The following is a 42,088-nucleotide window of genomic DNA, read 5'->3' on the forward strand; positions in this document are numbered from 1 at the left end:
CCTTGACGTGAAAATTCACTGACTGCCCAGTTTGGCAGTGCTGCAATACCAAGCCCTGCCGACACCATTTGAATCAGCATCAGCGTATTATCCGCTTTTTTGTATTTTTCCGGTTCGACATTTGCTGGTGAAAGAAAGTGGTTGAAAACATCCAGCCGCTGTTTTTGCACAGGGTAAGTCAACAAAGTTTGATCAGCGAAATCTCCCGGTGAGATATGAGCTTTTTCGGCCAAAGGGTGACCGGGTCCGGTAACAAGGCGAACCTCAAAATCGAATAATGCCTCATAATGCACGTCGCTTCTCGGCGAGATGTCTGATGTTATGACCAAATCAAGGTCACCGCTCGCTAGAGAGGGTAAAGGCTCAAAGCCCATGCCTGATGAGAAATCGAGGGCAACATGGGGCCAGGTTACCTGATAATCTTTGAGTGCTGGCATCAGCCATTGAAAACATGAATGGCACTCTATAGCCATGTGCAATCGGCCCTGAGTGTCTTCCTTGAGGTTTGCTAATTCAGCTTCTGTTTTCGCAAAGCGGGGCAAAACGTCATCTGCCAGTCTTAAAAGGATGTCACCCTCCGCGGTAAATTTAACAGGCCGCGTTTTTCGCAAGAAGAGTTTGCAGCCAAGCCGCTTTTCAATGTCCTTGAGTTGGTGAGAAAGTGCAGATTGTGTCAGGCAAAGCTGCGTCGCAGTGGCTGTTAATGATCCCGTATCCCTCAACACAGAAAGTGTTTTCAAATGCTTTAACTCTATCATTATGAATATTCTTCACATTTTCCATGAGTAACTTGACGATAATTTCTGTACTGTAAAACATCAATATGGCCATGTAAACATCTGGATGGCTAAATTAAACATTTTATAGAAAGAAGCTCAAGTTGAATAACCTGATGTGAGGTGTGTGGGGGCTGATATTTGTCCGCAAAGATCAGAGAAGTGTGTAGGTATTATCTGGTGCTATATCTGGTGATTATTTAGGTATATATTGAACCGTGAAATAATCATTTATTGTATTTCATCGCTACTGTGAGTTTGGTGGCAAGATCCGTATTTATGTTCAACACTTAGTAAACATTTATTTAGGGATCAGGACTGAATGGCTAAACGTGTAATGCTGACAACAATAGTAACAGTCTTGGTCGGGCTCTTTTTCTCGTTCCTTGCTGCTATGTCATTACACCATTCTGAAAGTCTCTCCATAAAAAATGAAGTGGCAAAAGATGTCGAAAATGCAGCTCTGTCACTAGAACGAGAGCTGAGTGCTAATATCGAATTACTGCAAATTATGAGGCGACAGTTTGAGCGTTCGCAAACCGTGTCTCAGCCCCTTTTTGAACAAATCGCAAAAGACACCTTATCCCGCCATCCAGAATATCTATTCATCGACTGGGTTTACCCCAAACCGAACCGCGCAGCTAATGAAGATAGTGAATCCGTCAAAAGAGAGCTGAGCGTTCGTTATGCTCTACCGAAACTGAAGGCGGAAGCCTTCAGAGGAGAATCTGTCGACCAACAGGACAACTTATTTGGCATCCTCAAGCTGAGCGCACTCAAAGCTGTTCCTATGGCGTTATCGTCTATGCCAATCCAGCAGGAGTTCCGCGACACCAGAGGCTTATTTGTCACTATGCCGGTTTATCGTGGAGTGGCAGAAACAGACAATGAACGTTGGCAGTTACTTGAGGGAATCATATCAGCAAACATGCTGATTGATGACGTGTTTAAGATTGCTATCAGTAATACTGTCGGTCAGGCAATTAACCTTGAGCTTCTTGAGCTGGGGCCTGATAAGTCATGGACTGTCATTCATCAAAATCTGGCGGCGCTTTACGAGCAGGGTGTACAAGATATGAGCTTTAGCTCATCACCCATAAAGTTTGCGGGGCTCGAGTGGAAAATAAAAGGCACCCCGACGAAAGGCTACATTAGCGACAGAAGAAGCTTGTATCCACAAATCATCTTTATCGTTGGCATGGTCATTTTTATCATGCTTTCATACATTCTTTATATTCTTCAGTTCCGGGCAATGAGTATTCAAAGGCATGTCGATCAGAAAACACGTGCATTGCGTGAAGCGAACCTGAAGTTAGAGCAGATATCCCGTTCAGACAGTCTTACAGGTCACTACAACCGCAGATACTTTGATGAATGTCTTACTAGTGAGGTAGGGCGCTCTCAACGCGACAGTATCCCAATCAGTATGATGGTGATTGAGATTGACCATTTATCTGATTATAACGAGACGTGTGGTCGCATTGCAGGAGACAAAGCTATCCGCCTAATCTCTCATGAAATGAAAGAAGTTCTGTGCCGTCCCAGTGACCTGTTTGCCCGATACGGCGGTCAGCAGTTCGCTGTCTTGTTGCCGAATACTAATGACGGTGAGCCTGTTGCAGGGCGGATTGCAAAAACGGTAAAAGCGCTTGGCTTTTATTTTGATAATGAGAAAGGAAATCTCGGCCTGAGTATCAGCATTGGCGGAGTGACCGTAATAGATCCAAAAGAGCTGTCAGCTTCCAAATTGTCGGCCTACGCCGAAATTGCACTCAACAAAGCGATTGCTGGTGGGCGAGATCGTGTCCACTGGATTAACGAACCTGAGAGAAACTAGCCTTTTCGGCGAATGAATACCAAAAAGGCTAACGTTCTACGTTCCTATTCTGTTGATATCTACCATGGGTATTGTTCTACCCTTCAATACACCCAATCTTGAAGGCGGAATTCCAATGACGCCTTACCGTTTAAGTAGATATGATTTTTTGTCAGCGTCACGCGACTCCACTCAGACAAGGTGTCAGTCACTATATTCTCAATTTCCATTTCTTGCTCAGGACAAGCCATCATGGTTGACGCCATACTTTGGACACGGAACATGCCATCTTGGAGTTCAGCCTGTCCAAAATAGCGGTTGCAGCCTCCATTTCCGTTGGCGGTAAAAGCCTCTCCGATTTCCAACGTAGGTGCACTAAAACCTTCAGAGCTGTTTACAGGCTCACCGTTTATTTTGGTCAGAACCCAATGATGATGTTGTAGGTTGGTTTTTGAGACATCCATCATGTCTTCTTTTGTTGCAGTAGACGCCGTTTTCTCCGAATGATTCATAGGTTTTGTATTTGTGCAGGCAGTGAGGAGAAGTGCAAGAGCTGAGGCAAATACAGTTTTTTTCATTTCTTACTCCAGAGTGTTTCGAAGACGATCACGCAGTGCGGTATTGAGACCATTTATGCTGCGGATGAAGGTACAAATGTGGTAGTTGAGGTTCCACCCGTTAGTCGCAAAAATATTACCACTAACGTCAGTCCTGACGCGTCTTAAATTTCACTCTGAAACAAACATTACACTTTTTAGCTAGCTGAAATTGAGGTCTTGTCTGGTCAAAAATAAATGCTTGCGGAAATGCCAACACCAGTCTGGGGTCCACATTTCGTCCACCAGCACGACGATTGCCTGATGGTGTAAAAGGGTAAGTAGGCGAAATAAGCTGTCGTAGCGTTTTGAATCACATATGACAACATTTTGAGTTGGCTGTATTTGTGATTTCGCCAAATTTAAAGAAGGTGATAAGAAGTCGGTTTGAAGCTTGTGCGTGTGACAGCTGTAAGTCACAAACTCGTGTTTGGTTTTATCCCCAATTAGTAACTTAATAGGTTGTCTTTTATTCCCGACATCACTAATAAGCTTTCCCCATTCGGCGGCATCCTGCTTATCAAAGCTCTCAAGTACTTTTTCCATGTAAAATGTATCCAAGTAAAGAACAGAACGGTATAAAAATAAAAATAGCTGTATTTTTTTTAGTACACAGAGATTATCTTTATTATCTTTTAAAATATATGACCGGAATCAAAAATAAACTAAACGCAATGCTGTTTATTAATAACAAAAATAAAGTAAGTGATAACCTATGGCTAGTTTATATATCAGGATGTGTCTATTTTTCTAGTCATTTAGTATTTATAGTTAAAATATTTTATTTTTTATATAAAGTTTTATCCGAACAGTATCCCAAATAATAATGCTGAGTTTAGGCTTAATCTAAAATCAAAATAATTAACGTATATTATACGCTTTATTGGAGTGTGAGAACGTTTCAGGAAATGTATTAATATCTCTCAGCCATTGATCTGTCTTGGCAAAACTCATTGGCCTACCATACCAGTAGCCCTGCAATTTATCGCAACCAATTGAAATGAGATACTGACCAAGTGCTTCAGTCTCAACGCCCTCTGCAACGACTTTACAGCCGAGACTATGCGCAAGATAGACCGTTGATCGGACAATAGCCTCGTGATTGCTACTGGTTAATAAATCAGTGACGAAACTACGATCAATTTTCAGCTCGCTGATAGGCATATTACTGAGAATGGATAATGAAGAGAAACCTGCGCCAAAATCGTCAACACTGAGTAAAACACCTAATTTATTTATTTCCTCAAGTGTCCGGCGGCACCTTTCTGGATCCTGCATTAAGCTGGTTTCAGTGATCTCAAGAATTACAGAGTCGGGAGAAACATTATATCTATGCAGTAACTCCTGCAAATAACCGCCTAGTTCTTTCTCCTCTAAATCTTTTATCGAAAGATTAACCTGAACCTGAGGGTAAAACCCGTCCTCTCTCCAGCTTTCTAATTGCCTGAATACAGTATCAAGCACCCAGCGAGTAATTTTTCTTATGGCATAAGTTTGTTCTGCAATTGGAATGAACTCATCGTTATTTACGTATCTCCCTTTACCTAGTGGCCAACGAAGTAATGCTTCCATCGATACTTTTTTCGGTTCTTTGATATTAAATACGGGCTGAAAAAAAAGCTCGAAATCCATATTCTGAATGGCTTGGTTTAACATCGATGACAGCTCGTCTCGTGAAAATAAAGCAGCAGTTGAGACGGATTCATAGATAGTGAAGGGTTCTTGGCCTCGCTTTGCTGAGTACATGGCTGACTCCGCACGTTTAATCATTTCATCAGCATCAACGCCATGAGAAGGATAAATGGCAACGCCACAGCAGTTGGTGAGATTGACGTCGTAGTTCTTTATTGGAAAGGGTGCTTCCAGGGCACAATGGAGCTCTTCAAGGTAACTATGTATATTCAATTTCTCCGAATCTTTTAGGATGAAAGCAAAGCGATGGGTGCTTGATCGGAAGAGTAGATTTTCCGGTGACAGGTTTTCTTTTAACTTCTCACTGAAAAGCAGTAGTAACTCATCACACTCCTGATGACTGAATACTTCATTGATATTGTTAAAATTATTGATATTAAGAGAGATGAGTGTGAACTCTCCACCGCGGGTTTTAAACTCAAGAATACGATCCTTCAGTTCTCTAACGAGATAACGGCGGTTTGGCAGGCTGGTAAGTTCATCGTAAGAAATTTGTTGCCACTGTTGCAGCTCTGCTTTAGCGATTCGTTCAATGCTCTGTGAGATCACACCGAATGTCATAACGGTAAAAATCCCACCGCCAAAGAAGATCATTGAGACGATCAACTCTATAAATGCAATTTCATTTTTGTTGATGAGGTAGATAGAAAAAATGGCATAGCCCAGGGTGAAGCCCAGCATAACGGGGAGGAAGCTGAATGTACTCAACCGTCTGTCTTTGTTGTAAAGCCTGATTGCTGATCTGAGCGCCTGTATAATCAGACACATGCCTGTTAAGACCAGTGTAATAGCAACGATTTTTAGCATACTTTCACCGCCAGAAATAAAGCAATGACAGCGAGTGGAAACTGCCATTGCATTTAGCGAGTCAATACTAAAAAGCGTAGTTTACCTTTGGCTCACAAAAGAGATTTAGTCTCAATATTTGTGCAACTGATATCTATTTACAGATATCACAGCCAGAGTGTTTAGGGAGTGAGAGGGTCTGCCACTGGCAGGTCATTGCATCAAACATCATCAGCTTACCTTTTAGGCTGTTATCCATCGAGGTGAGACACTTGATAGCCTCTAATGCCTGCATACTGCCTATTATTCCAACGACAGGCGCTAGAATACCTGCTTCAACACAGCTCAGCGATTGTTCACCAAATAGCTGGCTTAAACACTGGTAGCATGGTTCGTTGTCCTGATAAGTAAAAACAGCAAGCTGTCCCTCAAGTCGAATTGCAGCACCACTGACAAGAGGCGTTTTGCTGGCAAAACACAAACGGTTCAGCTGGTTTCGCGTGGGTAAATTGTCTGAACAATCCAGCACAACATCATGAGACTCAATGAGTGATGCCAGCGCCTTGTCATCCAAACGCTGGCTGATTGTGTCGATCACCACGTGAGGATTGAGCCTTGTAAGTTGTTGTTTTGCCGATAAAACCTTTGGCTGGCCAATCGTTTTATCATTGTGCAGCACTTGTCGTTGCAGGTTTGATAATTCAACGTTGTCATCATCAATCAGCGTAAGATGACCGATACCAGCAGCGACAAGATATTGTGAGGAAGCACAACCCAGACCGCCAGCACCCAGCATCAACACCTTCGCCTGCTTTAACGCTTCCTGACCGTCATAATCAAACTGACGAAGAATAATCTGGCGGTTATAGCGCAGCTCTTCTTCTGGAGAGAGAATATCCATCAAAGGTCTCCTAGAGCAGCACCGAATTAAATGGCTCAATTGTCACACTTTCACCGGGTTCAATTCTGCCTCGTTCACTTTCAAGGACAGCAAAACAGTTTGCCAGTGACAGTGAACTGAAAGCACCTGAACCTTGATTGCCGGTCGTTGATACGGTGAGTTCTCCACTTTCGATAGAATATATTGCGCGTTGATAATCTGTCCTGCCAGGACTTTTTCTGAATGTGCTGGTTGCTTTTGCAGTTAACTGCGCTGGAGCCTGCCATTGCGAATGACCACTGAGTTTAGCCAACATAGGTTGAACAAGAACATACAGGGTCACAAGTGCAGAGACCGGATTACCTGGCAGACCGCAAAACAGGGCGTTACCGACGGTGCCATACGCGAAAGGTTTACCGGGTTTGATGGCTATTTTCCAGAAGTTGACTTCGCCTTCCTGAGCAAGGATATCCTTGGTGTAATCTGCCTCACCTACACTGACGCCGCCTGAGGTGACAATGACATCAGCGCTATCTGCTGCGCTCAGGAAAGCGTGTTGTAGCTGCTCCTTATCATCTGGGATCACGCCCAGATCAAGTGTCTCACATCCCATTTTGTCCAGCATAGCAGCGATGGTGTAGCGGTTGCTGTCATAAATTTCGCCCGGGCCAAGAGGTTCACCCATCTGTTTGAGTTCATCTCCCGTGGAGAAGAAAGCCACGACAGGGCGCTTTACCACATTTACACGAGCGATGCCGAGCGTGGCCAGCATCGGGATTTCTCTCGGTGTGAGACGGGTACCTGCAGGTATAACAACGGCACCCTTACTAACATCGTCACCAACAGGGCGAATGTTCTGCTGCGTATCGGGTGTCGTCAGGATCTGAACAGATTCACCAGACACCTCTGCCTGTTCCTGCATGATCACAGCATCCGCTCCGCGTGGAACTTCAGCACCAGTCATGATTCGAACACATGTACCCTCAGTGCATTTACCCGTGAATGGGGCACCTGCAAAGGACTTGCCGATGACTTTTAATGAGGTGTTGCCCTCAAAATCCTTAGTCCTCACGGCATACCCATCCATGGCTGAATTAGCGAATGGTGGAATATTCAGTGGGGAGTGGATATCGTTGGCGACAACACGATCAATGGCGTCAGAGATATTGACAGTTTCAGTAGCTGTAAGCGGTGTGGCAGCATCCAAGATGGTCGAAATAGCGGTAGAGACTGGCATGAGTCCCGGGGTGTCAAAGCATCCCATTATTTTTCTCTCTGTTAACACATAAGTGCGATGTTCAGATCGCGGTAGAACAAAGCTCTTATTATGGCAAAATTTGTAGTCACTTATGAATGACCATACGCAATTCAAGGTGTTATTTTTCAGATAATAACGCTATGCTTCAAAATTATGAAATTACGTAGATCCATGTCTTAAACATATCAGTAATTATTACAACATATCTATAGTGACAACGGCATGTAACTATCCTAGGAGCCTCATATGACTTCACTGAGCGATTCGGCACAAAAAGTCCGCGAAGCGCTTATTGCCCAAGGCATTGAAACACCAATGCGAAATGACAATAACATGTCATCTTTGGAGAAGAAGGAAAAGATTAGTTTCCACATGAGAGAAATTCTCAATGTGCTTGATTTGGACCTTGAAGACGACAGTCTGACAGACACACCATCGCGCATTGCGAAAATGTACGTTGATGAAGTTTTTTGTGGGCTTGACTACCACAAGTTTCCAAAAATTACTGTTATTGACAACAAAATGGGCTGCGATGAGATGGTCAAAGTAAAAGACATCTCTGTAACCAGTACCTGTGAGCATCACCTAGTCACCATTGATGGCAGATGTGCAGTGGCCTACGTGCCAGATGACAAGATTATTGGTCTATCTAAGATCAACCGCATTGTACGATTCTTTGCCCAGCGACCTCAGGTTCAAGAGAGGTTAACGAAGCAAATACTGGTCGCCCTCCAAGCGTTGCTCGAGACTGACAACGTTGCGGTGCACATGACTGCCGTGCATTATTGCGTGAAATCACGTGGTGTGATGGACTCTACCAGTGACACGACAACAACAGCACTGGGGGGAATTTTCAAGAGTAATCCTTCCACTCGTGCTGAGTTCTTGCATGGTGTCTAACAGTCAGAGACTTAAATAAAAAAAGCGCCGAACGGCGCTTTTTTATAATAGCTTTGTTAGCCTTATAAAACGCTCGCGATAGCCTTGCAAAGCGGAGCGATGTTACTTCTCGTCATTCCTGCCACGTTAAAACGACCAGAGCCAACGATGTAGACTCCAAATTCGTCCTTCAGTCGGTTAACTTGCTCTTTAGTAAGGCCAGAAAAAGAGAACATACCATTTTGACGTTCGATAAAGCTGAAGTCGGTATCTACGCCATTGTCTTTCAGCGTCGATACGAACAGTTCACGCATATCTTTGATGCGAGAGCGCATATCTGCCACTTCTTGTTCCCACTCTGCGCGCAGGGTTGGATCATTGAGGATTTCTGTCACCACAGCTGAACCGTGTGCTGGTGGGTTGGAGTAAATAACCCGAGCGATTGATTTTATCTGGCTAAATGCAGCATTGGCTTGCTCAGCATTGTTCGCTACCAGCGTGAAAGCACCAACACGTTCATTGTATAGGCCAAAGTTCTTAGAAAATGAGCTCGCTACCAGAAGTTCAGGACATTGGCTGGCAAATGCACGCAGACCCGCGGCATCTTCTTCCACACCACTTGCAAAGCCTTGATAGGCAAAGTCGAACATTGGAAGTAGTGATTTTTCGAGACATAAATCAGCCAACTGCTGCCATTGTGCGGCATCCGGATCGACACCAGTTGGGTTGTGGCAACATCCATGTAGCAGAACCACATCACCCGCTTCAGCCTGGTGAAGATCAGTCAGCATTGCATCAAAGTCGATGCTCTTTGTTTCAGCGTTATAGTAGCCATATTGCTTCGTTTCGAGACCAACGGCAGCAAAAATACCAAGGTGATTTGCCCAGGTTGGATTGCTGATCCAAACGTTAACGTCGCCGAGCTGGCGTTTGATGAATTCTGCACCCAGGCGAAGTGCTCCTGTACCACCGGGAGCCTGTGCAGTTTGGGCACGCTTTTGAGCGATTAGTTCAGCATTTTGTCCAAAGAGGAGCTTTTGAACAGCCAGACCATATTCGACAGTGCCGGAAATACTCAAATAAGATTTGGTTGTTTCTTTCTCTAAAAGCAACGTCTCAGCTTTTTTTACTGTTGCCAAAACGGGTGTATTACCCGATTCATCTTTATACACACCAACACCAAGGTTAATTTTGCTATCACGTGTGTCGGCTTTAAATTGGTCAGTGAGACCCAGAATTGGGTCGGCGGGAGCAGGGATAATTTTTTCAAACATCTTGGTCTTCCATGGGCGTATTTTTAAGTATCAACCTTTTCGTTATACCACTTTGTTCACAGATAAAAAAATAAATTCACAAAAATTAATTTATTGTGACTAAGCAGCTGTATGTAAACATGGAAACTTTTCTGTTTAAGCCATAAAAAAAGCCACCTTTAGGGTGGCTTTTTCAATCACATACTGTTCTACAGCTAAATCAGCATTTAGAAATTAGCACTGCGCGGCGTACGTGGGAATGGGATCACGTCCCGCACGTTTGCCATACCAGTAACGTAAGAGACCAAGCGTTCAAAGCCCAGACCAAATCCAGCATGCGGAACACTGCCGTAGCGACGCAAATCGCGGTACCAGTTCATATGTTCAGGGTCAATATTCATCGCACGCATACGCTCATCAAGAACATCCAGACGCTCTTCACGCTGGGAGCCACCAATGATTTCACCGATCCCCGGTGCCAGTACGTCCATTGCTGCAACTGTTTTGCCGTCATCATTCATGCGCATGTAGAACGCTTTGATGTCTTTTGGATAGTTCTTAACGATAACGGGAGCTTTGAAGTGCTCTTCAGCAAGGAAGCGTTCATGCTCGGATGACATATCGATACCCCATTCGACAGGGAATTCAAATGTCTTACCTGAATCCAGAAGGATTTGAATCGCGTCAGTGTAATCAACCTGAGCGAAATCTGAGTCAACGAATTGCTCTAAACGGGTGATGGCATCTTTGTTGATGCGCTGAGCAAAGAACTCAAGGTCATCTCGACGTTCTTCAAGCACTGCTTTAAAGACATACTTGAGCATATCTTCAGACAATTTCGCAACGTCATCAAGGTCAGCAAAAGCAACTTCCGGCTCAACCATCCAGAACTCAGCAAGGTGGCGACTGGTGTTAGAGTTTTCGGCACGGAACGTTGGGCCGAAGGTATATACCTTACTCAGTGCGCAAGCGTATGCCTCGCCGTTCAACTGGCCTGATACAGTCAGGAACGTTTCTTTGCCGAAGAAATCCTGATCAAAGTCCACATCGCCTTTGTCAGTCATTGGCAGGTTAGCCAGATCCAACGTAGAAACACGGAACATTTCACCCGCACCTTCGGCGTCAGACGAAGTGATCAGCGGAGATGACATCCAGAAAAAACCATTCTCATGGTAGAAGCGGTGGATTGCCTGAGACAAGCAGTTACGAACGCGAGCAACGGCACCAATAACATTGGTACGTGGGCGAAGGTGAGCCACCTCGCGGAGGTATTCAATAGAGTGGCGGGTTTTTGCCATTGGGTAAGTATCAGGATCGTCAACCCAGCCAACTACTTTTACGTGAGTTGCCTGAAGCTCGTAAGCCTGACCTTTACCCGGGCTTTCAACAACCTTACCCGTTACTTCAACAGAGCAACCTGTGGTGAGACGCAGTACTTCTTCCTGATAATTATTAAGCTCATTCGGCACAACAGCCTGAATAGGATCGAAACAAGAGCCGTCATAAATGGCGAGGAAAGAGATACCGGCTTTTGAATCACGTCGGGTACGGATCCAACCGCGTACAGTCACTTCGCTGTCAACTGCCGCTTTGCCGTGCAGTACGTCTGCTACTGGCACATAAGTCATAGTTTGCATCTAACTCCGTTGAAGTCTATCCGGTTATGCTTGCCGGACAAGGAAAATTTAGCTATTCGAAACAGCAAGTTTACCTTTATCCTCTTAAGCTGCAAGCACTGAAAGCCTTTGGCAGGTGAATTTCTGGTGTGGATATTGCCACACTACTCGCAGAGCCATTAACTTTGCTCAACTTGTCATCAAAACACGCTGGGGAGTGCCGCATGAGTGTGAAAGCTTATCTCTAGTGAGGGGCGGCATAACACCTTATATGAATATCGTTGCGCTTGGTAATGCTGCTTCTCTCGCGAAGTTAGTTACTTTTGGGACACGATCAACGATCGCTGTCGCATTTTTCGTTGAGCTTTTGTTCATAATTCAGTAGCATCGCCGCCGCACCTAGATTGAGATTACAGGAACGCACCATGCACACCGAACTATTTAAAGAATTCATGTTTGAAGCCGCCCACCACCTGCCTAATGTACCGGAAGGACACAAGTGTGGTCGTCTTCACGGACACTCGTTCATGGTGCGGATTTATGTTGCCGGCGAAGTTGATCCCCATACGGGTTGGCTGATTGACTTTGCAGAAATAAAGGCAGCATTCAAACCTATTTATGACCGTCTTGACCATTACTATCTGAACGATATTGAAGGGTTAGAGAACCCAACCAGTGAAGTATTGGCACAATGGATTTGGAATGAGTTAAAACCAGCCTTGCCTTGTCTGAGCAAAGTGATGATCAAAGAGACGTGTACAGCAGGCTGCGTCTACACCGGAGAGTGAGGCAGCATCGGGTGATTGTCTGCTAAAACAAGCATAAAAAAAACCGGCATCTGCCGTTTTTTTATGCGATATCCAAGTACTTATGAGTCTGGATAGATAGACGCCAGTTTCGTTTTATGCAGGTATCAATGCACAATGCTGTTGCTCTTGGTTTCTGACTGATGGGTTGCAACGCGACTGTTTTATCTTTTAACACAACCCCCTCAAGGAGTTCATCAAGCTTTTCAATATCAGATTGGGTTCCCACTGGGTGCTTGATCTCATTGGCTCTCTCAAGACACTCAGTTAGCACAGGTAACTTTCCTCGCATACCTATCTTGGGCGATACCGTCACCCAGGTCGAATCTGTCGCTTGGATAGGGTAAGTACCGCTGGTTTCGATCTGGCATTGATAGCCAGCCGCTTCCAGTGCGGTCGTTAAAGGTTGCAGATCGTAAACACAGGGTTCTCCGCCAGTGATCACAACATGTTTGGCATGATAGCTGTCTTGCAAATGTTGAACGATTGATTGCGTCGTTATCGAGGTCCAGAGGGGAGAATCAGACGTCTTCGCCAAAATTTCGCCAAAGTCGCGATGGTCCTGCTCCAACACATCCCAGGTTTGCTTCGTATCGCACCAAGCGCAGCCGACCGGGCAACCTTGCAGACGAACAAAGATTGAGGGTAAGCCAGTAAATATGCCTTCACCTTGGATGGTTTCGAAGATCTCGTTAACTTTGTACATGCTACCTTTAACTGAACAATCAAATCGGGGCGCTGATTATGTCAGGTTATGACTTCAATGTCCTCTATTTGTGACATAAATCAATTAATCAGACCTAAGTTTGTCATCTTAAAGCGTTACTCATTTGGCAAGTAACAGAAAAGGAATTTTGACGCTGTGTTGGAGTTATCACTAAATCAACTGACGCTTTGTGAGCTCTATCGCATAGGACTTGCTGATGACTTTATTATTACTTTACAAAGTAAAAAAATTACCGTGAGTAATGTGTTATTACAAAGAGAAAGCGAAGGTAAGTCATTCTCGTTAACCAGAATATTGTTCGCTATTTTGGAGATATCACTTCACTGCGACTGATGGAGTGACAACGGGTCTAAATTTGACCTTTCAATGCTTGGTCGAAATTTAACCTATTAAATCGTAAACAGATATTCCGATTATTTGATGCTTATTATTATAAAACTGCCATGCCATACTCGTTTTTAGTCAACTAGCTCACTTCCTTTTTCTCTGCAAAGCTAATTATTTTCTGGAAAAGGAAGCGATTGTCGCGTTATCAGCTAAGAATAGGTGTCGTTCTGCTATTTTTTTTATAAGGTAAAAAAAATCGGCGCAAAGAAAATGTAAGGAAGATAGGATGCTTCTCGCTCAACCCGGCCATATAGATCATATCAAACGTAAAAATGCCGGACTTGTGTATCGTTTAATTGATCAACTTGGTCCAATATCACGCATTGAGCTATCCAAGCGTACCCAACTCGCGCCAGCGAGTATTACCAAAATCACCCGAGAGCTGGTGGAAGCGCATTTAATTCAGGAAACAGAGATTCAGGAATCGGGTAGCCGGGGAAGACCAGCGGTTGGTTTGATGCTGAATAATGAAGGGTGGCAGTTTCTATCAATCAGACTTGGTCCCGGTTATTTGGTATTGGCCCTGCATGAATTGAGTGGTGCGATTCTGCTTCAGGATAAGTTTGATGTACCCAAGGTGTCTCAGAGTGAGGTCGTGGCTTTACTGCTCAATCATGTACAACAGTTTTTTGCCCGCCACACCCAACGTATTGAAAGGGTAACCTCAATTGCTGTTACTGTTCCCGGCTTGGTTGACCACCGTCAGGGAGTGGTCGTTAGCATGCCATATTACGGGGTGGCGAATCTTCAGCTAGGCGCTCTTCTTCATAAGGAGACGGGCTTATCTGTTTTCGTTGGTAATGATATCCGCTCATGGGCATTGGCTGAAAAATTCTTTGGCAAGGCAAAAAACTCAGACAACGCCGTACTTGTGTCCGCTCATCACAATATTGGTGCCGGTATCTTGGTCGACGGTAATGTATTGGAAGGCAGTCTGGGTAATATTGGCGAACTTGGCCATATTCAAGTCAAACCTTTCGGCAAGCGATGTAAATGCGGTAACAGCGGTTGTCTCGACACAGTTGCAGGTTTAAGTGAGGTGCTCGCTGAAGCAGACAATCTTGTCAGACAGGGCCATGACACTTTGTTAGACCAGAATAATCTGACTATCGATAGCATCAGTGAAGCGGCCATAAATGGCGACGGGCTGGCGATAAAAGTGGTGTCTGAGTACGGCCATAACTTGGGCAAAGCAATGGCTATCTTGGTCAACCTGTTTAATCCAGACACGATCTATATTGATGGCGAGTTCAATCAGGCAAGACAGGTACTTTTCCCCGCTATTGATGAAAGCCTAAAGGCTCAGGCTTTACCCGCGTATAGCCAGCACCTGACAGTTGAATCGGCTCAGCTTCCTGCACGAACGACAATGGCAGGTGCCGCGTTGGTAAAACGCGCAATGTATGATGGTTTTTTGCTGATCAAAGTGTTGGAGGGGTAGCTGAAAGAAAGCCTAATGTTGACGATATTCGTCTTTCCATCGAATGGTTTTCTGGACGGCCTAGACTCATTGTTGACGCGATTCTTTACCTTTTTTGATAGGTCGACTAAATCTCAGCGTCTAACTCTTAGTGGCTAGATGTTAGTCATAATACTTGTTAGCCTACCAGATACTATTCTGTCCATAATTTGAGATAGCGATGCGTTACACCGACTTCTTTTCCAGAAAAATTGCGCAGGGACCATCATTTTTCAATCGGCAGGAACAACGGAGAGCATTGACGCTTGAACTCTCGGCTTCAGGCTCCGTGTGGTTATCAGGTGAGCGACGTGTCGGTAAAACCTCCGTTGCTGTCGAAGTATGTCGTGCGCTGAGCAGAGACGCTTCCAACTATGGATTTCGCCGGGTTGCATGGAGTAAGTGCGATATAAGCTCCTGTGCAACCATGGATGCAGCGAGAAGAAAAATTCTCCAGGCGGTTGCCGATATTGCAGCAGAAATCGCAGAGCTGGACCACAAAGCGTCGGAAGGCATAAAACATTTTTTCTCTCGGTTTGATCCTGAGTTTACGCTTGGCGGAAAAGATCTCGCCAAGCTCACCCTAAAGTTGCGTACTTCAGCCAGTATGGATAACCCCGTCCGCGATGCGCTCATTGCACTGGAGGGGCTTTCAATGGAGAAAGCCTCTCAATCCATCATTATTATCGACGAATTCCAGACACTGTCAGAGATAAAGGCTGATGAGGGTGAGAGGCTGGAGTGGGAAATACGCTCAGCCCTTCAGGACGCCAGTCGTGTTGCTATGGTATTTGCTGGTTCAAAGAAACGTATGATGAGTGATGCGTTCGTCAATAAAAACCGGGCGCTTTACGGTCAGTGCCGTCGGGTTAAAGTGGCTAATTTACCCCTCGATGACTGCCACAAGCAGCTACTGCATGTCAGTAAACAGTGTGAATTTTCTCACGAGGAGGGAGCACTGGCTCTCATTTGTGATATCTCAAAAGGTCATCCTCGTGACTTTTCTCATCTCTCACTGCAAGTCTTTGAACTGGCTGTTTTTAACACGGATAGGCCCAAATACATATCTAATCGCGTGGTGAGAGAAGCATGGGAATACTTTGTCAAAGACGTCGTTGTCGATGAAGTGCAGTCATTGTTAAAGGAGAAACTGAACAATAATAAACGCGCGGAAGTGGCAACCTTACAGGCCATTGCCCACACCCGGGTTGCGAAAATACGAAGCTCAGAATTTGCCATGCTGGTTGGCCTTACCAGCACGCCAATCGCCGGAGCCGTGCGAAATCTTGAAGAGCAGGGGCTGATCAGAAAAGAGAATGGACGCTGGATGCTCTGCGAACCGTCTTACGAGCAGGCGCTAAAAAACATCTCAGAGTTCCATTTTGACCCTGACTTGGTCATCAGAGTTATCAAAAATTCAGAATCCTAAAACGAAATGCAGGCAGCCAAACCATTATTGCTGCCTGCATCTGATCTCAGTTTTTATCAGCGAGCACAGATCGACTGGCCGCGGCGGTAAAAATCACATCTGTTGAACTGTTCAGCGCAGTCTCTGCTGAGTCCTGAATGACGCCAATGATAAAACCGACCGCAACAACCTGCATTGCGATATCGTTTGGGATGCCGAAGAGGTTACAGGCCAACGGTATAAGCAACAACGAGCCGCCTGCAACGCCTGATGCACCACAGGCAGAAGCAGCCGCGACAACACTGAGCAAAATAGCAGTAGCGATATCGATGTCTATGTCTAAAGTGCTCGCCGCAGCGAGGGTGAGCACTGTAATGGTGATTGCAGCACCACCCATGTTTATAGTCGCACCAAGTGGGATAGACACTGAGTAAATATCTTTATTCAGTTCCAGCTTTTCACACAGGGCCATATTGACAGGAATATTGGCCGCTGAGCTGCGGGTAAAGAACGCTGTTACTCCACTTTCTCGTAGACATTGAAAGACTAATGGGTAAGGGTTCTTGCGTGTCATGGCAAACACAATGAGCGGGTTAACGAGCAATGCCATTGTGAGCATACAACCGAGTAACACCGCTAATAAGTGCGAGTAGCCTAACAGTGCTTCTGTGCCAGTGTCTGCAAAGGTGTTGGCGACCAGACCAAATATGCCAATCGGTGCCAATTTAATGATGAAGCGGACGATATTCGAAATGCCATCTGAGATATCTGAAAATACCGTCTTTGTTGCGTCGGATGCGTGGTGAAGTGCGATACCCAAGGCGATAGCCCATGCCAGCACGCCAATGAAGTTTCCTGTCATCAGTGCGTGAATAGGGTTATCGACAATATTGAACAACAAGGTGCGAATAACGGCTGCAATACCCTCTGGCGGTATCACAGAGGTACTACTGGTGACAAGCTCAAGGTGAGTTGGAAAAAGGAAACTCATCGCCACTGCAGTGATCGACGCTGCAAGTGTGCCCATCAGATACAGAAAGATAATTGGTTTAAGATGGGTACTCTGTCCCTTCTTCTGGTTAGCTATCGAGGCTGCAACCAAAATAAAGACTAATATTGGCGCAACTGCTTTGAGCGCGTTAACAAACAGGCCACCAAGAATTCCGACCGCATGAGCGCTCTCGGGAGATAGGGTAGCGAGAACGAGGCCAGCAATGATGCCAATTAGAATTTGAACAACAAGATTGGTATTGGCAATTCGTACCAAAGATGAGTGTAATTGAGTCATTAAATTTTCTCACGTCACGATTGATTCGCCATTAGGCGGGTGTGGCGGATTAAGCGGTGGGAGATTAAAACAATACTTTATAGATGTGTAAAGAACGAAATTGCTGCCCAATGAGAATAGCTTGCAATTTTAATCCGTTATATTGATGATTATTAATAATAAATACCATCTTTTGCCCAGCTGCAGGTCTGACTTGGTGTTTTCGACCCTCAAAATCATTGAGTGCTATGTTAGATGCTTAAGCTCGGCGTGTGCAGCCGTTAAGGGCGAATAGACTGTCGTGGTTAGAAACAAAAAAAGCTCCTAAAAGGAGCCTTTAGTATAATCAATGGCAGGCTAGTAAATCACCCGACCAATTGTATTGAGGAGTTTGCTAACGCCTGATGTGAAGTGCAACGGTGCGTTCGATACCGTGTAACAAAGGCATCCGTCCTTGGAGACAGGTGTGTGATGGTCTTCACCCGACAACATAATGAAGTCTCCCGGTGCATACGTACCGTTTTCGTCTGTAAAACTGCCACTCAGTAACAATGTCAGCTCGTACCCTTTGTGAGTATGACTCGGGACACTGCCATTCAATCCTATATGGAGTAAACTCGCTCTTGTTTTGCCTTCGTCGAGGGGTAATCTCGCACGGCTGATAGCACCCATTGTGCTCCAATCGATTTCTTTGTATCGACGAAGCGCCGTCGGTAACTTGTACCTCTCACCAGCCACATCAATGTGTGTGTCAGGTGTCGCTCGGGTGACTGTTATCGGGTCAATGGAATCGCTGAGAATATTGCTGAGCATGTCACCAAATTCAGCATTGACGGCTTCAGTGACTTCCGCTTCTTCCGCCCCAATTAACGCTTTGCCTTCTGCGGCGGCACATTCGTCGAGCGCCTTTTTACACTGTGGACACATTTCGCAATGTGCGGAAACAGCAATCGCATCGATGGCGATAGTGAGCCGGAGGCGTGTGCTTGCAGCAACGCCTTGGACGGATGAAACTTAATCATTATCTACCTCCAGATGAGATCGTAATTTCTGCAGGCCGAGTCTAAGTCGAGACTTAATAGTGCCCAAGGGAACATCGAGCTGGTCCGCCAGCTCCTGATGAGTAAGCTGCTTGAGGTATACACCTCTGACAACCTGTTGTTGTAAATCGGGGAGTCTGTCGATGTAAGAGAGGAGTTGGCTGTGTAATTGGCCTTGCACGGCCTCTTCTTCCTGAACACCTTCATCGCCGTCTAACAGCGGCCATATGTCATTGCTCAGGGTGTCTTCTCTGTTACTTTTGACTTTCCGAAGCATGTCAAAACTGACGTTTCGCATCACCGTAAATATCCACGTAGACGCTGCGCCTTTATTGTGGTCAAAAAGATGCGCCTTACGCCAAACCAGGATCATCGTTTCTTGTACGAGCTCCATCGCATGACCTTCTGCTCGAAGGTGGCGAAGGCCGTATGACCTGATTTTCGGTGCGAAATAGTTAAACAGAGTTGTAAATGCTTCAGAACTCTTCTCTGATGCAACGTCCAAGAGCAGTGTTTTGAGCTCATCGGGTGTTAGCGCGTTTGCAGACACTTTACGGCTATTCCTTTGATTCGTTTTGGGCAAGTGACATGCCGAATCGATCGCTTCCATTTTCATTATATGGCCAACTTGTCAGAACAGATGATAATACAACGTTATATACGAGACATTGGATCAATATAGAGGAATATTTAATCTGATAATAGATGAATAATAAAAGACTTCGCCTCTTCAGCGTTGTCCTGAGAGATGAACCATTGCTTTTGGCTGTTTTCCAACGGCAAAACTTCAAGCCATCTCTGGCAAACCCACACCGAGTCAGAAAAGTCTGCAGGTTCATCATCGTATTGTGCGGCGTGTTGTGGGTGTTGATCAAAAATTGACTTCAAAGCGTTCGTTACTCTGTCTGGCAACGATTCGAAGTCAGCGGGCCAATCACCCAGCGCTTCAACGTCACCTACCCACAACTTGTCATCTTCCTGTGCAACGTTAAAAATTTTAGCTCTGCTTTTGCCGCGGATTGTTATACCTAAGAGACCGTCAGGCAATTGTTCAAAATCAATAATGTCGACCAAAGTACCAAAGCGACATATTGCGTCACCATCCTTCATCGACAGAACGAAACCGTTTCCCGAGTGCATAGCCTCTTTCACCAGGCGCACATAACGAGGCTCAAAGATCCTGAGCTTGGTAACACCACCGGGTAGTAGAAAAAGGGGTAATGGGAACAGGCCTAATCTCATTTCATTCTCCTCATATATAACAGTTTATCTATACGCCTCAGAGCTTCAGACAGATCATACAGTATTTGTATGGTTATAGTTTGACCGCCTGAAACGTCTGGCTTGAGAAGGAATAAAGTAGATTAACGAAGCCTATTTTCGATGCTGTAAAGTGCAGCCAACACGTCACTACTCACCAAAGCAATGTTCAACCCCTTTTTGAATGGCTCTTACAAGTGCCGAGAGGTGATGCTCCTCCATATCAAAAGGAGGCATGATGTATATGAGCCGTCCAAATGGCCTAATCCATACTTTCTCTTTTACGAATACTTTTTGAATTTCAGCTACATCAACGTTGTTATGAGTCTCTACAACGCCAATGGCACCGAGCCAACGGACATCTTTTACCGCGTGATGATTCTTAAGTGGTGGCAGTAGGGTAGAGAGATGATTCTCAATAGAATGAACTTTTTGTTGCCAGTTTTGATTCGTCAATAACTCAAGACTGGCATTTGCCACTGCGCATGCTAATGGGTTAGCCATAAATGTTGGTCCATGCATGAAGCACCCAGCTTTACCACTGCAAACGGTGTCTGCCACATGGGACGTCGTTATGGTCGCGGCCAGTGTCATGTAGCCACCAGTCAGTGCTTTGCCTAAACAGAGAATATCTGGTGTGATTTCGGCATGCTCATAGGCAAATAATTTTCCTGTCCGGCCAAAACCAGTAGCAATTTCATCGCAGATTAAAAGGACATTGTGTTCATCACAAAGCTCACGGACCCGGCGAAGATAAGTAGGGTGATAGATTCGCATACCACCTGCGCCCTGAACGATAGGCTCCAAGATAACCGCTGCAATTCGGTCTCTGTTTTGCTCAAGTTTTTGCGCAAAGTCTGAAATATCGTCCTCGTTCCACGCGTCAAAGAAACCGCTCTCAGGCGACTGAGCAAAAATATGTTCCGGTAAAAAACCTTTGTAAAGGCTGTGCATTGAGTTATCCGGATCAGTCACTGACATAGCAGCAAAGCTGTCACCATGATAACCATGACGGAGAGTGAGAAACTTATCCTTGGGTCGTCCCAGTGCATGCCAGTACTGCAGCGCCATCTTTAACGCGACTTCTACAGATATAGAACCCGAATCGCATAAAAATACCTTTTCCAGGGGTTCCGCTGTCATTGCCACCAGTTTTTTACACAGAGCTATGGCTGGTTGGTGGGTAATACCGCCAAACATGACATGTGACATTTGTTTGAGCTGGCTTTCCACAGCTTCGTTTAATACCGGGTGGTTATAGCCATGAATTGCCGCCCACCATGAAGACATGCCATCCAGCAAACGTGTGCCGTCCTCCAGAATCAACTCCAGACCTTCAGCTCCCTTAACTGGGTAACAGGGGATGGGATCAATCGTTGATGTGTAAGGATGCCAGATGTGTTGGCGGTCAAATTCCGTGTCAATTTGCATAATTAGTCCAGTTGTAAACTATAATTTGATTCCGTTGTTGACATTGTAATGCGGCAATTTAGACTAAACAACAATTCAATACTGTAAAGAGGGATTTAAGGTGGAAGTACGCCACAACTGGACTGTTGGTGAAGTACAAGCTCTGTTTGAAAAGCCATTCATGGATTTGGTTTTTGAGGCACAGGTCGTGCACAGGGCTCATCAGGAACATAATCACGTGCAGGTAAGTACCCTGCTATCAATAAAAACTGGCGCTTGTCCCGAAGATTGTAAGTACTGTCCACAGAGTGCTCGTTATCGTACAGGCCTTGAAAAAGAGCGCCTGATGGAAGTAGAACGCGTGCTGGATGCAGCGCAAAAAGCTAGAGCATCTGGCGCAACCCGTTTTTGTATGGGGGCGGCATGGAAAAACCCCAAACAGCGCGATATGCCTTACCTGAAGGAAATGATAACTGGCGTCAAAGACATGGGGTTAGAAACCTGCATGACGCTTGGTATGTTGTCCTCTGAACAAGCAGATGAACTGGCAGAAGCGGGACTTGATTATTACAACCACAATCTCGATACCTCTCCCGAGTACTACGGCAATATTATCACTACGCGTACCTATCAGGATCGGCTGGATACACTGACAAATGTCCGCAGTGCAGGCATGAAAGTCTGCTCTGGTGGAATAGTCGGTCTGGGCGAAAGTGCCCGTGACCGCGCTGGCCTGCTGGTGGAACTTGCAAATCTTCCACAACATCCTGACAGTGTACCCATCAATATGTTGGTGAAGGTAAAAGGTACACCACTTGAAAATGTGGATGACTTGGATGGATTCGAATTTATCCGCACCATCGCTATCGCCCGGATCATGATGCCAAAATCAGCTGTTCGCCTCTCCGCAGGCCGCGAAAAAATGAATGAACAAATGCAAGCCTTGTGTTTTATGGCGGGCGCAAATTCTATCTTTTATGGCTGCAAATTGCTTACTACGCCTAATCCTGATGAGGATAACGACATGTTGTTATTCCGTAAGCTGGGTATTAACAGTGAGCAAAAAGTCCAAAAGCCAGACGAGATAGAGGAAGAAGCGTTGATGAATCAAGTGGCGAGACAGGTTGCGTCACGCCCCAGTAAAGATGATCTCTTTTACGATGCCTCTGTGTAAACGATGACAGCTTTTTTGTTACAGCGTGTTGAGCAGCAATTAAATCAGCGAAAAGAGTCTGGACTTTATCGCTCGTTGACCAATTGTTCGCTGTCTGAGAGTGAACTTTATCAAGGTGATGACAGGCAGCCATACATTAATTTTTCAGGGAATGATTATCTGGGGTTAGCCCAAACGTCTGAACTGAAACGTGCGTGGCAGCAAGGTATTGAACACTATGGCGCTGGCAGCACAGCGTCACCTCTGGTGGTAGGCAGAAGCCCTGCTCATGAGGCATTGGAAGAGACGCTGTGCGATTGGCAGGGCTATCCACGTGCTCTTCTTTTCAGCAGCGGTTTCGCAGCGAATCAGGCTGTCATTTTCAGTCTTATGCAGAAAGGCGATCTGTTGCTGCAAGACAAGCTAAATCATGCCTCGCTGATGGAAGCCGGAATATTAAGTGAGGCAGAGCTTCGTCGGTACCATCATAACAATATGTGTTCGTTAGAGAAGCTCTGTAAAAAACGCGACAATCAAAGCGGTGTACTGGTCGCCACAGATGGTGTGTTCAGTATGGATGGCGATTTAGCTCCTTTGTCTGAGATCGATAATCTGTGTCGCGCAAACGGCGCGATGCTGATGGTCGATGATGCCCACGGTTGTGGCGTACTGGGGGATGATGGGGCGGGTAGTTCGGCATTGAAAAATATAAAACCTGATATTCTGGTTCTTACGTTTGGCAAGGCATTTGGTTTGATGGGTGCCGCCGTTCTTTGCTCAGAGAGTATCGCTAACTATCTGACACAATTTGCCCGGCATTTTGTCTACTCAACCGCTATACCCCCAGGACAAGCCCATGCTATCAGTCATGCTCTTACCCTCATACGTCAACAGGTCTGGCGGCGTGAGAAGCTCGCCGAACTTTCAGATACCTTCCACCGCAACTTGTCGGATTTTTCTGATCGGATTCCGGAAACGATCACGCCAATAAAGCCCGTTATTTTTGGTGATACTGAACGAACACTGAAGGTGGCTGAAAACCTGAAGCAGTCTGGCTTCTGGGTTGGTGCAATTCGACCACCCACAGTGCCGCCCAAAACGGCACGGTTGCGGGTGACGTTATCGGCGTCTCACTCAGTGAAGCAGGTGAATGCATTAACAGAACAGATAAAGCGCAACATGCAGGAGGAGTTATGAACGCGTTTACACTGCATGATGAGCAGCTACAGAATGTGATGGGTAAGGATACCCGTCAGATAAGCGTCTACTAAAAAAGGCTTTTAGCCGTGCAGCAAGCCACTACGACGCCAGCGCAGCCTTTCAGCGTGATGTGGGAGCACGATTGATGGAGTTGTTGCCTCAGCAGCAATTAGCGCACTCTACAGTGTTGGATCTCGGGTGTGGTACTGGATTTTTCAGCCAGCAGCTCGCTCTGCAATCCCACTGTCTGATGGCTCTCGACTTGTCGGAAAGGATGCTAGAGCATGCTTATCAGCGTTGTGGTGACGCTGTAACATATATAGTAGGTGATGCAGAGCAACTTCCACTGGCGACAAACTCAGTGGATTTTGTATTCAGTTCGCTAGCGCTTCAATGGTGTCACGACCTTTCTTTACCACTCAAGGAGATCAAACGGGTTCTGAAACCGGGAGGCAGTGCAGTTTTCTCTACGTTACTTGATGGGTCCCTGTCAGAGCTGAAGCAAGCGTGGAAAACGGTAGACAAACACCGCCACGTAAATAATTTTCTTACCCACGAAGAAGTGAACAAGTGCTGCTTGAGCGCTGGCTTTAACGAAGCACGTGTTACCCAACAGGCAGTCACTCTGGGTTACGCGTCTGGCATGGCACTAATGAAAGATTTGAAGGGGATAGGCGCAACGCATTTAACCGAGGGCAGAGCTAACGGCCTTATTGGCAGAGCCAAATTTCGTCAGCTAGAGGATGCGTATGCGCTCTTTAGACAGCAAGACGGACTGCTGCCTGCAACATATCAAGTTGGGTTTGGAGTAGTAACTAATGAGTAATGCTTTTTTTGTCACGGGCACAGACACCGAAGTTGGAAAAACGTTTTCCTCTGTTGCCCTGATAGAGGCGTTAAAACAAAAAAACGTAAACGTCGCGGGCTACAAGCCCGTTGCAGCAGGCAGTGAGTCGAGCTCTGATGGGATCTGTAATCCCGATGCAGTCGCGCTCAGGGCGACATCAAATGTAGATATGACCTATGAGGAGTGCAACCCTTGTCTACTGGCAACGCCATGCTCGCCACATATTGCCGCCCGGATTGAGACCAGCCCGGTATTGCCATCGTTACTTTCTGATGGCCTCGAAAGATTAAAAGCGAAAAGCGATATCGTGATTGTTGAAGGCGCAGGCGGATGGCATGTCCCCCTTTCAGACAACTATTTATTTTCGCAATGGGTTAAGCAGGAGCAATTACCCGTGATCATGGTGGTAGGTATAAAACTGGGTTGCCTCAATCATGCTTTGTTGACTGCCCGGGCAATAAGAGATGACGGCCTGAAACTGGTTGGCTGGATCGCGAACTGTGTCGATCCGCAGGCGCAGTTTGTTGAAGAGAATATAGACACACTGAGGGAAAGGCTGAATACGCCATTTCTTGGTGCGTTACCCTATCAAACTGATGCTGCTGAGTCTCAGCAAGGAATGAGTAATCACCTTATAGTGGACGAGTTACTGGCTATCCATTTGTGCAAGGTAACAGTCTGATATGCTGTTTAAATTCGAAAGTTTTCAGACTGAAACGTAATTTATAAAGCAAAAAAACGCCAGCATAAGTGCTGGCGTTCTTCTAAAACTGGATGGCAGCAAGCAAAAACGCCAAACAGATTACTTTTCGTCCGGCAGCAATCCTACCAAAGATTGTTGAGTCTTACAGACTGACGCCAGGCCGCTATGACTGACACTTTTTTCAGTCAGACCGAGTTCTTCGCAAGCTTCATCAAAACTCATTCCAAGATGACAGCAAAGAATATCTATAGCCATTCTGTAGTTTTCATTCTCACCCATTTTTTTAAACACTCCATTGATTTGGGATTCCGTCTCTGCGGACTTTCTAATATCGTCGATGTATGTTTCAGAAATTAAGGCATAAACATAATCAACTGAATGAACTTATGCAATCATACTAAAGTCCAATGCCGTTGTTATTCCGTATGAAAATGACAACGGATATATGGCATATCGTCTCTTAATTTAATGTAACAATATGCTGCCGGGACTTGTTTTTGTGGATTATGCCCATACTATTTTTGATGAATGAGCGCTTCATCAACACGGAGAAAATTTTCAACATGAAACGCATAGCTTTGTTTCTCGCCACTAACCTGGCTGTCATCATTGTTTTAAGTATCGTACTGAATATTGTTTATGCTGTTACAGGGATAAGACCCGGGAGCAGTTCAGGCATATTTGTTATGGCTGCCTTGATCGGTTTTGGTGGTTCTATTATCTCTTTGCTGATGTCCAAATCGATGGCGCTGCGATCTGTTGGCGCAGAAGTGATTCAACAACCACGCAATGAAATGGAACACTGGCTAATGAGTACGGTCAGCCGTCAGGCGCAACAGGCGGGTATTGGTATGCCTGATGTCGCTATTTACTACGCCGATGACATGAATGCTTTTGCAACAGGCGCCAAACGTGACGATGCACTGGTAGCTGTTTCATCAGGGCTACTTGAAAACATGAGCCGTGACGAAGCTGAGGCAGTGCTTGCACACGAAGTCGGCCACATAGCGAACGGTGATATGATCACTATGGCGTTGATGCAAGGTGTGGTAAATACCTTTGTCATTTTTATCTCCCGGATGATCGCCAGTGCTATCAGCGGTATGAACAGTGACGAAGAAGAAGGCGAGGGTGGCGGTAGCTTTATGACCTATTTCCTTGTCTCAACGGTGCTTGAGCTGGTATTTGGTTTCCTCGCGAGTATTCTGACCATGTGGTTCAGTCGACACCGTGAATTCAAAGCCGATGCTGCATCAGCGAAACTGGTTGGTAAAGAGAAAATGATTGCCGCCCTTCAGCGTCTGAAAGTAAGCCAAGAAGCGCAGCTTGAAGGTTCAATGATGGCGTTCGGCATCAACGGCAAGAAATCACTCAGCGAGCTGTTTATGACGCACCCTCCTTTGGACAAGCGTATTGATGCGCTTCGCCGTGGTGAGCATCTGTAAACCAGATCTTCCGACATGATTTCTCATAACAAAAAGCCCCGACATTCGGGGCTTTTTTAATGCTTTTCCCAATGTGAGCGAAATAACCACTCGGCATAGAGAAGAACTCGATCCGCTGTGTGCCCGCAGTATTTACGTTGTTAGCTGAGTAAATCCTTAAGCCTTGCTTCAATAGAGGCTAGCTCATCGGGATGATGAGGGATTGTCATCGCTTTATAACCATCTCCTGTAAATGCTCTATCTAGCTCAATCAGCACATGTGTTTGGTGAACCTCAGGTACAAATGAGAATTCAACTTCCTTAATGCCAAACAAAGTGAAACCGCCGGGACGATACTCAAGTTCTTGATAGCAACCTGAAGATGAATTAAAGCTACCAGCATTGAGGTATCCTTTTTCCACGTCAGCTTTTGCCATTGAATAACCGAATTCCTCCATCGCAGCCATAAATGCCTGAATAACGTCATTGGGATAAACATAGAGATAGTCTTTGTCGCTCGCATCAATTGCCATGTCTATATTGAGGCCAGTTTGAATCCAAACCACACACTTATTTTTTGACGTTGGCAGTTCAGTCACTGGCGTCTCTGAGGGTAGGGTGGCTTCAAAGGGTAAAGCGCGCTTCTCGCCGGGTTGTAGAGTAAATGAGTCGCTTAAATGCCAATTATCAATACAAAAATTTTGGTATTGAACGCCGTCATCTTCCGTTTCTACTTTTACTTTTGTCATTAATGCCAAATCGAGACCGGAAATGTCTTGCTCCACATCTCCTCCCTCAATCAGGATCTCACCACTAAAATTTTGCCCTGGATAAAGGTGTTCTGTGTGAAGGACGGTATCAACTTTCGCTGCCCCTATACCGACGGATGCGAGGATTTTCCTAAACATGTCCTGATCTCCTTTCATAAGACGTCATAAATAAAGCAATAAAGATATCAGTTATCAGATTCGCTTCTTTGAAATGTTGGGTTAATTTACCGTCATTAGTCATTAGTCATTAGTCATTGGTCATTAGTCATTAGTCATCAGGTCGTTAGTAAGTAGGCTGTACTGATGCTCATGAGATTTCCACTACTAATCGCAAACGTCCGACGATAACCACTTTTTATTTTTTGACTGTGTAGATGATGGTGTTTTTTAAGTTCTGAATCAAATGTGAAGTAATAAGTTGCGAGAATATGATGATCGCTTCCCAGTGTTTAAAAAATAAATTAGCAGGTACTAATGTGAGAAGGAGGGGTTAAATCAAAATAAGAAATGATGGAATAAAAAATATCCAAGTTAATAAATTGATCCTATTTAGTTATCATTGTTTGTGATTTGTAACCATATAAATAGATTTTAAAGGCTGATTTTACATGTAAGCCTGAAAATTTATAGTTTTCAATTTTGTGGTTTGTTATCAAGTAATTAAATCAACAAGTAAGACCAGCAAACAAAATCACCATATTGTTGTTTTATTACATCTATCTTGCATTGATTTAGTTATTTTGGTGCTAATTTTGTGCGACAGCTTCCTTATTTACAAAAAATAGTGAGATTTGAGTCTTGTTCCTCGATGCTGTCTCATCTATTGTTCCTACCGCTGCAATAGGCATGACCTTGTAGCCTAAAAATTTAAACGTGTTAGAGTGACATCACGTTTACTTCGCTACTCGGTCGATGCATCGTTTGGTCATTCGATCCCAGGGAACACAAATGGCGACCACAGAAAACACCAATATTGTTATTTTCGGAGCTTCGGGGGATTTAACACAACGTAAGCTCATTCCTGCGCTGTATCAATTGTTTGCCAGCAATTTGTTACCAGAGAAATTTACCGTCTTAGGTGTTTCTCGTTCAGGCTACAGCGACGAATCCTTCAGGGACAAGCTTCATAAAGCGCTTGAAGACAGTGAGAATGTTGACTCAGTAACCTTATCCCGTTTTATCGAGCACCTCTACTACCTGTCCATTGATCCTTCTGACAGTTCACAATACGGAAAACTCAAAGCACGTCTTGATGACCTTGGCCAGGCCCATGGCACTGGTGCCAATAATCTCTTTTACCTCGCCACGCCACCGAGTCTCTACGGATTGATTCCGCAGTATCTTGCAGAGCAGGGCCTCAATAAAGAGAGTGATGGCTGGAAACGTCTTATTGTAGAAAAGCCTTTTGGCTACAACACCGCTTCAGCCAACGAACTGGACGATGTCATCCACGAAAAATTCAAAGAGTCACAGCTATACCGTATAGACCATTACCTTGGTAAAGAGACGGTACAGAATCTTCTCGTATTCCGTTTCTCAAACGGGATGTTTGAACCACTCTGGAATCGTAACTTTATTGATTATGTTGAGATCACTGGTGGTGAATTCCTCGGCGTAGAAGGACGCGGTGGATACTACGATGGCTCAGGTGCCGTGCGCGATATGTTCCAGAATCATTTGTTGCAAGTGCTGGCTATGGCAACAATGGAGCCACCTTCAGCGATTCGTGCTGATGCCATCCGTGATGAAGTAGCGAAAGTGATGCAGAGCTTTCAGCCGCTGAGCGATGATGATCTGAAAAAGAATCTGGTACTGGGTCAGTATACGGCATCAGAAGTTCGGGGTGAGATGCTACCCGGCTATCGTGAAGAACCCGGCGTATCGGATGAGTCGCGTACCGAGACATATGTTGGCCTCAAAATGTTCATTGATAACTGGCGCTGGAACGGTGTACCGTTTTACGTTCGAACAGGTAAGCGATTGCCTACCCGAGTGACAGAAGTCGTGATTCACTTTAAGAAAACACCGCACCCTGTGTTTGGCAAAGACGCACCTGAAAACAAATTGATCATTCGTATTCAGCCGGATGAGGGCATTCAAATGAGCTTCGGTCTTAAAAAGCCGGGAGCAGGTTTTGAAGCGCAAGAAGTCTCTATGCAGTTCCACTATCAGAGTCTGGAAGAAGCAACACTGCTGACTGCTTATGAACGTCTGTTGTTAGATGCAGTAAAGGGAGATGCGACCCTGTTTGCTCGTTCTGATGCGGTAAAAGCTTGCTGGGAATTTGTTGAGCCTATCCTTGAGTACAAAGAACATCCGGATGCCTTGTTTGGTTATGCGGCAGGTACCTGGGGCCCGAAAGAAGCCGATGACCTGCTGAAAAATGATGACAGAGCATGGCGCTTCCCTTGTAAAAATCTGACAAACACAGAATATTGCGAGTTATAAATGACCACGATTAGAGTTTTTGACGACAACCAAGCTGTTGTCACTGAGTTGGCAAAGGAACTTCAACGCTATAGCCAATTAGATCGTCCGGTTCATATTTCGCTGTCTGGCGGTAGCACCCCGAAACAGCTTTTTGCTTTGCTGGCAAGAGAGTGGGCGACGGATATTCACTGGCAAAATCTACATTTCTGGTGGGGCGATGAGCGATGTGTTCCGCCTACAGATGCAGAAAGCAATTACGGTCAGGCTGACGAATTATTATTTAGCCATATTGAAATCCCGGCTGAAAATATTCACAGGATCCGTGGTGAAGATGAGCCCGTGATTGAAGCGGCTCGACTGTCGAAAGAGATTGCTGACCTCATTCCGTCTGAGCAGGGTGTACCGGCATTTGATTGGATACTGTTGGGAATGGGTGACGATGGTCATACCGCCTCATTGTTCCCGGGGCATACCCGCTATGATGATCCCGCTTTGACTACTGTGGCTCGCCATCCACAAAGCGGCCAGCTGAGAGTCAGCAAAACGGCACGTTTGCTAAACAATGCCAAGCGTATCAGTTATCTGGTACTTGGTGCGGGCAAAGCCGATATGGTTGATGAAATTCATAACCATCAGGGCGAAGAAGTGCTTCCTTATCCTGCTGCACACATTGCGGCAGTGAATGGCGAAACAGAATGGTTTTTTGATGCTGCTGCAGCACGCGCACTGGCATAAATGGAGAAATAAGAAAAATGAAAGCTGATATCGGTGTGATTGGTCTGGCCGTAATGGGTCAAAACCTCATCCTAAACATGAACGACCATGGCTTTAAAGTCGTTGCTCATAACAGAACGACAAGTAAGGTTGATGAGTTCCTTGAAGGCGGCGCGAAAGGCACAAACATCGTTGGTGCTTACTCACTTGAAGAGCTGGTGGAGAAGCTTGAAAAGCCGCGTAAAGTGATGCTGATGGTTCGTGCCGGTGATGTTGTCGATCAGTTTATTGATGCTCTGACACCGTTGCTTGAAGAGGGTGACATCATCATTGATGGTGGTAACTCCAATTACCCGGACACTACACGTCGCGTAAACGCATTGGCTGAAAAAGGCCTTGTGTACATTGGTGCTGGTGTATCTGGCGGTGAAGAGGGTGCCCGTTTTGGACCATCTATCATGCCGGGCGGTGATCCGCGTGGTTGGGAAGCAGTTAAGCCTATCTTTCAGGCTATTTCTGCCAAAACAGATGGCGGTGAGCCGTGTTGTGACTGGGTAGGCAAAGAAGGCGCTGGTCACTTTGTCAAAATGGTACACAACGGCATTGAATATGGTGACATGCAGCTGATCAGTGAAGCTTACCACTTCATGAAAGAAGGCCTTGGCATGACGCATGACGAAATGCAGGCGACGCTGGCTGAATGGAACAAAACAGAACTGAACAGCTACCTGATTGAGATCAGCCGTGACATTCTGGGTTATCGCGATGAAGATGGCGATATCGTACTTGAAAAAATCCTTGATACTGCCGGCCAAAAGGGCACAGGTAAGTGGACAGGTATCAACGCGTTGGACTTCGGTATTCCGCTGACACTGATCACCGAATCCGTCTTTGCACGTGCACTGTCAGCGCGTAAAGAAGAACGTGAGCAGGCTGCAGAGTTGTTCGGTCATAAAGTTGAGGCAGTTGAAGGCGATCGCGAGCAATGGCTTGAAGCACTTCGTCAGGCACTTTTGGCCGCAAAAATCATCTCTTACGCGCAAGGCTTTATGCTGATTCGAGAAGCGTCTGAACAGTATGATTGGGAACTGAACTATGGAAACGTTGCGCTGTTATGGCGTGGTGGCTGCATTATTCGCAGCGCGTTCCTAGGCAACATTCGTGATGCATTTGAAAAAGATCCTGAGCTGAAATTCCTTGGCTCAGACAGCTACTTCAAAGCGATTCTGGACGATTGTTCTGCATCATGGCGTAAAGTTGTGGCTAAGTCGTTCGAGATTGGCCTGCCAATGCCGGGTATGTCCTCAGCGCTGACCTTCCTCAATGGTTATACCACAGCACGTTTGCCAGCGAATATGCTGCAAGCACAGCGTGACTATTTCGGCGCACACACCTATGAGCGTACCGATAAGCCTCGTGGTGAGTTCTTCCATACCAACTGGACGGGCAAAGGCGGTAATACTGTTTCTACTACTTATAACAGCTAATTTACCGGCCATTAAAAAAAGGAGCGCATTGCGCTCCTTTTTTTATCTCTAATGAATCAGATGAAGACTGCTACGACTTATACAAACAGTCTTTGTGGTTGAGACATCATTACACAGCTTCTTTCTTCTCTTCACCACCGTTTTTTTCGTCATCATTAACACTGGTTTCGCTCAAGACGTCGGCAATATTGGCTCTCGACAACTCACCCTGTAATTCACCGTCCTGATCCAAAACTGGGAGCGGCAAATCAGATTCCAGCGTATCCGGAATGACTTGTTCCAACAGGTTATCCGGCTGAATGGCAGGGACTTCCTCAAGGACACTTTGGTCGATTTCATTACCGTACTCATGCTTTTCGAACTTGCTGAGAGCTTCCTGAGTCAACGCGCCTTGGTATCCCTGTTCATTAACGTAGTAACCATGCTCAGCTTTTGCCTGTTTCATCTGGTTGATCGCCTCACCGATAGTATCTGCGCTGATTCGGCAATACTGAGGCTGCATTACTGTATCAACTGTCAGAGCTCTGGCTCGGTTAACATCTTTGACAAACGCTTCAACATAATCGTCGGCTGGTCGGAGAAGAATATCGACGGGTGCGCCTTGTTGTACCAGTTTGCCATCCCTGAGGATTGCGATTCTGTCTCCGAGGCGAAGTGCTTCATCAAGGTCATGGGTGATGAATACTATGGTTTTGTGGAGTTTTTCCTGTAGTCCAATCAGTTGATCCTGCATTTCACTACGAATCAACGGATCGAGCGCGGAAAAACGCCTCGTCCATCAGCAAGATTTCTGCGTCAGTGCACAATGCCCGTGCCAGGCCCACACGCTGTTGTTGTCCACCGGAAAGCTGTGCGGGATACTGTTTTTCGTAGCCAGATAAACCCACGGTATCTAACCATTCTTGCGCTTTTTCTTCTCGGGCCTGTTTATCCAGTCCCTGAACCTGAAGACCATATGCGACATTTTGGATGACAGTACGGTGGGGCATCAGCCCGAAGCGCTGAAATACCATCGACATTTTGTGACGACGAAACTCTTGCAGTGCTTTGGCGTCAAGAGACATCACATCGGTACCATCAACTTCTATCTGGCCCTCAGTGGGATCAATCAAGCGATTGAAATGTCGGATGAGAGTAGATTTCCCTGATCCTGACAACCCCATGATGACAAAGATCTCGCCGCGTTTGATATCGAGATTGATGTCTTGCAAGCCAACTGTGTGGCCAGTTTCTACGAGTAGTTTTTCCTTCTCTTCACCCGCTTTCACTCGAGGTAAAATTGACTGAGGCTTGTTACCAAAGACTTTGTAGAGACCTTTGATACTAATTAAGGTTTTGTTATCAGTCATGCTTACCTCCCGCTAAATGCTGCTGGGTTCTGCGAGCATAACTTTGTGAAACTCGGTCAAAAATGATGGCCAGTGCGACGATAGCCAGACCGTTTATTAAGCCGAGGGTGAAGTATTGGTTAGTGATAGATTTTAGAACGGGCTGACCAAGGCCTTTAACACCGATCATAGATGCAATTACAACCATCGCCAGTGCCATCATAATGGTCTGGTTAATCCCTGCCATGATATTTGGCATAGCCAGTGGTAACTGCACACCAAATAATCTCTGCATCGGGCTGGCACCAAAAGCGGTTGCTGCCTCAAGCACTTCTTTATCGACCAGTCGGATGCCTAAGTTAGTCAGACGAATCACAGGTGGAATGGCATAAATGACAACTGCAATGACTCCCGGAATTTTACCTATGCCGAGCAGCATTACTACTGGAATCAGATAAACAAAAGCCGGCATGGTCTGCATGACATCAAGAACAGGCGTGACAATGGACTGAGCACGGTCTGAACGGGCCATCCACACTCCGATAGGGATACCGAGCCCAATTGAGATAAGAGTACACACCAAAATGATACTCATGGTTCGCATGGTATCGTCCCACATACCAAAATAACCGATTGCCATAAATACAACGATGATGCTGGCAACCAGTTTCCATGAACGACTAGCCGCATAAGAGATCAGTGCAACAGCGCCAATAACTAGCCACCATGGTGATGTGAGAAGGAGTTTTTCGAACCAGATAAGAAATTGAAGAAGGGGATCAAAGAAGGATTCAATCGTGTCGCCATAACTTCGTGAGAATTCACGGTAGGCCCCATCCAGTGTTTTTCTGATAGTCAGCAGATCCGATCTTTCCATCTGCGGAATATCTGTTAGCCAGGATTTCTCTGTCATACAGTACTACGTCCTCTGTGCTTGATTGTAGATTAAAAGGCTTTAAAACAAACCCGCAGAGCCGATGGTCTCTGCGGGGGAGAGAGGGCATATTCCATATCCTTGCCCTCGCATTTTTAGTCGTGAACTTAAAGAGCAGATTTCACTTTTTTGGCAACCGCCGGGCTCACCCATTTCGTCCAAGTATCGCTATAGTTACGAATGAAATGGTCCATAGCGATTTCACCGTCTGCCTGATTTTCTTCCATCCACGCCAATAACACATTCATCTGTGAGTTGCTGAACGAACGTTTTGATAGATAGTCAACTGCTGCTGGCGAACGCTTGGCAAAGCTTTCGGTGATCACTGTATCTACAGCAGATGGTGGGTACATGGTCGCTTTCGGGTTTTCACAGTCTGCATTGGTAATACATGATTTAAAGTGATCGGCATCGGTTCCGGAACCAAAGTCTACTTTCACCATTTCGTATTTACCCAAAACTGCTGTTGGTGCCCAATAGTAACCAAACCAAGGCTTTTTCTTTTCATATGCACTAGCAATGGAACCAGACAGACCAGCACTTGAACCCGGATCAATCAGTTCGAAACCAGCATCACCAAATTTCATTGCATTGAAGAGATTGCCCGATGAGATTTGGCAGTTCCAACCTGCAGGACAGCCATAGAAAGCTGATTTATCAGGGTCTTCAGGATGGGTGAAGAGAGAAGCGTTCTTCAAAACACCTTTAATTGTTGAGAGTGATGGGTCTTTGTCTACCATGTATTTAGGTACCCAGAAGCCCTCTTCACCACCTTCAATGAATACAGCGGCGGCAAAACGAAGTCTGCCTTCTTCAACGCCTTTATCGAGGGCCGCTTTCAATGAATTACTCCATAATTCTGGCGCAATATCCGGCTCACCTTTTTCGACCATCGAGGTTCCGGTGGGCATGGTGTCCCCAGGAATAAGTTCAGCATCACAGCCGTATCCATTTTTCAGGATAAACAAATCAACATTGGCGATGAGAGATGCTGAGTTCCAGTTCATATCGGCAATGGTGACTTTGCCACACTCCCCGGCAGATGCCTGGCTTGCTAAGCCCGTTGTGCCCAGCAATAAAAGGGTGGCAGATAACAACTTTCTCATGTTTCTCTCCATTTTTGGTTATCAATCTAATCACTAAATATATACAGCTCTAACCATCTTATTGGTTTTGATTAGTAATATTTCTTCCTATTTACAAGAAATAATGTCTATTTAGCTGACTATCACACAAAAAGCCTATCAGAGCGGCGATGATACAACCGAGTTTACTGGTACTTTTGTGAGCTAAATGCTTTGAACGCTAAATATATTCTGAAACAAAGGGAGGGTATTCACAGTAGCGTGTGATAATTGATTTGAAAGTATGAGGAACAAAAAAAGGAGAGCATTTTCTCTCCTTGGCGATAAATCAGATGGCTGAGCGGTTATCAGTTTTCTCCTGCAACGCTCACAGATTCATAATTGCTTGCTCGCAGCCAGAGTGAGGTTGCGATCAACAGCGTGATGATGAAAAAGAAAAACAACCATGTCGTCATCTCTGCATCGAGGCAATAACCTGCGATAAGTAACCCGAGTGGAACAGCCGTAAATCGTAGCGAAGAAAAAAGCGAGAATACAGTGCCACGGACATTTTCAGGCACCCACTGTTGGAGGAGAGTGTTATCAATCACGCTGCCCACCCCGAGATTTAGTCCGTAGACAAACAGACTTAATGCCGCAATCGCCGGCCAGATATGATTGTTAAACCATTGTGGTCCCAAAAAGATAGCTATGGCGAACAGAATTAAACCTACTGCCTGACCGATAGGGGTGATCTGAAGCATCCGCAAGTGAGAAAGACGCTGGCCGAAAAAGGTATAGCCTAATGTGGTTAACCCGGTACCAGCAGCAAATGACGAAAACCATATCCCCAACCAAATACTACTGATCTCGCTTTGTTGAGAAACAACCTGCAATGTTAACGACAGCAACGAGACAGCAACCAGATTGATCAACATACTGTATACGGCCAGACGCCAGATACTTGGATGCTGCCTAATCAGTGCCAGCCTCGCCCGTATATTTGTCGATTGGTCTTTTCAGTCGCGATGTTATCTTTCACACCATACTTGCGAAGTAACAATCCAATAATCAGTGCTGATACCAAAAAGCTGATTGCGTCAACGACCAAAACATATAGGGTTCCAGTGATGGCAAGTAGCAAACCGACGAGGGATGGCCCAGCAAGATCCGCGATGTTATCCAAACCTGCAGTAATGCCATTGACACGCTCACGTGGGAGGCTATCTCGCGAAATTAAGGCTGGTAGCAATACAGCTTTTGCCGTTTCTCCGGGAACGTCGATGAACTTTGAAAGCATGACCAGCCCGGCAAGGAGAGTAACGTCCAATATCTCTAATGAATAGAACAAGGGTATGAGTAAAATCGCTAGCGCATTGATAGCGTCACAAATCACACTCACTTTTCGGGCGGAAAACCGATCAATAAGTGGACCACTGAAAACGCCGACGATGATATTGGAGAGCTGAGCAGTTATTGCAACCCCTGCTGTCACCATCGAACTCTCTGTCATTTGGTAAACGAAAAGAGGAATAGCGATCTCGGAGACAACGTTGCCCAGTTTAGAAAATAAGTTTGCGATAGAAAGAGAGATGAAAGCTTGCCAGAGAGGTTTTCTTTGCAACACAGTTGTTTCCATGAACATTAATAAAGCGTCGAGCGACTATATCCAACACAAAATAAAGTGTTAGTTTTTGTGGAAAGTATGTGGATGTGGTTCAAATAATAAATTTACAGTATGTCATAACTCATTAAGCATTGATTTTTTTCACGTATTAAATGGCCTTAATATATTTACGAAAAAAAATAACATGCCTATTTAACAATACAAGATAGATATTTTGGAATATCGATTCACACCTTTTTCAACTTCCACATACCCCATAAATCTTATCGTTCTATTACTACTTCTTAACCGCTCTAACCTTCTATTTTTTGCACAAAAATGAGACATATGAATTAGTATTAAGAAGATGTTAGTCACAGTATTTATCAGAATATTGGTCGGTTTAACCAATCGGCTAGATGAAAAATCGTCCTGATGGGGCCCGCATATAACGTTCTTGGGGTTGGACAAGTGTGATGACAGACAATGACTTTACTTTTTATCTTCTTTGTTACAGGCAGTTAGGGCGTTCAAATCATGGTAGAAATTAAGATTAATTCTCTTGATGATGTCAAAGTTGCTGGTTTTGACATGGTATATGTCGACAGCGCAGGTACTTCAAATAAATTCAATGATGCGCTGGTTGCTTTAGCAAAGGGTGAGCTTGTTATCACCAAAAATGGCGAAAAAGTAACTGTCGACGAAATTGTTAAATCGTCCGGTGTCAATGTTAAATCCCTCGAAAGTGTTTTTTTAGAAAACATCCTCACTGAAGATAAAACAATCAGTAACCTTGTTGAGCAAGTACAGCAGGTAGAAAATCAAAGAGAAGCTGCACTAAAACGTGTCGAAGAGCTTGAAAAGAAAAACCTTGAGCTAGAAAAGGCTGAAAAACAAGACGAGCGACAAAAAGACAGAAAAGAAGACCTTGATGAATCATTAAAGAAAATAAGTGAGCTTGAGCAAAGTATTAAAGATGTTCAGGATGAATTAGCGAAAAAGCAAAGTGAGCTGAAAGACAAAAGTTTGAAGCAAATAGCGTTATTGCAACAGTTACAAAAAGAAGGAGAGCCTCTCTCTGAAACCGTCGAACTTGTCGAAAAGGAACTGCTTGCCGCTGAAAAAGACAATAGCAAAGAGCAAGAGGAAGGTGAGGCTGATGGAGAAAAAGCGAAGTTCCTGAAACCGCCAAAACTCAGTGACATTATCGAGTCATCATCTGGTTCGAGTGCCGTGACCAAAGCGGGAGGACAACCCAAGTTTTCGGAGCAACTGGGTGGTACTTCATCGGTTGCCAGTGCAGAACAAAACGAAAAATTTAAAATTCTCACTGAGGGCGAATACGTAGGTATCGCTGGTGCCGGTGATTTTAAGTTAGAGGTGAGCGGTGTTGATGCTGATGCAGAAGAAATTATCGTTACTATTGCGGGACAAAACAGCCAGGGTGAAGCCACAGAAATAACCTACACCCTGACCGAGAAAACGGGCTGGCAAGTGCCTGATTCGGACATCAGTGATTTTGCTGATGGGGTAGTGTTTATCACTGCAGATTTGAGAAAAGAAGATGGTGAGATTGTGACTGCTACCAATGAGGTCACGATCGACCAAACGATAAATGCAAACGATGATTTCAGAATTGCGCTCACGATTGAAGGTAAAGAATATAACGCGACTGAGATAGAGACCGAATCGTTCACCTTTAAGGGCGTTGAAGAAGATATCGCCTCAATTGAAATTACCCTTATTCAAGGTGACACAACGAAAAAAAGTATCCTTTACTCAGAACCTTGGATACCACCTGCGGGGTTACTCAGCGAATTTGATGATGGTGAAGTCACTATTCAAGCGAAAATGACTGACCTTGCTGGAAACACGAGCGCTACGATTGAATCATCATTACACATTGACTCGTCTGCCGATAATGATGGAACCCCCTTTGAAATTGAGTTGGCCATCGAAGATGGGATATACAACAAAGGAGAATACGCCTCAAAAAGCTTTGAGCTTAAAGGCTTCGACGATGATGCCAAGAAGGTTCTGATCACATTACAACAGGGAGGGGTAAACCCGATATCCTCGTCGTTTGAATTGGAGCCTCCTTTCAACATTGAAAGTGATCTGTTTAAGAATTTCAGAGACGGTGATGTATCTATCAGTGCAGTGTTGACCGATGATGCAGGTAACACTCAAATCGCAGCATCGAGAACCATAACGATCGACAAAACGGCAGACACGGGGGACACGTTTGAGATCAAACTTGATGTTGCTGATGGGACTTACAACAAACAAGAAGTCAGAAATAAAAGTTTCACTTTCGATGGTCTGGATGCCGATGCAAACACGGTCAGAGTGATCATTGAAAAAAATGGCAGCATCATTAAAGAAAAAAGCTTTGCTCAACCTTTTGACGTGCCCTCCAACTTTTTAAATGATCTGACTGACAGTTCGGTGACTGTGCGTGCCATTGTGACGGACCAAGCCGGTAACTCGAAAGAAGCAGAAGCCCGTCCAATCACAATAGATAGGTCAGCCGATACAGGAGAAGTCTTCAAAATTGTCCCTGCGGTAGATGGCAGGGAATACAATTCAGAAGAATACGACACCAAGAGCTTCTCGTTGGAAGGCATTGATACAGATGCTGCTTCGATTACGGTCAGACTCGAGCAAAGCGGCCCGCCGCTCATCAGTGAAACGTTAAATTTGACTGCTCCCTTTGATATTGATGATGGTGTTTTCAGTATCTTTAACGATGGCGAAGTGAACATCAGCGCCATTGTCTATGACAACGCTGGTAATTCCAAGGCTGCTGAATCCAAGAGTATTGTCATTGACAAATCAGCTGACATTGAGGGCGAAAAATTTTCAATCAAACTTGCCGCACCTGACGGCACCTACAACAACGATGAATATCTCGAGTCCAGCTTTACAATCGAGGGCACTGATACAGACGCAAAATCAGTAAAGATCGTGATCGAGCAGTTCGGGGTCGAGAAGGTCAATATTACACTCGATCCCCCGTTCACAGTCCCCGATAACCTCCTTGCAACATTGGAGCATGGCGATGCGACGATACGCGCTACGGTAACTGATGATGCTGGCAACACAACAGGTGCTGTTCCCCAACCGATAAAAATAGATGTCTCGGCTGATATTGATGATACGCCGTTTGAGATCGAACTTGCAGTAAGCGACCTTGTGTATAACGCATCAGAATATGCGGTGAAGAGCTTCGCGTTAAAAGGCATTGATTCTGATGCGAAACAAGTGATCATCACACTAACCCAGGGAGAGAATGAGACCCCTGTTCCGCTAGAGCCACCATTTAATGTGCCAGACAACTTATTCAGCAGTTTTAGGGATGGGGAGGTTGTTATCCGGGCGCAGGTTATTGATGATGCGGGTAACACCAAAAATGCTGAGCAGAAAACAATCAGAATCGATACGTCCGCTGACCAGGATGACGAGACATTTATCATCAAGCCTGCCATCGAGGGCAAAGAATACAACAAATTAGAATTCGACAAAAAGAGCTTTTCTTTTGAGGGTATTGATAACGACGCCAAATCGATCAAGTTCACCCTCACTCAGGGTAGCGAAAAAAATGTGTTCGAGATTGCCTCTCCGTTTAATGTCGATCCCACTATATTCAGCACATTTAATAGTGGGGTGGTAAAGATCGAGGCGATAGTCACTGATACTGCAGGAAACACAAAAAGTGCAGAAGATGTCGAGATAAGAATCGATAGAGAAGCTGAAGAAAAGGGTGAGACCTTTGCCATCAAACTGGACATTGAAGACGCTCTTTATAACGAAAAAGAATACAAGGAAAAAAGCTTCACGTTTGTCGGAACTGACGATGATATTGAATTAATCACAGTCACTCTGGAACAGGCAGGTAAAACGCCTGTCGTCGTCCCCCTACAATCACCGTTTGACGTTTCAAAGACAATTCTAAGTTCATTTGACGACGGCAAAGTAACGATAAGAGCCACGGTCACAGACGACGCTGGCAATACATTCAGTGCACAACCACAGATAGTCACCATAGATACCAGTGCTGACTTCGGCGATACGTTCACTATCGTATTGGACAATGAAGATGGTATTTATAATTCTGAAGAATATTTAGAAAAAGACTTTACACTAGATGGCATTGATGGTGATGCGACTCAAGTTGTCATTACGCTCAAACAAACGGGTAGAGATCCTCTCGTTGAAACACTGACCTCTCCCGATTTTATCCTTCCTGAAGGGATGTTAAGTACCTTCTCAGATGGCGAGGTGACTATCTCTGCCGTGGTCACCGATAAAGCAGGAAATACTCAGGCAGCCGCATCGCAAACCGTTACTATCGACACACTGGCAGGAGGCGACGGTTTTAGGATCGTTCCGACAATATCAGGTAGAGAGTACAACCACGCCGAATACAAAGAAGAAAGTTTCATGCTCAAAGGCATTGATCCTGAAGCAAAAGAAATCAGGATCAAACTCACCCAGCCGGGCGCTACACCCTATGAGCAAGTGTTGGTTACACCCTTTGAAGTGTCCAAGTCTATCCTCAGCAGTTTCTCAGACGGCCCGGTGACCATCAATGCGGTTCTTGAAGACAACGCTGGAAACACTGTCAGGGCGGATACAGTCACTATTGACATAGATACATCGGCCGATCTTGAAAACAACTTTTCCATTCAGCCAGAGGCACCTTCGGTATCAGGCAAGCCCTTTAATAATGATGATGTGAAGGGAAAGTGTTTTACCTTAACCGGTATAGAGGCCGATACAAAAGAAGTGATGCTTGTTCTTACTCAGGGCGATACCAGAGTAGAGGAAGTTTTGACTGAGAAGCCATTTACAGTGCCTGATGGGCTACTAAATAGGTTTAACGATGGCACCGTGAAGGTTCTCGCAACGATTTACGACGATGCGGGAAATAGTTATGCAGCGCAAATCGTAGAACTCGAAAAAGATACTACTGCTGATGATGGCAATGACTTAGAGCTGATCCTAGCAAACACTGTGATCAATGACAGTGGGAAAGCGGCGGTATCGGTTGAGCTTGTTGGACAGGATAGAGACATCAAGACGGTGACGGTGACCTTCAGTGACGGGAAA

33 protein-coding genes and 2 pseudogenes (1 of these 35 only partly in view) are annotated in these 42,088 nt (G+C 45.3%); 14 read left to right on the forward strand and 21 right to left on the reverse strand.

Going from position 1 to position 42,088, the window contains the following annotated elements:
- Positions 1 to 758: the 5' portion of an HTH-type transcriptional regulator MetR gene (gene metR, locus A8L45_RS04885; protein ID WP_068899822.1), read on the reverse strand. 154 nt of this gene lie to the left of the window's left edge; 758 of the gene's 912 nt are visible here — the first part of the coding sequence; the start codon lies at positions 756 to 758; its stop codon lies beyond the left edge, outside the window.
- Positions 759 to 1,098: 340 nt separating this feature from the next.
- Between metR and A8L45_RS04890 the strand changes: the two genes are divergently transcribed.
- A complete protein-coding gene (locus A8L45_RS04890; RefSeq protein WP_068899823.1) occupies positions 1,099 to 2,613 on the forward strand; it encodes a sensor domain-containing diguanylate cyclase in 1,515 nt (504 codons plus the stop codon).
- 83 nt (positions 2,614 to 2,696) lie between these two features.
- Here the strand turns inward: A8L45_RS04890 and A8L45_RS04895 are convergent, their stop codons facing one another.
- The 5 genes from A8L45_RS04895 to moeA all read right to left on the reverse strand — a co-directional run bounded on the left by A8L45_RS04895 (position 2,697) and on the right by moeA (position 7,810).
- Entirely contained in the window at positions 2,697 to 3,170 is a 474-nt protein-coding gene (locus A8L45_RS04895) for an META domain-containing protein (RefSeq protein WP_083228207.1), read from the reverse strand.
- 180 nt (positions 3,171 to 3,350) lie between these two features.
- On the reverse strand, positions 3,351 to 3,734 hold the full coding sequence (locus tag A8L45_RS04900) for a hypothetical protein (protein WP_068899825.1): 384 nt from the start codon (positions 3,732 to 3,734) through the stop codon (positions 3,351 to 3,353).
- A 315-nt stretch (positions 3,735 to 4,049) separates the two neighbouring features.
- Positions 4,050 to 5,735 carry a GGDEF domain-containing phosphodiesterase gene (locus tag A8L45_RS04905; RefSeq protein WP_245680644.1) on the reverse strand — a complete coding sequence of 562 codons (1,686 nt, stop codon included), beginning with the start codon at positions 5,733 to 5,735 and terminating at the stop codon, positions 4,050 to 4,052.
- Between the two features lie 85 nt (positions 5,736 to 5,820).
- On the reverse strand, positions 5,821 to 6,567 hold the full coding sequence (gene moeB / locus A8L45_RS04910) for a molybdopterin-synthase adenylyltransferase MoeB (protein ID WP_068899827.1): 747 nt from the start codon (positions 6,565 to 6,567) through the stop codon (positions 5,821 to 5,823).
- Between the two features lie 10 nt (positions 6,568 to 6,577).
- Positions 6,578 to 7,810 carry a molybdopterin molybdotransferase MoeA gene (gene moeA / locus A8L45_RS04915; protein WP_068899829.1) on the reverse strand — a complete coding sequence of 411 codons (1,233 nt, stop codon included), beginning with the start codon at positions 7,808 to 7,810 and terminating at the stop codon, positions 6,578 to 6,580.
- Between the two features lie 240 nt (positions 7,811 to 8,050).
- Between moeA and folE the strand changes: the two genes are divergently transcribed.
- Positions 8,051 to 8,704: a GTP cyclohydrolase I FolE gene (gene folE / locus A8L45_RS04920; protein ID WP_068899832.1), complete on the forward strand. Its 654-nt coding sequence runs from the start codon at positions 8,051 to 8,053 to the stop codon at positions 8,702 to 8,704.
- 62 nt (positions 8,705 to 8,766) lie between these two features.
- Here the strand turns inward: folE and A8L45_RS04925 are convergent, their stop codons facing one another.
- Both A8L45_RS04925 and asnS read right to left on the reverse strand, forming a co-directional pair.
- Positions 8,767 to 9,957 (reverse strand): amino acid aminotransferase, encoded by a 1,191-nt coding sequence (locus A8L45_RS04925; protein ID WP_068899833.1) that lies wholly within the window; start codon positions 9,955 to 9,957, stop codon positions 8,767 to 8,769.
- Positions 9,958 to 10,163: 206 nt separating this feature from the next.
- Positions 10,164 to 11,564, reverse strand: a complete 1,401-nt coding sequence (gene asnS / locus A8L45_RS04930; RefSeq protein ID WP_068899885.1) for an asparagine--tRNA ligase — start codon at positions 11,562 to 11,564, stop codon at positions 10,164 to 10,166.
- Between the two features lie 413 nt (positions 11,565 to 11,977).
- Here asnS and queD point away from each other — a divergent pair, with 413 nt between their 5' ends.
- Positions 11,978 to 12,340 (forward strand): 6-carboxytetrahydropterin synthase QueD, encoded by a 363-nt coding sequence (queD, locus tag A8L45_RS04935; protein ID WP_068899834.1) that lies wholly within the window; start codon positions 11,978 to 11,980, stop codon positions 12,338 to 12,340.
- A gap of 61 nt (positions 12,341 to 12,401) precedes the next feature.
- Here queD and queE read toward each other — a convergent pair whose 3' ends face one another.
- Positions 12,402 to 13,064 carry a 7-carboxy-7-deazaguanine synthase QueE gene (queE, locus tag A8L45_RS04940; protein WP_068899835.1) on the reverse strand — a complete coding sequence of 221 codons (663 nt, stop codon included), beginning with the start codon at positions 13,062 to 13,064 and terminating at the stop codon, positions 12,402 to 12,404.
- 634 nt (positions 13,065 to 13,698) lie between these two features.
- Between queE and mlc the strand changes: the two genes are divergently transcribed.
- Positions 13,699 to 14,913: a sugar metabolism global transcriptional regulator Mlc gene (gene mlc, locus A8L45_RS04945; protein WP_068899836.1), complete on the forward strand. Its 1,215-nt coding sequence runs from the start codon at positions 13,699 to 13,701 to the stop codon at positions 14,911 to 14,913.
- Positions 14,914 to 15,112: 199 nt separating this feature from the next.
- Positions 15,113 to 16,360 (forward strand): AAA family ATPase, encoded by a 1,248-nt coding sequence (locus A8L45_RS04950; RefSeq protein ID WP_068899839.1) that lies wholly within the window; start codon positions 15,113 to 15,115, stop codon positions 16,358 to 16,360.
- A 46-nt stretch (positions 16,361 to 16,406) separates the two neighbouring features.
- Here A8L45_RS04950 and sstT read toward each other — a convergent pair whose 3' ends face one another.
- The 5 genes from sstT to bioA form a co-directional block, all read right to left on the reverse strand.
- Positions 16,407 to 17,627: a serine/threonine transporter SstT gene (sstT, locus tag A8L45_RS04955; protein WP_068899841.1), complete on the reverse strand. Its 1,221-nt coding sequence runs from the start codon at positions 17,625 to 17,627 to the stop codon at positions 16,407 to 16,409.
- Positions 17,628 to 17,963: 336 nt separating this feature from the next.
- The gene (locus A8L45_RS04960; protein ID WP_245680645.1) at positions 17,964 to 18,533 is read right to left on the reverse strand and encodes a ChrR family anti-sigma-E factor; all 570 of its coding nucleotides are present in this window, start codon (positions 18,531 to 18,533) and stop codon (positions 17,964 to 17,966) included.
- Positions 18,534 to 18,620: 87 nt separating this feature from the next.
- On the reverse strand, positions 18,621 to 19,256 hold the full coding sequence (locus A8L45_RS04965) for a sigma-70 family RNA polymerase sigma factor (RefSeq protein ID WP_068899843.1): 636 nt from the start codon (positions 19,254 to 19,256) through the stop codon (positions 18,621 to 18,623).
- 80 nt (positions 19,257 to 19,336) lie between these two features.
- Positions 19,337 to 19,888, reverse strand: coding sequence for an LON peptidase substrate-binding domain-containing protein (locus A8L45_RS04970; RefSeq protein ID WP_068899845.1), 552 nt, complete (start codon positions 19,886 to 19,888; stop codon positions 19,337 to 19,339).
- Between the two features lie 168 nt (positions 19,889 to 20,056).
- Entirely contained in the window at positions 20,057 to 21,331 is a 1,275-nt protein-coding gene (gene bioA, locus A8L45_RS04975; protein WP_068899887.1) for an adenosylmethionine--8-amino-7-oxononanoate transaminase, read from the reverse strand.
- Positions 21,332 to 21,437: 106 nt separating this feature from the next.
- On the opposite strand from bioA, the gene bioB reads away from it, so the two are divergent.
- The 4 genes and pseudogenes from bioB to bioD all read left to right on the forward strand — a co-directional run bounded on the left by bioB (position 21,438) and on the right by bioD (position 25,198).
- Positions 21,438 to 22,490, forward strand: coding sequence for a biotin synthase BioB (bioB, locus tag A8L45_RS04980; protein ID WP_068899847.1), 1,053 nt, complete (start codon positions 21,438 to 21,440; stop codon positions 22,488 to 22,490).
- 3 nt (positions 22,491 to 22,493) lie between these two features.
- The gene (gene bioF, locus A8L45_RS04985; protein ID WP_068899849.1) at positions 22,494 to 23,666 is read left to right on the forward strand and encodes an 8-amino-7-oxononanoate synthase; all 1,173 of its coding nucleotides are present in this window, start codon (positions 22,494 to 22,496) and stop codon (positions 23,664 to 23,666) included.
- A 73-nt stretch (positions 23,667 to 23,739) separates the two neighbouring features.
- Positions 23,740 to 24,495: pseudogene (gene bioC, locus A8L45_RS04990) on the forward strand (malonyl-ACP O-methyltransferase BioC); the annotation flags it as partial.
- Positions 24,488 to 25,198 carry a dethiobiotin synthase gene (bioD, locus tag A8L45_RS04995; RefSeq protein ID WP_068899851.1) on the forward strand — a complete coding sequence of 237 codons (711 nt, stop codon included), beginning with the start codon at positions 24,488 to 24,490 and terminating at the stop codon, positions 25,196 to 25,198. The pseudogene bioC and the gene bioD, both read left to right, overlap by 8 nt.
- Before the next feature lie 120 nt (positions 25,199 to 25,318).
- Here bioD and A8L45_RS05000 read toward each other — a convergent pair whose 3' ends face one another.
- Positions 25,319 to 25,498, reverse strand: coding sequence for a hypothetical protein (locus A8L45_RS05000; protein ID WP_068899854.1), 180 nt, complete (start codon positions 25,496 to 25,498; stop codon positions 25,319 to 25,321).
- Between the two features lie 284 nt (positions 25,499 to 25,782).
- On the opposite strand from A8L45_RS05000, the gene htpX reads away from it, so the two are divergent.
- Positions 25,783 to 26,664 (forward strand): protease HtpX, encoded by an 882-nt coding sequence (gene htpX, locus A8L45_RS05005; protein ID WP_068899890.1) that lies wholly within the window; start codon positions 25,783 to 25,785, stop codon positions 26,662 to 26,664.
- A 140-nt stretch (positions 26,665 to 26,804) separates the two neighbouring features.
- Here the strand turns inward: htpX and A8L45_RS05010 are convergent, their stop codons facing one another.
- Positions 26,805 to 27,551, reverse strand: coding sequence for a sporulation protein (locus tag A8L45_RS05010; protein ID WP_068899856.1), 747 nt, complete (start codon positions 27,549 to 27,551; stop codon positions 26,805 to 26,807).
- An 810-nt stretch (positions 27,552 to 28,361) separates the two neighbouring features.
- On the opposite strand from A8L45_RS05010, the gene zwf reads away from it, so the two are divergent.
- The 3 genes from zwf to gnd are packed head-to-tail and all read left to right on the forward strand — an operon-like array spanning position 28,362 to position 32,044.
- On the forward strand, positions 28,362 to 29,861 hold the full coding sequence (gene zwf / locus A8L45_RS05015) for a glucose-6-phosphate dehydrogenase (RefSeq protein ID WP_068899857.1): 1,500 nt from the start codon (positions 28,362 to 28,364) through the stop codon (positions 29,859 to 29,861).
- Positions 29,862 to 30,578: a 6-phosphogluconolactonase gene (gene pgl / locus A8L45_RS05020; protein WP_068899860.1), complete on the forward strand. Its 717-nt coding sequence runs from the start codon at positions 29,862 to 29,864 to the stop codon at positions 30,576 to 30,578.
- A 17-nt stretch (positions 30,579 to 30,595) separates the two neighbouring features.
- Entirely contained in the window at positions 30,596 to 32,044 is a 1,449-nt protein-coding gene (gene gnd, locus A8L45_RS05025; protein WP_068899862.1) for a decarboxylating NADP(+)-dependent phosphogluconate dehydrogenase, read from the forward strand.
- A 109-nt stretch (positions 32,045 to 32,153) separates the two neighbouring features.
- Here gnd and A8L45_RS05030 read toward each other — a convergent pair.
- From A8L45_RS05030 to A8L45_RS24980, 5 genes and pseudogenes are all read right to left on the reverse strand, one after another.
- A pseudogene (locus tag A8L45_RS05030) lies at positions 32,154 to 33,393 on the reverse strand (quaternary amine ABC transporter ATP-binding protein).
- Complete coding sequence (locus A8L45_RS05035) at positions 33,386 to 34,285, reverse strand: ABC transporter permease (RefSeq protein WP_068899864.1); 900 nt, start codon at positions 34,283 to 34,285, stop codon at positions 33,386 to 33,388. Before A8L45_RS05035 ends, A8L45_RS05030 begins: the two are co-directional and overlap by 8 nt.
- Before the next feature lie 128 nt (positions 34,286 to 34,413).
- Positions 34,414 to 35,412, reverse strand: a complete 999-nt coding sequence (locus tag A8L45_RS05040; RefSeq protein ID WP_068899866.1) for an ABC transporter substrate-binding protein — start codon at positions 35,410 to 35,412, stop codon at positions 34,414 to 34,416.
- A 326-nt stretch (positions 35,413 to 35,738) separates the two neighbouring features.
- Complete coding sequence (locus tag A8L45_RS24975; protein ID WP_217492122.1) at positions 35,739 to 36,308, reverse strand: MFS transporter; 570 nt, start codon at positions 36,306 to 36,308, stop codon at positions 35,739 to 35,741.
- Between the two features lie 41 nt (positions 36,309 to 36,349).
- Complete coding sequence (locus A8L45_RS24980) at positions 36,350 to 36,997, reverse strand: MFS transporter (protein ID WP_217492123.1); 648 nt, start codon at positions 36,995 to 36,997, stop codon at positions 36,350 to 36,352.
- A gap of 516 nt (positions 36,998 to 37,513) precedes the next feature.
- On the opposite strand from A8L45_RS24980, the gene A8L45_RS05050 reads away from it, so the two are divergent.
- On the forward strand, positions 37,514 to 42,088 hold a 4,575-nt coding region (locus A8L45_RS05050; RefSeq protein ID WP_139122303.1), incomplete at its 3' end, for an Ig-like domain-containing protein.

The organism is Veronia pacifica (genome assembly GCF_001707825.1).
Lineage (GTDB): Bacteria > Pseudomonadota > Gammaproteobacteria > Enterobacterales > Vibrionaceae > Veronia > Veronia pacifica.

Excerpts from the sequence above, each read along its gene's own strand:
- A8L45_RS24975 (WP_217492122.1), bottom strand. The coding sequence starts at position 36,308 with ATGTTGATCAATCTGGTTGCTGTCTCGTTGCTGTCGTTAACATTGCAG.
- A8L45_RS04890 (WP_068899823.1), top strand. The coding sequence starts at position 1,099 with ATGGCTAAACGTGTAATGCTGACAACAATAGTAACAGTCTTGGTCGGG.
- pgl (WP_068899860.1), top strand. The coding sequence starts at position 29,862 with ATGACCACGATTAGAGTTTTTGACGACAACCAAGCTGTTGTCACTGAG.
- moeB (WP_068899827.1), bottom strand. The coding sequence starts at position 6,567 with ATGGATATTCTCTCTCCAGAAGAAGAGCTGCGCTATAACCGCCAGATT.
- sstT (WP_068899841.1), bottom strand. The coding sequence starts at position 17,627 with ATGACTCAATTACACTCATCTTTGGTACGAATTGCCAATACCAATCTT.
- zwf (WP_068899857.1), top strand. The coding sequence starts at position 28,362 with ATGGCGACCACAGAAAACACCAATATTGTTATTTTCGGAGCTTCGGGG.
- mlc (WP_068899836.1), top strand. The coding sequence starts at position 13,699 with ATGCTTCTCGCTCAACCCGGCCATATAGATCATATCAAACGTAAAAAT.
- A8L45_RS04905 (WP_245680644.1), bottom strand. The coding sequence starts at position 5,735 with ATGGCAGTTTCCACTCGCTGTCATTGCTTTATTTCTGGCGGTGAAAGT.
- A8L45_RS04965 (WP_068899843.1), bottom strand. The coding sequence starts at position 19,256 with ATGGAAGCGATCGATTCGGCATGTCACTTGCCCAAAACGAATCAAAGG.
- A8L45_RS04900 (WP_068899825.1), bottom strand. The coding sequence starts at position 3,734 with ATGGAAAAAGTACTTGAGAGCTTTGATAAGCAGGATGCCGCCGAATGG.
- asnS (WP_068899885.1), bottom strand. The coding sequence starts at position 11,564 with ATGACTTATGTGCCAGTAGCAGACGTACTGCACGGCAAAGCGGCAGTT.
- A8L45_RS04960 (WP_245680645.1), bottom strand. The coding sequence starts at position 18,533 with ATGTGTCCACAGTGTAAAAAGGCGCTCGACGAATGTGCCGCCGCAGAA.
- A8L45_RS04950 (WP_068899839.1), top strand. The coding sequence starts at position 15,113 with ATGCGTTACACCGACTTCTTTTCCAGAAAAATTGCGCAGGGACCATCA.
- A8L45_RS04925 (WP_068899833.1), bottom strand. The coding sequence starts at position 9,957 with ATGTTTGAAAAAATTATCCCTGCTCCCGCCGACCCAATTCTGGGTCTC.
- gnd (WP_068899862.1), top strand. The coding sequence starts at position 30,596 with ATGAAAGCTGATATCGGTGTGATTGGTCTGGCCGTAATGGGTCAAAAC.
- A8L45_RS05010 (WP_068899856.1), bottom strand. The coding sequence starts at position 27,551 with ATGTTTAGGAAAATCCTCGCATCCGTCGGTATAGGGGCAGCGAAAGTT.
- moeA (WP_068899829.1), bottom strand. The coding sequence starts at position 7,810 with ATGGGATGCTTTGACACCCCGGGACTCATGCCAGTCTCTACCGCTATT.
- bioD (WP_068899851.1), top strand. The coding sequence starts at position 24,488 with ATGAGTAATGCTTTTTTTGTCACGGGCACAGACACCGAAGTTGGAAAA.
- bioF (WP_068899849.1), top strand. The coding sequence starts at position 22,494 with ATGACAGCTTTTTTGTTACAGCGTGTTGAGCAGCAATTAAATCAGCGA.
- A8L45_RS05035 (WP_068899864.1), bottom strand. The coding sequence starts at position 34,285 with ATGACAGAGAAATCCTGGCTAACAGATATTCCGCAGATGGAAAGATCG.
- queD (WP_068899834.1), top strand. The coding sequence starts at position 11,978 with ATGCACACCGAACTATTTAAAGAATTCATGTTTGAAGCCGCCCACCAC.
- A8L45_RS05000 (WP_068899854.1), bottom strand. The coding sequence starts at position 25,498 with ATGGGTGAGAATGAAAACTACAGAATGGCTATAGATATTCTTTGCTGT.
- A8L45_RS04895 (WP_083228207.1), bottom strand. The coding sequence starts at position 3,170 with ATGAAAAAAACTGTATTTGCCTCAGCTCTTGCACTTCTCCTCACTGCC.
- A8L45_RS05040 (WP_068899866.1), bottom strand. The coding sequence starts at position 35,412 with ATGAGAAAGTTGTTATCTGCCACCCTTTTATTGCTGGGCACAACGGGC.
- htpX (WP_068899890.1), top strand. The coding sequence starts at position 25,783 with ATGAAACGCATAGCTTTGTTTCTCGCCACTAACCTGGCTGTCATCATT.
- folE (WP_068899832.1), top strand. The coding sequence starts at position 8,051 with ATGACTTCACTGAGCGATTCGGCACAAAAAGTCCGCGAAGCGCTTATT.
- A8L45_RS04970 (WP_068899845.1), bottom strand. The coding sequence starts at position 19,888 with ATGAGATTAGGCCTGTTCCCATTACCCCTTTTTCTACTACCCGGTGGT.
- queE (WP_068899835.1), bottom strand. The coding sequence starts at position 13,064 with ATGTACAAAGTTAACGAGATCTTCGAAACCATCCAAGGTGAAGGCATA.